Raw genomic sequence first — 55822 nt, 5'->3', positions numbered from 1 at the left:
TCCTCGACGGTGGCTTCGATGCCACGCATGATGAAGACCGCCGCGCAGTTCACCAGGAAGTCGATGCCGCCGAAGCGCTCCGCCGTGCCCTGGACCGTGCGGGCGACCGACTCCTCATCGGCGACATCAGTCTTGCTGTACCAGGCCCGGGCGTTCGTCGAACGCACCTCTGCGGCCGTTGCTTCACCGAATGCCTCGTTGGTATCGGCAATCGTCACGGCGACGCCTTCGGCCACGAGCCGGCCGACAGTCGCCTGTCCGATCCCCTGAGCGCCGCCGGTGACAATGGCCGTCTTGCCAGCAAGTCCGCGCATCCGCACGCCCTTCTCTCTCGCGTTCGACCGGCCCGCTCAGACCGGAAACCCAGTCAGACCAATGACTTAGAGTGGGGGATCGCCTCATCAGCCTGTCGACTAAAGAACCGCTGTCCGAATGGCCGTGTCCATATCAGCGGCTCCGGCCCATCCCACTGCCCGTATTGATTGAGGAATGTGTCGACGTCTGCACAGGAGCGACCGAATTCAGTGAGGACCTCCGGTGGGATCTCACCGGGGAAGAGAAGCTCGACGTGTGCCAACGCGTAGAAGACCGGCAGGACTATACAGTACTCTCGGGCCCGTTCAACGAAATTCCCCCATGGAAACTTGCCGCCACGGGTCCGAAGGTACTCGACGACATCCACGTATTTGAGCAGCCGACGGTGCTTGCGAAGGTTCATGAATCGCAGTGCAGTGGAATTCTTGTAGATATGGAGACATAGATCTAGCGCACAGTCCACCGGCGACAGGAACCGCTGGGGGCGACCGCCGACCTCGCGCACGACCGAACGCTCCATTAGATCTGAAACGGGTACCTCCCCGCTCTTTCCGGGCAGCACCAGGGAGATGTTGACGTCGATGTCTATCACTGGCAGGTAGGGATTGTCGGTGAGCTTGTTCAGCTTCGGCACGTCGCTGCCGTAGAGCCGCCAGAACAGGGCTTCCCGGCGGCTCAGCCTACGGACCTCACGCCCCTCAAGCACTCCTTGCTGGTAGCCGCGGTCCTCCAGCAGTGCAACCAGGGTCGACGCTTGCTCACCGGGCACGAGCAAGTCAAGATCTCCGATCGGGCGCAGCCCTGAATTCATGTAAACTTCCTGCGCCAAATGTGCACCTTTACGCAGCACGATGTCAAGAGATGCGACTTCCGCGGCATCAAGAATTTCGTAGAGTTCGGCCATCGCGGCCCGATTGCGCTCCAGATGGAACAGGTAGAATGCTCTGAGCGTGGAGCCCATCCCGCGGTCGACTCTAAGCGGCCGATCCTCCGCCGCCAGCCTGTCTAAGCTGCTCGAAACAAGTGGAGCCACGCGATGCTGGATAGCCTGGTCAAGGAAATGAGGCCAATCGATTGATGCTGTGCCATCGGCGAGGAGCATGCGTGCCGTATCCTCGGACGTCCTGTCTAGCAGTTGCCGACTGAGCGCGATGAGTAATTTTCCCTCGTTGTCAAAGATTGACATCCTCCCCCTTGCATCGTGCAGTGTCTCCTGCATCCCGCCGTCTGCACTTGCTGGCCGAGTATCTAACTGTCTCGAAGCACTCAGGTCAAGACTCGATATACCCCTGATATACCCGAGCTGGCTGCCACCGGAAGAACTCGCTGACCTATGATAGGTTCCACCGCGAGCAAAAAATCGCCTGGTTGCAGGCGTGAGGCGAGTACAATCTGATGGCAGTCTAGGGGCCAGTGGCACACGGCGATGTCCATCGGCAAGGGTGCTGTGCGGACTCGGCCCCCATCGCGGCCGAACCGACTTGGGCCGGTTCATCAGGGGCCCGGAATGCAAGACGACGCCGCATTGGCAATTACCGCAATTACCTAGAACCTGATTGCGCGTCAGGACCTTTAGTTAGCGTCCACTCGAGTTCAGGCAGGAACGATGGACTACACGAACCTCGGCCGCAGCGGACTCAAGGTGAGCCGCCTATGTCTCGGCACGATGAACTTCGGGTCGCGGACGGCCGAGCAGGACAGCCACGCCATCATGGACCATGCCTTGGACAATGGCATCAACTTCTTCGACACTGCCGACGTGTACGGCAGCAGGAGCGGTCGGGGTGGCACCGAACGGATCATCGGAAGGTGGTTCGCTCAGGGCGGAGCGCGTCGTGACAGGGTTGTCCTCGCGACCAAGGTGTACGGCAAGCACAGCGATTGGCCGAACGACCGGGGTCTGTCGGCCCGGCACGTCATCCAGGCGTGCAATGCTTCCCTGCGGCGGCTGGGTACCGACTGGATCGATCTCTACCAGATGCACCACATCGACCGATCGACGCCGTGGGAAGAAGTCTGGCAGGCGATGGAGGTCCTAGTCCTCCAAGGCAAGGTCCGTTACGTCGGCTCGTCCAACTTCGCCGGCTGGCACCTCGCGGCAGCCCAGGCCGCCGCGGACAGGCGGCACTTCTTCGGCCTAGTCTCCGAGCAGTGCGTGTACAACCTAGCGACCAGGCAGGTGGAGCTAGACGTGATCCCGTCCGCTATCGCACACGGTATCGGCATACTGCCCTGGTCACCTCTGCATGGCGGCTTGCTGTCCGGTTCGCTCCGCAAGCAACGTGACGGTGCCGTTGGGCGGTCGACCACTGGGCGTTCCACGGCCGAACTAGCCAAGCGCGCTGAGGAGATCGAGGCGTACGAGCGGCTCTGCTCTGAAGGCGGTTATCACCCGGCCGATATAGCGCTGAGCTGGCTGCTGCGCCAACCAGGAGTCACCGCACCCGTCATCGGCCCGCGGACGGTGGCACAACTCGACCGGTCGATCGGTGCACTCGCGGTCAGAGTGGACCAACACCTCACCGCCAGACTGGGAGCACTGTTCCCTCCGCCGGAGAGAGGAGAGGCCGCACCCGCGGCAAAGGCATGGTTACGTCAAAGCGAGCCCAATGGACCAGCGGACACGACCGACGCCGCGTCAGGCCGGTAGCGCGCACCCTGACTTGGACATTTCGCCGGTGTGCGATCCTGTGCATTCGCATCGCAAGCAACGGAACAGGGTCACTGCGGGTCAGAGGGTGGTGCCTGCGTGATTGCCCCGCTTGCTGCACCACCAGCTGGGTGCCTCGTCGTTCTGCTGGAAACCACACCGAGGGTAGCATTCCCGTGACCTTGGTAGCGTCCGCCAAGGTCACTTCCTGCCGTTCCCGGTCGGCGAAGTGGCTAGGACGAGGCGACCGGTGCGCTAATACCGGATGCCGAGCGCCCCACCTCCGCGAATCACCATGCTCGACTGCAGGTTGGTCCCCCTCTCACTGTGATCACCTCAGCCAACTTGATCCTCGTCTTGCGCGAGGCACGGTGGTGCGGTGCGGCCCCATCAGTATCTGGTCGAACGAGCCGGCCTCTGCCACAGCCTGGTGAGTAGAGCCGATCCACCGGCCTATGCCCGCGTGCTGTACCCGACCCGCTATTCCAGCGACCGAAAGTTATGGACCAGGAAATGACGACACTGCTGCAGCGGTTCGAATCCGCCTTCCGTCCGAGGTGTCGGCGGCTGGACCCGACCGAACCGTTAGACCTTGACGCCTCACTGGTGTCGCTCGGAGTGGACTCCATGGAGGTAGTCGAGCTCATCATCGCGTTGGAGGACGAGTTCGCCATCCAGTTGCCCCAGTCGCTGCTGACGCCCGAGACGTTCGCGACCCCGAGCACTATCCTGAAGGCTTTGGGCTCTCTGGTGTCGGCATGACGACCCCTGATCAGCAGCGTGCCGATCAGCGGTGCCACCGCAACTCCATCGGCTGCAGCCGAACGCGACAGTCAGGAAGGTGAGAGCCCAAAATGAAGTCATGGGGACACGTCGAAGCGGTGGCGGGACGCCTGAGCACTCTGGCCAGGCAGCAGCGCTACAACGTCCACGAGGAATTCCGATGGCCGCAATCCCTGCCCTCCGACGCCTACTGGATGAGTCCTGAGCTGACCACCTGCTACGGGACTTCGGTCTGGGATCGCCTCAGCGAACCAGAGCGGCTCCGTCTTTCCCAGGCCGAGGCCGTGAATTTCTTCAGCCTCAACGTGCACCTCATCCGTGGCCTGATTGGGGAGGTCGCCGATCGGATTTACACCACGCGATACCCCGGGCTCTCGGAGTTCTTTCACGACTTCATCCATGAAGAGAACGAGCATATGTGGTTCTTTGCACGCTTCTGCGAGCTCTACGGCGGCAAGGTCTATCCGACGCGGGCCGTCAGCAGCCACGCGTCCGCCGGCCATGAGGCGATCCAGGACGTCGTCGTTTTCGGCCGCATCCTGATCGCCGAGGAGCTGTGCGACGTTTTCAACGCTCGAATGGCGACGGATGACAGGCTGCCCGAGATCGCCCGGCGGATCAACGCCGTACACCACCAGGACGAGTCCCGGCACATCGCCTTCGGCCGCCAGATGATGACGGCCCTCCTCCAAGAGGCGCGAGAGCAGGCCGCACCGTCCGAGTTAGAGGCCGCGGGGGCCTACCTCTTCCGCTACATCTCGGCCTGCGTCCGGTCGTTCTACAACCCGTCGGCTTATGCCGACGCAGGCCTGCCCACGCCGCTGGAGCTCCGCGGCGAGGTCCTGAACCACCCGTACCGGTCGACTTTCCACCGGGAGATCCTCGGTAGGACGTGCAAGTTTCTAGCGCGCATCGGCCTGCCGGGCGAGGAGGCACTTGTCTGGTGACTGTCGTGCCGAACCGCGCCACTACTGCATGGCGCCTGCACACCATCCTTGACGAAGCGGCCGACCGACATCCTTCTGCGGTCGCGGTGACGGAGGGCGGGCGGTCGTCGACGTACTCCCAGCTCCGGGCGTGGAGCCTCGCCCTCGCGGCATGGCTGTCGGTCGCAGGGGTGCAGGAGGGTGACCGGGTAGTCATGAGGTTACCTAACTCACGACTGTCGGTGGCGCTCTTCTTCGGGGCCCTTCGGGCTGGCGCCATCGTAGTGCCGATCAGTCCTGATCTCCGCCTCTTCCAACTGACCGCAGTCCTACGGGACTGTGCGCCGCGGCTGGTGATCGTTGAGGACCGCGAGACCGCAGCGCTTCGCGCCGTTTGCCGGGTGGACATCCGCGGGCTGTGCGAGCTGCCCGGCGACGCCCCCGTCCGAGCGGTCGACGGCGAAGGCCTCGGCGCCCGGATGCTGGCTCACGCGCCGTGGTCCGGTGCCCCAGCCCTCCTCATGTACACCTCGGGCAGCACCGGCGTGCCCAAGGCCGTGGTCTGTCCGCATGCGCAGGTGGCTTTCGCCGCCTCGGCGATCGCCGCCGCCCTCGGCTACCGGGCGGACGACACGGTCTTCTGCTGCATTCCCTTCTCCTTCGACTATGGCCTCTATCAGGTCCTGCTCTGCGCCTTGACAGGTGCAGAGCTGGTCCTAGCGGGGGGAGGTGGCTTGGGGCTCCGCCTGCTGAGCGAGCTACGCGCCTGCCGCGCCACCGTGGTGCCCCTCGTCCCCAGCCTTGCGACGCTGCTTACCAGGCTCGCTGAACGCGAACCCGGGGCCCACCGCGTCCGGCTCTTCACCAATACCGGTGAGACGCTGCCGGACGACCGACTGCGCGAGCTGCGGCGCCGCTTCCCCGGTGCGGCGATCGTTCTGATGTACGGGTTGACTGAATGCAAGCGTGTGACGATCGCGGGGCCGGACGGCGATCTGACTCTGCCAGGCACAGTCGGACGGCCCCTTCCCGGCACGATTGTGCAGGTCGTCGACGACCGGGGTCGGCCGCTGCCGCCCGGCCACCCTGGCGAGATCACGGTGCGGGGCCCGCACGTCATGGCGGGTTACTGGAACGACGGCCAGCTGACGGCGAGCCGCTTCCGGACCTCCGCCCCCGGGGCCGAGGTCGTCCTGTACACCGGCGACCATGGACACGTCGATCCGGTCGGGAACGTCTACCTGCTCGGCAGGAATGACGGCATCTTCAAGCAGCAGGGCATGCGAACGTCCACGTGCGAGATCGAGACGGCGGCCCTGGACGTTCCCGGTGTGACCGCGGCGGCCGCCGTTCCCCCCTCGCCCGGGCACGGTTCCGTCCTCTGGGTGACGGGATCGGCGTCGTCTCAGCGAGTCCTGGAGGGCCTCGTCCGCCGTATCGGACCGGGCAAGGTGCCGGACACCTGCTTTGTCCGCGACGAACTGCCACTGAACCCGCACGGCAAGACCGACCGTGCCTGCCTGCTCGCCGAGCTGCGACGGAGTCCGATCGGGTCCGGCCCGCCCACCGCACCCAACGAAGTGGTGCCTCGCTACCAGGAGACCGATGAACACTGCTAAGAACGCGTCGGAGGAGTTCCGGCAAGCAGCAGGTTTGCAAGAGCGGCGCAGTCTCCAGGATTGGTTCCTGCGCGGACTGGCTCGCAACCCGGATGGAGTCGCGCTGCGGATCAACGGGAGCGAGTGGAGTTACACCGATCTGCATCGGTTAGCTCTGGTCTGGTCGGGGAGCATCCTCGCCAGGCACCAGGGGCGCCCAAGGGCCGTGGGTGTGCTCGCATCCCGCAGCTTGGAGGCGTATGCCGGCGTCTTGGCCGCGCTCTACGCGGGGGCCATGGCCGTCCCGCTCAGCCCCGACTTCCCGGTCGGCCGAACGCAGCGAACGGTCCGAGACGCCGGGGTCGACGCGATCATCAGCGACAGGCGCGGTCTGTCGATGGTGCGGTCGCTCGCCGAGCAGTATCGGGGACTGACCGTGCTCATCCCGCAGGCTGACCTGCTCGTCGGCTCCGACATCGCGGCGATCGGACCAGACGAGGACTCTGCCCGCTCCGGTCCCGCCAAGGCTCAGTCCTCCGAGGTCGCATACGTCCTCTTCACCTCGGGCTCGACCGGTCGTCCTAAGGGTGTTCCCATCACGCACGAGAACATGGACCACTTCCTCCTGATCAATCACGACCGTTACGACCTGGGCCCGCAGGATGCGCTTTCTCAGACATTCGATCTGACATTCGATCTGGCCATGTTCGATCTCTTCATGGCATGGGGGGCGGGCGCGACTCTTGTCTCGACACCGCCTCAGGCGTTCGGCGACCTTCCCGGGTTCCTCCGCCGAGAGGGCGTGACCGTATGGTTCTCCGTACCGAGTGCGATCTCGGTCGTCCGCCGCCGCGGCCAGTTGACACCGAAAAGCATGCCGTCACTGCGTTGGAGCCTCTTCTGCGGTGAACCCCTCCGCGCGACCGATGCCGCGGACTGGCAGCGGGCCGCGAGTGGCTCGGTCGTAGAGAACCTCTACGGCCCGACGGAGTTGACGATCGCGTGCAGCACTTATCGCCTGGGGCCGGAGCGGGCGACGGACGATTTTGTCAACGGCATCGTCCCCATCGGGTCGCTCTATACCGGACTCGATCACCAACTGATCCGAGACGATGGACAGCAGGCCACCGAAGGGGAGCTCTGCGTCCGCGGCCCGCAGATGTTCCCGGGCTACTTGGATCCCCGCGACGACGTGGGCCGCTTCCACGAGGCTGCTGGCACCCGCTGGTACCGCACGGGAGACCTGGTCGCCCGCTCACCCCGCGGCGACCTGTGCTACCTCGGACGGGTCGATCAACAGGTGAAGATCCGCGGGTACCGGGTGGAGATCCAGGAAATCGAGTGGCACCTGGAGCAGCACGCAGCTGTGGAGCATGCCGTGGTGGTGCTGGTTGATCACGGGGGCAAGTCGGAGCTCGCCGCCTACTACATGGGAGATGAGGTGCCACGATCGAAGCTCCGGCAGTTGCTCGCCCTAGTCGTCCCGCACTTCATGATCCCGCGCTGGATCTGGAGAGTCGACACTTTGCCACTCAACCACAACGGCAAGGTGGACCGGGGAGCGCTGGGGGCGATTGCTCGGCAGCAGGCGGCGGAGCCTTCAGCTGCAGCCGACTCGAGGACCGCTGGCAACGCGGCGCCGGAAGGCGGTGCGCTGTGACAATCAGTCAGGACGTGGCCGTAGCCACTTCGGCGCTCAGCAGGCTGTCGGACGCCGATCTCTCCTCCCTGCTAACCATCAGGCACTTCGAGTGGCAGCTCCTCGAACTCTTCTCCAAGGGGGGAGTAGCCGGGACTACCCACACCTGCCTGGGACAGGAGCACGTGCCGGTCGCGCTGAGCGCCTTGATGCGGCCGGAGGACTCCGTCTTCAGCAACCACCGGGGGCACGGACACTACCTGGCGAGGTACCAGGACCCGTTCGGGTTGCTGGCCGAGATTACCGGGCGTCAGGGAGCAGTCTGCGGGGGTGCAGGCGGGAGCCAGCACCTTTTCCGCGCCGGGTTCCTGTCCACCGGGGTGCAGGGGCAGCTCATGCCCGTGGCGGTGGGCGTCGCCCTCGACTTGAAGATCAGGGAGGAACCCGGTGTGGCGGTGGCGTTCATCGGTGACGGCACATGGGGCCAGGGGGGCGTCTACGAGGCACTCAATCTGGCGCAGCTGTGGCGCGTCCCACTCATTACCGTCGTGGAGAACAACGGCATCGCACAGTCGACACCGACGGATAGCCAACTGGCTGGCTCCATCGCCGGCCGCGCGGCCGGCTTCGGCATCCGGTACGTACGGGTGACCGGACTGGACGTCAATGCCATCCGCGAGCAGTTGGCCTCGCCACTCGAACAGGCGCGGGCCGGCGAGGGGCCGCTGGTCATCGAGTTCGAGACATACCGGCTGGGGCCGCACAGCAAGGGCGACGACACACGGGAGAATCTCACGGTCGCCCGACTGGCCGCACACGACTGGTACGCGCTGTACGGACAGCAGTACCCCGAACAGTTCCGCCGCATCGACGCGGACCGGCGCACCCTCGTGGCTGAGGTGGTCCGCGACGTTATGACCCGTCCACTGCTTGGAGCCTCCGATGCCTGAGCACCGCACCGAGCGGGTGGTTTCCGACCTGAACCGGGCCTTGCACGGCCTCTTTGACGCGGATGATGACGTGTTCCTGCTCGGCGAGGACGTGGCGGACCCCTACGGTGGAGCGTTCAAGGTGTCCAGAGGGCTCTCCGAGCGCCACCCCGGACGCGTCATCTCCACTCCGATCAGCGAGGCCGCGCTGGTCGGGGTGGCGGCGGGGCTGGCCCTACGGGGCCGCAAACTCATCGTCGAGATCATGTTCTCCGACTTCGCGACGCTCTGTTTCGATCAGATCCTCAACTTCGCCTCGAAGTCGGTGACGATGTACGGCAAGCGCATCCCGATGCCCATCATCATCAGGTGCCCAAGCGGCGGCAACCGCGGATACGGCCCGACGCACAGTCAGAGCCTACAGAAGCATTTCATCGGCATTCCTAACTTGGCCCTCTTCGAGCTCTCCCCGTTCCATGACAACCGGACCGTGATCGAGCGAATGCTGGCTCTGGGTATGCCGTGCATGTTCTTCGAGGACAAGCTCCTCTACAGCCGCCGCAGTTTCGGTGGGGAGCCAGGTGACTCGCTATTCGACCTGGACTTCCTGGACGACGGGCTGAACTGGGCGAGGATCTCTCTGGGGGTTCCGGAGGTCGATCACCTCCTGATCACTCCGGGAGGTGTGGCCGACCGCGCTCTCTCAGCCATCAAGTCAGCATTTGTCGAGCAGGAGACGGCCTGCCAGCTGGTCGTTCCATCGCAGCTCTATCCGATAGACATTGCGTCGCTGGTTCCGCTTCTCCGGAACGCCGGTCAGATCTGGGTGATGGAGGACGGGCCGGCGGGGGGCACCTGGGGCGCCGAGGTGGCGCACCTGATCCACGCGGCCCTCTGGGAGTCGCTGAAGGGACCGGTTCGGTTACTGCACCCGGAGTGCGAAGTTATCCCTGCCGCATCCCACCTGGAGCGTCACCTGCTTCTCCAGGCGGACGACATCCGATCCGCACTGACGGGAGTGGTCAGTGCCTGACGTCACGGTACCGAAGCTCAACAGCAACGACGCCTCCTACACCCTCGTCGAATGGTTGGCCCCGGAGGGGCATCGCGTGTCGGAAGGCGAGGCGGTGGCGGTGATCGAAACCTCCAAAGCGACCACTGATCTGGGGGCCACGCACAGCGGCGTGCTGCGCCACCACGCCGCGCCGATGCAACAGATTGCGCCTGGCGAGGTGATCGGTGCGCTATTGAGTGAGGAGGAGTACGCACGGCAGCCGGTCACCGTCGGCTCTGAGCGCGCGGCCTCGGCACACGAGCCCGAGGTGGTCATCACCAGGCCTGCAGCGGAACTGATGGCCCGTCATGTTGTCAGCGAGGAGTCCGTGCGCGGCTTGGGCAAGCGGATCGTGCGACGGTCGGACATCGAGGCCATGGTCGAACGCGGAGACCTATCGGGGGGGAGTTCCGTCGACGGGGTAGAGATCCGAGCCCTATCCGCCGGCCAGCGGGCAGTAGCCGTCAACGTCGCCAAGTCACACCGTGGGATCCCGTCCGCGTTCACCGTGATCAAGGTCTACGGTGATGGCCTGATTCGCGCACGGCAGCGAGTGGCCGAGGGCACGAGCGAATTCCTGGGACTCGTGGAGTTCGTTGTTAGGGCGATTGCCAGGCAGCGTGCGGACTTCCCTGAGGTCTTCGCAGACCTGCGCGCCGATTCAACGCTCTCCATCGCGCCGGGAGCCCATGTCGGGGTCACCGTCGATGTGGGTCGGGGGCTCTATCTGCCGATAGTCAGGGATGCGGCCGAGAAGTCTTTACCGGAGATCTCGGGGATGCTCATGGAGTTTCGCGTGAAGGCTCTCCGCGGGCGATTCAGCGAAGCCGATTTGACAGGCGGCAACATCGCGCTGGCGGTCCACGTCGAGACAGATGTGGTCGACGCTCGGCCGATCATATTCCCCGGTCACGTCTGTGTGCTGTCGCTCTGTTCGATGCAGGAGGAGCTCCACCGCACCACGGAAGGCTCCATCGAGACGCGGAGTTTCTTCAATCTCGGCCTGACATACGATCACCGGGTCATCAACGGGCGCGAAAGCATGCGTTTCCTTCAGGCCGTCAAGCGGGACCTGGAGAGCCTTTCATAACGCATCAGGACGCCGACCATTGGTCAGTTTAAGCGGGCCCTAGGTGGGGGAGTCGGACGTTCCCACCGTATGGGGAGGAACAAGTGGGGTGTATAGTTCTGGAAGGCTTGTGGGAGACCGTGCCCCCATTACTACCGCCGTCCAGGGCGGACGCAGGGTGGCGGTACGCACAACACGCCTGATGCAGCGGTGTTCGTGGCCATCCTCTACGTGCTGGTGAGCGGGGTGTGCCTAGCGAGTTCTGTCGCCCTGCAAGTCGACAGCGCACCGCCGGTTCATCTGGTCGTGGGTCTGCGTATGGAGCCGGACCGGGGTACAACTGTCGCAAGATGTATGACCTGTCTGGACCTGCCCCCCGTCGTCGGTGTCTCAACTGGACCCACGACAGCGAGGGTCTCAAGCCCAACCAGAGCGGCTCTCCAAACTAAGGGCTGTCCCGTAAATGCTCTCGGACGTGCGTGCTGGGCTGCTGGTTTCTTGGTCAGCCAGCGATGGTGAGGTTGTGCAGGCGGGCGATGCCGAGCATGGCGTGGTAGACGCCATCGCCTTTCAGGCGGCAGTCGCGCAGGATCTTCCATCCCTTCATTCGGGCGAAGGCGTGCTCGACGCGGGCGCGGACCTTGCGGTGGGAGGTGTTGTGTTCCTCTTTCCAGGCCGGGAGTTCGGTCTGGCCACGTTTGCGGCGGTGCGGGATGATCAGGCCGGTGCCCCGGTAGCCGCCGTCCGCGATGACCGTGGCTTTGCCGACGGCGTCTTTTGCGCCGGACAACTCCCACGCCTTGCAGTCGTTGCGGTTGCCGGGCAGCGGTCGGCCGACAGCGACGACCAGCCGGGTGTCGGCGTCGATGACGACCTGATGGTTGGTGGAGTACCGATAGTTCTTCGACTGCTCGGCGACCGCGTGGTCACGCGTGGGCACCAGGGTGCCGTCCACGATCAGCACGGCGTCCCGGCGGAACCGCTTACGCGGCTGCAGTGCCAGCGATGGCCCGAGGTGGTCGATGATGCGGTCGGCCGCGGACTTCGAGATGCCGAAAAGCGGGGCGAGCTGTCGCAGCGTCAGGTTCATCCGCCAGTACGCGGCGACCAGCAGGACACGGTCCTCCAGTGCAAGGGCCCACGGCCTGCCCTTGCGAACCGGATCCGCCCCTTCCCGCCGCAGCGCGGTGACCAGCTTGCCGAACTGACGTGGACTCAGCCCAGTGAACGGGGCTATCCAGGACGGCTCCGACGCCGTGATCACACCAGACACGACAAGATCATCTCACCCGTGACCAGCAGTTACGGGACAGCTTTTAGGGGCGACCTCGGGTGGCTACGGGGGAAACGCATCGGCGCTCGCATCGGCCGTAAAGACGTCGATACCGGCGAACGGTTGGGACGCCATCACCGGGTCATCGAACGGCAGACCCCTCGCCGCGCGGCAGACCCAACATTCTGGCTGTTTGGCCACTGCAGACTCAGTCCCCGCTTCGAACGCCCCCGCAACTACCTGGCATAGCTCGGAATCCCAGTCTCGATCTGCTGGTACGAACGACTCCTCCGACTCACCACATAGCACACGCTCTTAGACAAATCGCGGAGACGGCCTCGACGTTGCTCGACTGGAGGAGGATCAGAACCGCAATTGCCTTAGGCGGCTAAACTCACACAAGAGATCGCAGCCGTCCCATACCGAATCGAAGTTGAGAGCCTGTCCAACGGGGACGATTCTGTCAACGCCCAGGGATCCGAGTTCCTGGGCGAAGTGGCGAAGCTCGTCGTCGGAGAAGCCGAAGTGGGTAACCGTTTGGTGACGCGGTTTCACGGCGCGACTGACTTGAGACAGCGACGGAAGGCACACGCGCCCGAAACTACCGATCCCGGACCACTGGTCCAGCGTCGAACCGGCAGGAGCCACATCAAGCATTACGACCTCGTTGCCGTAGAACTCTGCCTTGGATATGAGCCCGACCGCTGCCAGGCCGTGGACGAGGACGGCCTTCTCAATAGCTTCAGAAGCTTGGAGAGTTGACATCCGGCCACGCACTTCCCCGGCGAGGGCTTGGAAGAACTCAGTTGATGCCTCTTCGGCCACCCGGCGTTCGCCGATCCAGAAGATCGTCAGGGGTGAGGAGCATGCAGCCTGTCCGTACCAATATGCATCATTGCAGAACCGCGTCACCAGCGTCGCGCGAGCCGTCGCGCCGGATGCCTGCCAGGCCCTCGCAGAAAGGACGGAGAACGATGACCGGTCGGGAAATGTTAATTCCTTGGCGCCGGGCTGCAGAGGAAAATGTCTAATGTGTCGAATTGTTTCATCGCCACCCCAGATTACCCTCACTTGGCACGCGGAACTCAGTGCGGCGGTCGTCTTGTTGTCGTCCCGCGGATAAGAGATGAGCCTTTGCGTCGCGCCGACGACCGGGTCGGCCTGCTCAATCGACTCGCCTATGGCTTCCAGCAGCACCTCGTTGTTGCGGCCGACTGCCGAAGGAAGACGGACCACGTTGGTATTGCCGGCGAGTGCCGACATCGCCCAGGAGTAGACGTACATGGTGGTCACATTCGACGGAGAGATGTGCAGGGTCAGGCCACGAGGCACACGCAATACGTCCGAACGATTCCCCGATTGGGACAGGTAGCGCCTCAAAGAGGCCCGGCGCAGGAAGAATCCGAGTGCACCCAACTCGGGATACGCTCGTCCCACTGCAGAACGCGACAACGTGCTGGCAAGCACGGAGAAGAAATCAACCACACGCCGGTCCCCGAAAATCAGCCCGGCGCTGGACGCCGCAGGCACACTCGCGATCAGGTCAGCTACGGTGGTGGTGACGGAACCCTGACTCTTGACAGTAATCTCCTCGTTCATGACTGAACGGCCTCCTGGAAGGTATCGCTGCAGCCTCGCGGCGCGCTGCGCGGGAGTCGCCCGAGAACGCTGAATCGCTTGCCAGGAAGATCACCATCATCGATCCCGTGAACCACACCCATGTCTTCTGTAAGCAAGACATGTCCGGGATAGGAGCGCGGTAGAGCACTGATGATTTCGATTACTCCGGGTCGGCCCACCGGTGCTTCTTGCCATGTTTCCGGATCTCGGATGATCACATCTGCGTGTGCTGGACAGTACAACTGCCGTGTGCGCTCACCCTCGACGAATATGCTGCCGATCTGTTCGACCATTCCGTAGAAGTTGTATACGCGTTCCAGTCCCACGGCTCGGAAAGCGCGCCGGAACTCGTCGTCATTCACTGCAAGGTCGACCATTTTCTTCCATCCGCCGGAGTGCAGAAGTACTCCCTCAGAAAGATCCACACCTTCCTTGCGGGCAACCTCGTATAGTCTGGTCCAGACCAGATAGGTGAACCCAAATATCAGGAACGGCCGGTCAGCGTGCTGGTCCAGGAAGCTGTGCAGAGCCCCGGTGTCCGTCTTCCCGTGTTCGTCCATCAAAAAGGTGTGGTGACGCCCAAGCAACATCAGTCCCAGCGCGCCAGCGGCACGTGCGGAAAGCGAACCGCCTTCCGAAACGGTGCTGCGCTGGTCGACTATCAACATCGGAAGCCTCGATGAACCGACGACGGGGCGCAGTGACTCGAACATTGCGCGTTGGTGCGCAGCAGCTGCGGCCCGGTCCAGGAATATGCGGCTCGGCTGCCCTGTCGTTCCGGATGAGGTAAGGACCTTGAACACAGCTTCATTCCGAATGCTTTTGAGGCTGTGCGTCTTGAACAAGCGGACGGGCAACCATGGGAGATCTACTAAATTGGAGATCTCGCTCACAGCCGGGAATCCGAGCGCGCGGGAAATCCTTGCATACTCCAGACAGTTGGCCAGATGATGAGTGGTGAGTTCTCGGACTGATTCGAGAATATTCAATTCACGTTCGGGTCGTGAAGCCTGGCCGGTCATCTACAATCTCCAGGATCCGCTTATAGTCGATCTTCCCAGTGGAAAACCTGGGAAGTTCTTCGATCTTACGGAAAACTATCCCCCTCTCGTGCACGCCCAGCGCCATGGCCACACTTTGCCGGATCCGGGGTTCAAGGTCCGCGCCATCATGGTCTTTGTCCTCCCAGGCGATCAGGATCCGGTCGTCGAGCGGAGCGGCCGCGGCAATGAGACCATCAGCAGCGGCTATGTGCTCCACCGCATCGAGATTGACACGAACACCGAAGACCTTGCCCAGCCGGCTCGACCTCCCGTTCAGCCAAAGGCGGCCATCCTCGTCCAACCGCCCGAGGTCCCCCGTCCTCAAAATGCCGCCCTGGTCGTCGCCTCTGGCCGTATCCGCCGCGGTGTTGGCATAACCCCACATGACGCCGGGGCCGCGGCAGACCACTTCTCCCAGCTCCCCACAACCAACCGTTTCGCTCCCGTTGGCCCGGAGAATACTCAGTTGGACACCGGGGACAGGATGCCCGGCCGATCCCACACAAGCGGGCAGATCTCTGGGGTCGAGAACAGCGATTCTTGGACCTGCCTCGGTCTGCCCATACATGACATAGAGTCGCCCCCCGTGCCTCACAGCGTCCTCGTGGAAGTGCCTGACTGTCTCAGATCGCAGGCGCCCACCAGACACGGTCAGTACTCTCAACGAAGGATGTCTCGCGACGCTCCACCGGATGCTTCTCAACATCTCGAAGTGATGAGGAACACCTGCCAGTGAAGTGACCTCATGTCGATCGACTGCGCTCCAGAACTCTTTCTGAAAAATGTCTCCGTCTTTAATTACGAGGCCGGCACCGGCGAGCATGTGACTATTCAGTACGCTCAGCCCATAGCTATACCACAGAGGAAGCGAAGTGATCCCCATGCATTCGGAGGTCATGTGCAGCGACTGTCGAATGGCATGTCCGTTGGCCCGTACGGCATCGCGGGACAAACGGACGAGGCGTGGCTCGCCCGTTGTGCCGGAAGTGCTCAGGAGGACACCAAGCTCCGGATGGGGAAGTGGAACGTTCTCCACGTGCCGTACCCATGCCGGACGGCCTTCGAATAGTTCCATCGCGGCGTAGCCGTCAGGGGGATCGATGCGCGTTTCCTCAGAGTGGGATCGCACCGAGCCTATTACAACGGCGGGCGAGTATCGTCGAATCAATACCTCATTTGATCGCGCGGGGTCCAAAGGCAGAACCGGTCGTCGCGCACGCATGATCCCGAGATAAGAGACCACCGACGCAAGATTCCGCTCAAGGGCGATCACCACCAAACCTGGAGGCAGTCGCTTCACTGCTGCCGCCACCCTCCCGACCTCCCCGTCGAGGCGGGCACCGCTTAGATTCTGACCGGTCTCTCCATCGATCAACCGAGCCGTGGGTGCAATGAGATCATCCATCTGTCTTGCTCTCGTCAAGATTAGATATTCCTAGCTTCTGAAGAATGTTGAGGGCAGCCTCGAATGTGTCCATTTCGATCACCTGATCCGTGTCGAGTTCTACTACGAACTCCGTTTCCAGTGCGGCCACTAGCGCCATATGTCCGAGCGAGTCCCATTCACCTTGGCGCTGGCGAAGATCGTGCACATCATCCTGGTCCGAAAGGCCGAGCGCGCTGACGAACACTGAGCGCAGCCTCGTTTCCACCAAGCTCATCATTTTCTCCAGTAGATCTAGACCGCACTGACGATCAGCCCTTTTAGGCGTCTTGGAGGCGCATGAAGGGAAAGCACAGATTAAGGGTTTTCAGTCAGTTGCTTGCAAGTTCGGTCACAACGTCAAGCCGCCGTCAATACCAAGTGTCTGGCCCGTGATGAAGGATGCCTGGTCGCTGGCGAGAAACCGAACCAGACGGGCAACTTCGTCCGAGCGGCCGAGTCGCCTCAAGGGTGTCCGTTGGCGGGCTTCTTCCAACACAGCGGCAGGCACAGCAGACAGCAGATCGGTCTCTATGAGGCCCGGAGCCACCGCGTTAACCCTGATACCGTACGGGCCCAGTTCTCGTGCCGATGACCGCGCGACAGATGCCAGAGCCCCCTTCGCCGCGGCATAGACAACCTGTGAGGCCGCGCCGTCTCTCGCTACGATCGAAGAGAGCAGAATTACCGCGCCGCGTCGGCTGCGCATCATGGCACGCGCTGCTGCCTGCAACCCAGATACTGCACCGATGAGGTTGACATCAAGGACGTGCCGTACGTGTTCTTCACGCATCATGCCGATGGGGGCGCAGTCCATGACACCGGCGTTGGCCACGAAGATGTCGAGACCGCCCTGCGTAGCCGTAACCGACTTCACCACGCCAGCCGATGAGTCATAGTCCGATGCGTTCAGTACCAAGCCGCTAACTCGGGTATCGCAGGTTCGCGCGATCATCTCGGCCCTTGTCTCGACAGTCTCGGCATCCGTACCTGTGATGACGACCCTGGCACCGTAGCGCGCGAGTTCCTGCGCCGTGGCAAACCCGATTCCCTGAGTGCCTCCCGTCACCAGGGCAACTCGATCACGGAGATCATTCACGTGCGCCCCACTCCAGTAGGACGTGTCGGCCATGCGCACCCGTCCGCTCGTCTATCGAGCATGTCGCGCAGGGTCGGACCGAGCAGCGTTTCCATCAGTCAATCACCTGACTCTCGTAACAGCTCTCGGGTAGCCTTGCCGGTCCCTGACAGGACTCGACTGCGTCGGCGCCGCGGGCCGTCATACGGACTCGTCCAGGATGTGCGGAGTGTCAGTTGGCCCCCCATCGGCGAGCCTGTACTCGTACAGAGAATCGCCATCTGGTTCCGGCTTCACCTCAATGCTGCGAAACCCGAGATTCGGGTATACGTCGGCGACCAAGGAATTGCGTCCGGTGGGTATGTAGCGCCCGCGCAGAACGGAGCATCCGGCGGCACGAGCCGCCTCACCCACGTACGCTAGGAGCTTGCGTTCCGCCGTACGGCCGATGATTCGGCAGCTCAACAGCAGGGTGTCAATGTCCGCGACGTCATCGCTGGCGTGGACCAAGACGAGCCCCACCGTCCCGTGGTCGGCGAACCGATCGCGCAGCGCTAGCGTGAAACATATCCAATCAGACTGATGGAGAAGCCGCTGTAAATGTTCGCGCGTGTGACGGTGGCTCGTGAGGTTGAACTGGTTGGTTTTTTGCAGCAGTTGAGCTGCTCGATCCAAGGTATGGGAGGATAAGGGAAGGATCTGAGCCCGCATTCGGAGACTACTCAGGAAGGTGTCGAGCGAGTCCGAGGCCACCCGGAGTTCCTCGACCTCGGGAAGTCGGGCGTACGAGGAAGCACGGGCAAGTTCGTCCGCAGCAGGATGGCCCATCTCGAGGGTTGGTCGCCCCGCCAACGCGGCTACGAAATATGCGGGGTGGTTTGGCAGCGGCACGACGTCCACGTCCGGCAGCCGGTTGACAACCTCGGCCCGTTCCGCCCGGTTGTCATCGACGAATGCCAGGGCCTGCGGCCTCAACCCGAGACGTTGCGCGATCTCACGCAACTGTGCGGATTTGGGCCGCCAGTCGGCTACGACGACAGAGAAGTCGTCGCGGGTCAGTCGCATGCCGGGCACTTCCTCTAGCGCACGCAAGGCAAGGGCCGAGTCGTTCTTGCTTGCGACCGCCAGCGCCATGCCGCGCTGCCGCAGGCTCTGCAAGTAGAGTTGGAAGCGCGCGAAGGCGTCGGTGACCGTTACGCCCCCAGGTCCGTCTTCCCCCAGAACGCCTGCCCACAAGGTGTTGTCGAGGTCGACCGCGAGGCATCGGCGTGTCAATCCGAGGTCTGCTGCCAGGACACCAGCGACTGTCCTGGCCAGCAAGGGTAGCGCGCTCATGGCGACGGGCTGGCGCACGGTGTCCCAGTACCGGGGATCGTGCCAATTCCGACGTCCTGCCTCCGACGCCAACCGCTCGCAGTCGACGAACAGTGCCCCGCCTTCCTCACTTTGGCGCACAAGCTCGCTGTTGATCCGGGTGGTCAGCGACGTCAAGCTGGATAAGGACCACGAGGCGGCATTCCCGTAAACATCGTCGGCGGGGGACACGAAGAGGCATTGAACGACGCGAGCGCCGATGTCGTCGCGTATCTTCTGCCACAGCCCACTCCACCGCCTGACTGCTGCGTCTACGACTGCATCAGCCGGACCGTGGGTGAGCTGCAAATCTTCCGCCGTACCGCACAGCAATACGTAGTCCGGCGGGTCGATTTGCAGAGGGCCGGCTGGATCGAGCACCGCTGTGTCCAGCTGCCCGTAGGGGATCCGGCGCACCTCCAAATCGATGCCGACTGACAAAGCGGCTACCGGGAGAAAGCTGGCGAGGAAATCTGCAGTGTGTGTGGCAAGTATGGTCAAGGAGACTTGCCTCTGAGCGTGTCGACGGGCTTCGGGCTCCCTTTCAAGGCGGCGAGCCGCTTCCTGCCAAAGTCGGCGGTCGTTGCGGCCGCGCAGTGCGTTGAGGACCCCCGGCCAGTCCGGAGTAGCCATGGGCACGACGCTATTCACGCGGTCTCCTGACTCCTTCTCCATCATGGGCGCAACCTCCGCGACGCCGCTTCGGCAGACAATGCATGTTTGTCTACTTTCCCTCTGCTGTTCACAGGTAGCCGTTCCAGCAGCACGTAGTCATGGGGAAGCATGAAGGAAGGCAGCACTCTCCGGAGAGATTCGTTGAGTTGCCGTCTTGTCAGTCTAGAGCCCGCGTAGTAGGCCACCAGGCGCCGCTGCGCTCCCACTCCCACCGGCACGACGCAGGCAGCACGAACACCTGTGATCGAGCGCAGATGGTATTCGATCTCTCTGAGTTCTATGCGGTAACCTCGGACTTTGGTCTGGTCGTCCGTCCGGCCCAGGTAGAGCAGACCCGCCCCCTCCACCTTACGGACCACGTCACCCGTGCGATACCAACGTCGACCTGCGTGATCCATGAATCTCCTGACGTCATCACGACTGTCCAGATAGCCCGAAAACATCTGATCACCCGTGACGCATAGTTCCCCCTGCTCCTCATTCAGGTTGCCGGATTCGTCCCGCAGTAAGCACTCGAGACCGGGAAACAGATCGCCTATAGGGACGATACCGTAAGCGCCTGGTTGTACCCCCTCGCGAGGACAGCGAAAAGCGGAACAGGCAATGGTCAGCTCCGTGGGGCCGTACACATTCTCTAACTCAGAGCGAGGAGCGGCTGCTTGCCATGCGGTCACGTCCTGCCACAGAAGTGGTTCGCCGCAGAATAGGCTCCATCTGAGCGACGGCAGCGAGTCCGCGGCGAGTCCTCGCAAGCCTCGTACCACGGAAATGGCGCTCGGCACGGAGAACCAGACGGTTATCCCCTCCCTGGCTACAAAGTCACTTATCCGAGCGAACGCGGAGGGCGGGGTACGGACGGCTGTCCCGCCGCACGCCCAAGCCACGAAAAGGTCAAAGAACGCCAGATCGAATGTTAGATCAAAGGTCTGAGTGAATACGTCATCGGGTATGAAGTCATATCTGTCGAGAATGTTCGTCAGAAAGTGGTGCATATTATTGTGGGTGATTGGTACACCTTTAGGTCGCCCTGTTGATCCCGAAGTGAACAGCACGTAGGCAATGTCCATTGGTCGTCGACGTGGATCACCGACACGGCAATTGCGGGTCAGGACGCGTATTCCAGGCATGGTGAGCGATGCCGATCCGACTTCCGGCGCGAAAATGGGCGGCAGATCGCACATGCGGGCCAAATCAGCGAGCCGGGCGGCACCGTCTTCGTCCACGATCAGTGCATCCAAGGCGTCGCTTCGAAATAGGGCCTCGATCCGGCTGAGTGGCGTGTCCGGGGCTAGGGGATACACTGCTGCGCCCGCAACCATCGCGGCCAGAATCCCGGTATAACCTGTGAAGCTTCTGCCAGTGAGGACGCCTATGGCCCGCGGAGCGCTGTCGGGGCGGGCCGAACGCAGAACGGCAGCCCAGCGATCCGCAGTCTGCATCAACTCAGCATAGGTAACGCTACGGGTACCAATGCGGAGGGCGTCCAGGTCCGGGGACCGCAAGGCGACACGGCGCACCCAGTCCTCTAGGCGCCGCACCGTGCCTCGCGAGCCGAGGAGGTCTGCAGTCTCTGCCGCGCTCATGACGGTGTCCGCCGCGCCATGAGGTCCACCGAAGCCCTACGGGATCGGTCCGTCACCAGGGGCCTCGTGAGCGTAAGAATGCGGTCCAGGCGCCATAGCAAACCGCGTGGCGAACTGTTGAGAGGCCACCTGTCCGGATCCGCTATGCCCCACCGATGAAGTGTGTTGAGCCAATATGGGTCGGCGGCGTACCACCGCTTTCCGACTCCGATCTCGAACCACGCGTGCGGGATAGGGAAGGGACCTGCGACGAAGTATCCTGACGCGGGCTGTGCAGGCAGCCCGGCCGCCCGGGCAAAACGGACCAGGTAGCGGCTGGCCGAACGGCAGTCGGCGAGTCGCGTCTCCTCCAGGAACCCCATGTCCATGGCCAGCTCATGAGGGAGCCGGTGAAAGGTAAGCGACTGGGCCTCCAACGCTACCGCGCGGAAGGACTCGTCGAACTCCCTGGCATCGTTGGCCAGATGTGCTGTGACCAGCATTTCTTCGTTCGCATGATTCTCTTCCGAGCCGGCCACCCTTCTCAACTGCGGACTCAACGCGAACCGGCACTCACCTTCATGGCCGGGGTTTCGACATTTCCAGGAGATGTGCATTTCGCAACTGCTGTTCTCCAACTGTTCAGGGTTTTTCATGGACCTCGCCCATACCCGCATGGAAGCCCAGTTGGCCGAATGCAAGTGGAGATCCAGCCCAATGTTCTCCAGGTCGACCGGGTCGAAAATTGTGTCGCGCCTGCCACCTTTGTACGGAAGCCCCAAGTCCATGAGCAGATCCATCAAGTCTCCATCGATTCCAAACACCCGATCCGCATCCGCGCGCGTACAGGAGAAGCGCCGGTGCTGCGAAGGAATTTTCAGGAGTTTGCGGACGGCGCTCTGAGCGTCAGCACGGGTCATTCCCACCAACTCTATTCTGGGGACGGTGGCTGGTCTTAGCGGTGGAACACGGATCGTCGGGTACTACGGCTGCTGATCCGGGCAACTGTCCGTGAGACGGGAGACCGTTCTCCAAAGACTATCCATGGTGGTGAATGTTTCGAAGGACATGTCGTCGTCAGGAAAAACAACCCCGAACGTTTCCTCTATTTCAACGATGACAGTCACCGTCCCCATCGAATCGAGCCCGAGATCCTTGAGGACGTCGCTCGGCAATATGGGGGTGTCGTCGTCCACATCCGGGCAATTTTGCCGAACGATCATTTCCAGCTCGGAGTTCCACGGCACCTCTACCATGTCAGATCCACGCACTCCGATCCTCTACTGCAATTGTGTCGCATACCCATCAGGCCAGCTCCTGGAGTGGTCGTGATGGATCTCGTGCTGTTCCCTCCAAAATATTTTCGACGTAGTCGATGAATTGTTCGGACCAGGCGTCGCTGTACAGGTCGGACCGATAGAACAGCGATATCCACAGCTTCTGGCCGGAATCGGTACCCCATATGCGCAGCCCCCCTCTGGGAGCTGCCACAGGCCTTCTGACTAAGGTCACATCAATACCTCCAGGTCGTATCTCCTCCCGGTACACCTTATTTTCAATATCGAAATTCACGTATCTGGGAGCGGCGTCGATATTCGACACGTGGCGCACGCCGTATTGGGTCGGATTGAGATGTTTGATCAGCAGGGCGTGCGGCAACTGTTGGTATCGCAATGCCGTGAGCGTGGTCCTCGACTCCCGCTGGAAAAGTTCAGAAAGAGTCGGATTCCCGCTGAGGTTTGTTCTGAGCACGATGGGCGTGGCGAAATATCCGAACGCGTCCCGGATCTCCCGCTGGATGCGGTTGGCGGCGGACGCCATGATCGCCACGTCGGCGGCGCCCTCGGGGTCCTCCCCTGATTCCCGGCGCATCGCGAAGATGGCGGCCTTCACGGCAGCAGCGACCAGTGCGAACATGGTGGTGCTCGTGCCTCTTATATAAGCATCAAGCTGACGCTTCACCGAGCCATCGACACACGTATTGACGGCACGGCAATGGGGGATTCCCCCTGGGGCATTCGGGTCGATCAGGCGGGAAGACGGTATGGGATCCACGCCGGCCAACGAGGCCCTCCAGTGCGAGACCAAACGCGTGAGCCGGTTACCTGTGAGGAATTTTCTTTCCCACGCGGCGAAGTCGGGGAACTGAATGGGAAGATCAGGAAAGTCGTGCCGTATGCCCATGACAGTGGCATCATATATCTGCAGCATATCTCTGACGAAAATGTCACGGGACCAGCCGTCCCCGATGATGTGGTCCATGATGATGCCTAGCAAGAAGCAGTTGGCACTGACACTCACCAGCGCGACCCGGAAAAGCGGACCTACCACGAAATCGAAAGGTTGCTCCGAGTAGTCGGACAATATTTCGACGGCCCGCGCCACACGTTCGCTAATATTTCCCTTCGGGGGCAGTAGAAATTCTTGGAAGTAGTCGGAGGGGAGGTGATCCGCGATCTTGATCCTGGCTAAGGATCCGCTCATTGCGAATGAGATACGCGTGCCCTCGTGACGATTCACTGCAGCATCACACGCGGACCGAAGAGCAACCGTGTCAAGCGGACCGTCCAGCCGTAGGAATGTACTGACCGGAAAATGACGCCCACCGCCGGCTAGTAGCCGTTCCTCTTGTGTATGACTGACGGCAATAGTGGAATCCCGACCAGCCGGAACTAACGCTATTCCGTTCTCCGGAATTCCTCGACTCCCTGAACTCAAAGAGATGTACCTCCAAACGCTACGTCTCGAACTCGGGCCCAGTCGCGACACTAGGTCTAGTCGGCTCCAGCAGTTCGCTACTCCATACCGCAATCTTGGCAGAGCTGACAATACGAGTGGTTGAAGATGGGTATATCTTGCGGACGGGTAGTGCTGCCCCTCCCTTCGAGGCTCAGCCACGCACGAAAGGCGCTCTGTGCGCCCTTGCGGGCGGTAGGGAGCGCGGTCGCAGACAGGGGCGCTTCTGACGGTCTTACGGGAAATGGAGGTAAGGGCGGGCAGTGAATCAAGGTGTTGCTTCCCGCGTTCGGGCTCGTTCACGTGGTATATGCATCCCTGAAGAGACCGGTGATCAACTGGCCGTGAACTTCGATGGTGTTGTTCCCGCATCTGGACGAGCAGCAGCGTCGGCTGCTGATGGGAGTCGAGGATCGGGTTCTGGGACACGGAGGTGCCCGGGTGGTCGCGCGGGCAGCTCAAGCCAGAGAGACCACCGTCCGCCCGGGCGTGGACGGGTTGGAGGCGAGGCCGCGGCGGGACCAGGTCCGTGCCTTCGGGGGCCGCAGGCCCTGCCCCGACTCGTCCTCGGGGTACAGCCAGGCGGCCTACTGGTTGCCCTCAGCCTCGTCCAGCATGAGCTGCACCGACCAAGGTAACTCCGGGGTGCGGCACCAGATGTCGTGGAGGGGCGGGTGGAGAGCCTCCTCAGAACGCCATGGACGCAACCATCCCAAGCCGGGCGGGTCTGTTATGAACAGGTGCCAGGCTGCGAGCAGATCACGGACGAGGGCTTGATCGCGGCGGAGGACAATGACGTCGAGATCCCAATGCGGGCGCAGCTTACGGCCGACCGCGAGATGACCGGGGGCGGCTCAGGTACTGTCCCAGGCTCCATTCCTGCCCGCAGGCTAGACGGATGCCCTGCGCGCCGCGAGCGGATTCTCGCCCCTGTTCGAGTGGGAAGGCTGCAGCGCCAGCTGCGCGTAAGGCCGCCTCTCCACCGAAGAGTGGTGATCCGCAGGCCGGAGTGACCGGCATTCTGTCGATCGATGACATGGTCGATCTGTTGACCCCGCCGTCCGGTCGCAAGGGATCGCACCGTGCTGACGTGGGGCGCCTCACCCTCGGTCTGCCTCCCGAGGACGGCGGACTGTCACTGGTGGGCCCCTGGTCCGTGCCGGCGCGGATAGCCGTCCATCTGGGGATCAAGCAGCCGCCGGTCTCCCGCCATCACCAGGGCCGAAAGCAAGCGGTGGGCCGAGCTCGGTGGTTGCAGGCGGTGTGCACCGAACTGGTCGGTATCGCCGCCATCTTCGGCCGAGTGATGACCGCTTTGGAGGCTGCCCAGGAACTGCGTGCCCTGCACGGGGCCCAAGAACGACACCTCCGAGCGTGTGCTGTCCCGGTCACTGGCGGTCGTCCGCCCCATCGTCGAGGCGGTCCGAGATGATCGCCGCCCACTTCCCGGTGACCCCCGCCGACCTCTCGGTGCTGTTCCTGCGGGAGTTCAGGCAGCTCGTCGAGGAGAAGGGTCAGGACTGGCGGACGGTCCCGCGTGCCGACGCGGCCTTCGCGCCGGGCCGTGTGAAAGTGGGCCTCGCCACGTTCGTCCGTGTCGTGTGGCAGCGGGTCGCCGATGATCTCGCTGCCCGCTCCGCCGAGCCGCGCTCGGTACTCTCTCTCCACGACGCGGGCCTGATCGCCCGATACTGGGACGAGGGCGAGCGTACGTTCCTGGTCACCCTCCAGGCAGCCCCCCCGCTGACCGTCGGAAGGGCAGCACTGTCTGTGGCTCCTGTGCCCGATGGATTCCCGCACCCAGGACCTGCATCTGGACGGAAGGCCGGTCGAGGCACTGCGCAATGACGGGGAGCTGGCTTACCTGGACGGCGGGTTCCTCAGACTGTCTGCGTAGATGGCGAGAAGAGGCCCGCCTGTCAGAGGGAATGGCAAGAATACGGTCATGGTGGCGATCATGAAGTGCCGTGAATACGAGGACGAGTACCTGGAGTTCCTTGAGAAGTTGCATCAACCCCGACGGCATGACTGGGAATGGTCGTTCACGCGCCAGCGTGACCTGTGGTCCAAGGGCCGTCACCTGCTCCTGATCGCCTCCACGGACACCTACGGGCGGTACGAGATCACCCGCGTGGGGAAGTCCGTTCGGCGACGCGGGGCCAGGGACCAGGAGCAGCAACTGCGTGTCACCCATGTGCGCCGGCTGCGCAGGCCCCTCCCACTCGACGAGCTGCATGACCGATTGACCGCGGCCCAGCGGCGTCATCTGGTCGAGGAGGGCCAGCAGAGCAAGGGGACGGGCGAGGCGATACGCGCCTGGCTGCTGCGGCTCCGGCCGGAACTGACCGAAGCGGTCAAACTGATCGAAGGGGCCATCGAGTCCTGGGACTTCGGCGACTTGCGGGCGGCACAGGAAGTGGCACTGCAACGCGACGCGACACTGGCCGTCGCACGCATGGCCGGGATGCAGGCTTCACGGTTGGCGGAGTGGGACCCGCCCGCCGAGGAGCTGTACGACGACACGGTGCCCCCGCTGTTCCTCGACATGGCGGGCGGAGCTCGCCATCCTGACGAGTTGCTCGACCTTCCGGAGCCGCTTCTGCAGGACGCTTCCGCCCGCTCCGACATGCTGAGCGATCAGCCTGCACTCGAGGACCATCTCGTCATGCACGACACCCGTACGATGCACGGGTGGCTCAGCGACGAGACTAACCATGTGGCTTGGCGAAAGTTCCGCGAACACGGCCGCACACTGCTGGTCGCGAACGCCAACCGCACCCCGGCGGAGCAGGCCCTCGGCTGCGACATCATCTTCTATAACGTCACGCGCCACAGCCTCGTCCTCGTGCAGTACAAGAAGCTCGACGCCGAGCGAGGCGGCTTCTACTACCCGAACAGCGACCGGAACCTCGCCAAGGAACTGGTACGGATGAGGAGCCTGGACCGGTACGCGGAGATGCAGGCCGGTCTCGTCGACGAACAGCGGCTGGACCCCAGCCCGAGCTGGATCAAGCTCTGTCATCCGCGTTCCGTGCTGCCGCACACTACGGAGATGATCCACGGGATGTACTTCTCCCGTCGGCAGTTCGAATCGCTTTGCGACGACGGCCGATTGAAGGACGGGCGAGGCGGCGCGGTCCGGTTCGGCTATAAGAACGTCCCGGCCTACCTGGACAACACGCTGTTCACACGTCTGGTGGAGACGGGCCAGATCGGCACCACCGGTACGAGTACCGACCTCGTCCGCCAGCAGGTCCTCCGCAGCTTCCGAGGACAGCGCAGCCTCGTGCTCGCCACGCTGACTGGGGAGGAGGCGCCGCAGGCGGCGCGGAACGCGCAGCGCCGACAGGCACGCTGAGCGAAGGGCGCTCCCGGAGGCGGTTGCGGCCCCGCTCAGACAGGCCGCCTGCCTGCTCAGGGACCAGCACGTACGGCCTTCGGCTGCCCTGACGGTTGGCGCCGAAGCCCCCGCGCAGGGCATTACAGACTTCTGCGTGGCGGCATTACGGTGTTTCTCCGAGTGCAGCCCTGACCGCGTTCGAGGGGCAACCGATCCGTTGCGCAGGGCATCTGGAGTGAGGGGAGCCGCCGTGCAGGCGCTGTATGCCGTCAGTCGACATCCGGTCTGCCCAGGAGCAGCCGGGCCACGTCTATGAGCGCCTACGTGACCATCTTGCAGACTGGCTCAGCCACGGCGGATGGATACCGGCACCGTCGGTGACCGAATTCGACCAGGACGGACGGCCGGGCGGTGCTCGCCGGAAGGATTCCGAGCCACGGCGATCGCACGGTGAGGGACGGCGGCGGGCGACCCCGAACTCCGACGTTGGGGAAGGATCATCCTCGACCCGCTGGGTGAGTTGAAGGCTCGCCCCAACGGGAACGTGCCCCTCAGCGGTATCCACGGGTGCCGCAGCCTGCGCATCCCCTTCGAACAGGACAAGTGAGGGGTAAGACAGGTGTACGTGGGAGAACACGTTGCGGGCCCGGTCAAGCCTGCGGAGACTCGCTGATGCGAGACGGCGTACCACGATCTGGGGGACGCTTCCCATGCATTGCAAGGGTCGTCGGTGTTGGTAACCCTGGACTCCACGAAGACCACCGACTGCCAGGTGCCGAGGGCCAGTTGTCCGCCGAGGACCGGGAGGGTGGCGTGGGGGGCGATGAAGGCGGGGAGGACGTGGTCGCGGCCGTGGCCGGGGGTGCCGTGGCGGTGGTGCCAGCGGTTGTCGGCGGGGAGCAACTCCCGCAACTGGGCCAGGAGATCGGTGTCGCTGCCCGCGCCGGTCTCGATGATCGCGATGCCCGCGGTGGCGTGTGGGACGAACACGTTCAGCAGCCCGTCCCGGCCGCGCGCCGCCCGGGCGAGGAACGCGGCGCAGCGGTCGGTGATGTCGACCGCGGCCTCCTGCGAGCCGGTGGTCAGGTCGAAGGTGTCACTGGTGAAGTTGTCGGACATGCCTCCATGGTCCCTGACCGCGGGAACGATCCGGCGGAACATGGGGGACATGTGAGGGCGAGGAGAATTTTCCGCGACGCCGCGGAACCCAGGGCGAAGGTCATCCGTTGGACAGGTCGAGGCCCTGCGGTATCCCCCCGTCCGCAGGGCCTCACCAGTTCAACCAGTGGCGTCGTCGGCAAGGTCCAGAACCGGCCGCAGCCCGTCCGGGCGCTGCTCCACCGGCAGTGGCGGTACCTGTAGGAACGCGCAGCCCAGGGCCCTTGCGCCGCCGTCGGCCTCCTCGCTGTCGCCGATCATCAGGACGTCCTGCGGCGCCAGTCCGATCCCGTCACAGGCGATGCGGAAGATCCGCGGGTCCGGCTTCTGGACGCCGTGCTCATAGCTGAGCACGGCCGTGTCGAAGTAGCCGTCGACGCCGTGCCGACGCAGTACCGGACGTAGATCCCACCCGATGTTGCTCAGCAGCGCGACGGGGATGCCGCGCTCGCGCAACCCGGCCAGCACATCGACCGCGTCGGGGTAGGGCGCCCAGGCGTCCGGCGACATATGACGCTCGTAGAGCACGTCGTACAACTCGGGCCAGGGCAGCGGGACCTGCCGGGCGAGGCCGAGGTAGGCCGCCCGGTGCCGCGCCTGGTCCAGATCGCGTTCGTCCCACAGCCGCCGCAGGCCCTCGGGAACGGCGTGCGGCGGGGCCCCACCGGGCAGCGCGCCGACGTACTCCAGCCGCTCGGCGTAGTCAGCGATGTCGCCGTCCGACGCCTCGATGCCGACCTGCGCCAGCGCACCCCGGAGCCAGCGCTCGGTCGGCTCGACCCTGAACAGGGTGCCGGAGAAGTCGAAGAGACAGCCCTTGATCGTCATGGCGCCAGGTTAATGTGCCGGGCTGAACCGCGGGTTGACGCGCGGGGCACCCGGTCAGGCCAGGCAGAACTCGTTCCCCTCCGGGTCCTGCATCACCACCGCGTAGTGGTCTTGGTCGTCCGGCGCCAGCACCCGCAGCCTGGTTGCTCCCGCCAACTCCAGCCGCGCCGCCTCCGCCTCGATGCGCTCCTTGCGGATCGCCAGCGGTACCTCTCGGCCCCCGCTGGCCCGGATGTCCAGATGGAGGCGGTTCTTGCCCGCCTTGCCCTCCGGCACCGGCTGGAACCAGATCCGCGGCCCGCTGCCGCGTGGATCCACGATCGAGCCGCAGCCGTCGCCCGCCGGGTCCAGGTCCTCCTCCGGTACGCCCGCGCTGCGCCAGTACGCGTTCCAGTTGTCGAAACCCGCCGGTGCGGGCTCCGCCTCGTAGCCCAGCGCGTCGGCCCAGAAGCGGACCATGATGGTGGGATCGGCGCAGTCGAAGGTGAGTTGGAACGGTGTCATCGTCTCCTCCTGCGTCGGACCCGTCCGGCGGTGAGCGCGCTCGTCAGGTGGCTTGGGACGTCCGCCACGGGGCAAGGGCGGCAGCGGTCGCGGTGACGACGGCGGCGCCGAGCAGCCATCCGGCGAGCACGTCGGACGGCCAGTGCACCCCCACGTACAACCGGGTGAAGCCTACGCCGAGAACCGACACCGCCCCCAGTGCCACGACCGAGGTCCAACCACGGCCGCGCACCCCGTGCAGTCGCAGCAGCCACACCAGCGTCACACAGGCGATCGTCGCCGCCATCGCGTGGCCGGAGGGGAAGGAGGCGTCCGTCGCGGTGTCCAACGGGTGCCGCCAGTGCGGGCGGTCCCGGCCGACCGCGGCCTTCACCGTGACCTCCAGCGCCCAGCCGAACCCGCAGGCGGTCAAGGCCCACAGCGCTTGGCGGTGTTGGCGCAGCCGCAGCAGTACGGCCGCCGCCGCGACGGTGAGCAGCCGCGTCGTCGTGGGGCCCCACACCCAGTTGGTGAGGTCGAGATTCAGCCGGGTCCATCCGGGGTGGAACAGTGCGACGCCGTGCAACGCCGAGTCGATCCGGTGGTCGAGTGGCAGCGCGCCGCTGGTCAGGACGAACGCCAGCAGTACGGCGAAGCACGCGGTCAGCGCGGCGGTCCAGGCCAGGCAGCGGGTTCTGGGGGATCGGGCGGTGGTGGGCACGGCCAGGATCGTATGGGACCGGGCTGTGGGCCACGGGAGGCTACGACAGCGCGCCGAGCCCCGGGCCGAAGGTCACCAGTAGTGGTACGGCCGGTAGCAGCAGTGCCATCGCCGACATCCGCATGCGGCGGTTCAGGGGGAGCCGTGGTGCCGGGTCCAGCAGTCGGCGCACCCGGCCGGGGAGTTGGGCCAGCGGTGTCGGGCAGGGGCCGAACACCCCGCGGTGCTCGTTGAGTTCGACGAGTGCCAGGGCGGTGGTCAACCGCCCGAAGCGGCGCGAGGCGACATCGTCCGCGGCCAACTCGACCAGACGGTGCACCTGCTGGCGGAAGCCTTCGAAGACCGGTACCTGTGGGAAGCCCGCCGCGAGCGCGTACGCGCAGTGCAGCAGCCAGTCGTGTCTGGCGCGGGCGTGCCCCTGTTCATGTGCGAGTACGGCGTCCAACTGCCGCCCCCTGAGCCGCCGCAGGGCCGCGGTGGTGATCACCAGCTGGGGTCGCGGACCGGACAGCCACCAGGCGTCGGGTCGGCCGCTCTCCAGCACGACGAGGCGTTCGCCGTCGGACGGCAGCTCGCCGGGCAGCCTGGGGGAGCGTACGAGGAGCGCCGCGCGCCGTTGGCGGCGCCGTGCGCGGGCGCCGCGCACCTCGCGGGTGAGCATGGCAGCCGACCACGCACCGCCGCAGGCCAGCAGCACCGCGAGCGTCCCCGCCCAGGGGCCGTACTCGGAGAGCGCGTAGGCGTCCACGACGCCGCGCGGGGCGAGCGCGAACAGGTGCCAGCGCACCGTGGGCGACGCCGCCGAAGCGCACAACGCCATCGCCATGACGCAGCACAGGAGCACGGAGGCGACCACGCACTGCCACACCCACAGCGCCAGCACGGGTTCCCGCTCCGGCCAGTCGGCCTGGCACAGGAGACGGGGCGCCATTGCCGCCGCAAGTGCGCCGAGAACCAGCAGCACGAACGGGACCGTCATGGCGCACACACTAAGGCGCTGCGCTACTGATGGGTACGGACATTTCACGAAGGTGAGCTACGCCTCACGGCGGGTGGTCCGCGATCCCCCCCGGGGGCTCTGCCCCTGCGTCCCGGACCGGGGGGCGTTCGACAGGCTTCGCCCCAAGCGGCGGGCTGGGGTGATTTCCGGGGCCTCGCCCGGCCCCCGCCAGCCCCCGGGCCACCGGGTCCTGGGCTTCGCCGTGAGCCCCGGGGCGCCGCGCGGAGCTGTGCCCGCGGCGGCGTGCGATCCGGGTTTGCCCCGAAGGCCTCACATGGTCAGGAGCATGGTGAGCATTCCGATGCTCAGGGAGACCCGGCAGGCCGTGGCCACGCCAGGAGCCCCAAGCAGTGCGGGAGTTGGGGCCCCCGGTGCGGCTGGAGACGTCGCGGGGAGGAGGCGGACGGCCGTCCACAGGGCGTATGCGGCGAAGTAGCAGAGGAGCAGGGCGGTTACGGCGGGAATGCCGACCATGCTGTGGGGCATGTCCGCCATGCCGTCGGAGGCGCGTGACGGCATCGCCATCAGGGCGGCCATGTAGACCATGGCCGCCGCCTCCAGGGCGTGGTGGGCGCGGTGGGATTCGCGGCGGACCAGTAGCGCGGAGCGTAGGGCGATGGCACCGAAGAGCGCGGCGAACAGCGGTGGGCCCCAGGTGCTTTCGTGCAGGGCGGTGCCGGGAACGGCCATCAGCGCCATGCCCAGGCCCATGATGCCCTCGTCCCGCGCGGTGCGCCGCTCGCCCGGCGCGGCGGCGCACCGCGCTCTCGTACGCAGCAGGCACGAGACCCCCGTGGCAGAACCGATCACCACCAGCAGCCAGCCCACCAACGGTGGTCCGTGCATGGCGCCCCTCCCCGGTTCGTGCCGCCCCCGAAGAGGCTTCCCGCGAGGGCGGGCGCACACGCTGGCGCACGGTGGTACGGCGGGCGCGTGGAAGGGGCACCTGGGCGCGTTCGCTACGTCCCGGGCCGGTACCGCATCGGATGGTCCTCCGGCACCTCCACCACACAGATCCGCACACCGTCCGGATCCGCGATCCACATCTCGATCAGCCCCCAAGGCTCACGTTTCGGCTCGCGCAGCACCCGCACCCCGCGCCCCGCCAGGCGCTCGCGGGCCGCCTCCACGTCCGGCACCTGGAGCCACAGCTCCATCCCGGGCGCCGGGGGCTCCTCCGAGTGGCCGGAGACCTCCAGATAGCCGCCGCCCAGGAAGAACACCGTGCCGCGCTGCGGGTCCTCCCCGAACTCGCGGTAGATGGCCAGGCCCAGGTCATCGCGGTAGAAGGCGCGGGACCGCTCCAGATCGGTCGGCCGCAGCAGGATGCGGCTGCTCAGTACGTTGACCATGGGGCGGACAATACGCTTCGGGTTACCCTCGGAACCGTTCGCCACCCGCGCGTCGGAGAGGATTCGCGCCACCATGACCATTCCCGCCCCCGTGTTCCGTACCGCGACGCCCACGGACGTGCCCGCTCTCGTGACGCTCATCGAGTCGGCGTACCGGGGTGACTCCAGCCGCGCCGGGTGGACGACGGAGGCGGATCTGCTGGACGGCCAGCGCACCGATCCGGAAGGCGTCGCCGAGGTGGTCAGCGGCGTCGACAGCCGGATGGTGGTGGTCGAGGAGGACGGCGAGCCGATCGCCTGCTGCCAGCTCGAACGCCGCGACGGGCACGCCTACTTCGGGATGTTCGCGGTCCGGCCGTCCCGGCAGGGCGGCGGCCTCGGCAAGTTGATCATCGCCGAGGCGGAGCGTTTCGCCCGGCAGGAGTGGGACGTGGACGAGATGCGGATGACCGTGATCTCGGTACGCGACGATCTGATCGCCTGGTACGAGCGCCGCGGCTACCGGCGCACCGGCGAGATGACCCCGTTCCCCTACGGCGACGAGCGGTTCGGTGTGCCGCGCCGTTCCGACCTGCAATTCGAGCTGCTGGTCAAGAAGTTGGGGTAGGGCGGGTCCTACAGACGCCCCGCCTCGACGATCCGGCGCAGGAAGCGCTGGGTCCGCTCCTGCCGCGGGGCGCCGAACACCTCCTGCGGCGCGCCGCGTTCCAGTACCACCCCGCCGTCCAGGAAGCACACCTGGTCGGCGACCTCGCGGGCGAAACCCATCTCATGGGTGGCGATGACCATGGTCATGCCCTGTTCCTTGAGGTCCCGTACCACCGAGAGCACCTCGCCGACCAGTTCCGGGTCGAGGGCCGCGGTGATCTCGTCCAGCAGCAGCAGCCGCGGCCGCCCGGCCAACGCCCGTGCGATCGCGACGCGTTGCTGCTGGCCGCCGCTGAGCCGGTCGGGGTACTCGGCCGCCTTGTCGGCCAGGCCGAGCCGGGTCAGCAACTCGCGCGCCCGCTCCTCGGCCTGTGCACGGGGGACGCGGTGCACCCGGCGCGGCGCCAGGGTGATGTTCTCCAGCACGGTCATGTGCGGGAAGAGGTTGTACGTCTGGAAGACCACGCCGATCCGGCGACGCACCGCGTCCTGGTCGGCCCGCGGGTCGGTGATCTCCTCGTCGTCCAGGAAGATCGCCCCGTCGTCCACCTCCTCAAGGAGGTTGGCGCAGCGCAGCAGCGTAGACTTACCGGAACCGGAGGCTCCGATCAGGGCCGTCACCGTGTGCTCCGGAACCTCCAGGTCCACATCCCGTAGCACCACCGAGTGCCCGTAGGACTTGCGGACCGCCTCCATCCGCAGCACGACCCGCGTCACACCACACCTCCCTGGGACTGCCTGCGGTTCATCCGCGCCGTCACCCAGTCGGTGAAGCGCGTCATCGGAATGGTCAGCGCGACGAAGACCAGTCCGGCCACCACGTACGGCGTGTAGTTGAAGCTCTCGCCGGTGATGATCTGCGCCGCGTACACCGCGTCGACGGCGCCCGCGATCGACACCAGGCCGGTGTCCTTCTGCAACGACACCAGGTCGTTGAGCAGCGGTGGCACCACGCGGCGGACCGCCTGTGGCAGCACCACGTACCGCATCGCCTGGACGCCGGTCAGCCCGAGCGAACGGGCCGCGGCGCGCTGACTGGGGTGCACACTCTCGATCCCGGCGCGGAACACCTCGGCGACGTACGCGGCGTAGGTGAGCACAAGCGCGGCGCCGCCCAGGACCACCGGATTGTTGGTGACCCCCTGAAGCCGCAGCGCGGGCACCCCGAACACCACCCCCAACAGGCAGATGATCAGCGGCAGTCCACGGAAGAAGTCCACGTACGCGGTGGCCAGCGCGCGCAACGGGAAGAACACCGGTCCGCGCAGCGTGCGGGCGAGCGCGAGCAGCAGCCCCAGCACCAGGATGAGCGCCCCGCAGCACACCAGCAGCCGCACGTTCAGCCACAGGCCCTTCAGCACCTGGGGGAGCGCGATCCGCGCGTAGTGCGCGTTCAGGAACGTCTCCCGGGTGCGCGGCCAGCCGGGGGCATGGGTCACCGCGAGGTACAGCACCACGGCGGTGGCCAGTGTGCTGGCCGCGGCGATGGCGACGGCCCGACGGGTGCGGGCACGCCGCAGCCGCTCGCGCTCCAGGCGGCGGGCGGACGGCCGGTAGTCGTCCTGCGCCGGTGCGGGGTCCTTCGGCGGTGCTTCGGACTCGTTCAACACCTTTGGCCGGCCCCCTACTTGAGGACCGGGGCGTTGACGGCGTCGGACAGCCAGCGCTTGTCGAGCGCCGCCAGCGTGCCGTCGGCGCGCAGTCCGTCCACGGCCTTGCTGACGCACGGCGTCAACGCGCTGCCCTTGTCCAGGACGAAGCCGAACTGCTCGGGGCGACCGCCGGTGTCCGCGAACTGCCCGACCACCTTGGCGTCCGTCACCTCCGCGGAGGTGATGTAGAACGCGGTGGGCAGGTCCACCACGATCCCGTCCACCTGCCCGTTCTTCAGCGCGCTCTTGGCCAGGTCGTTCTTCTGGTAGATCGCGGGCTGCCGGGTCGGCTTCACCACGTGGTTGAGGACGTCCAGGCTGGTGGTGCCCACCTGGGCGCCGAGCTTGGCACCGCGCAGATCGGCGATGGACCTGGCGTTCGCGATCTTCGAGCCCTTGAGCGCGATCAGTGCCTGGCGCACGTCGTAGTAGCCGGAGGAGAAGTCGACGGCGCGCCGCCGCTCGTCGCTGATGGAGATCTGGTTGATGTCGAGGTCGAAGTTCTTGGCGCCGGGAGTGATGGCGTTGTTGAACGGGACGGTCTGCCAGGCCACTTGGGTGGGGCCGTAGCCCAGCCGTTTGGCGACGGCGTACGCGGTGGCGGCCTCGAACCCCTTGCCGTCGGCCGGGTCGTCGTCCTGGAACCACGGGGCGTACGCGGGCTTGTCGGTGCCGATCGTCAGCTTCCCCGGGGTGTGGGTACGCAGCGAGCCCGGCGCGCAGCTCGCCGTGGAGGGGGAGCCCGAGGCGGACGTGCTGTCCTGCTGCGGGGCGCAGCCCGCGGCCGCCAGGACGAGGACGCAGACCGCGGCGACCGTGGTGAGACGTGGACCATCCGGGAGCCGGTGCGGGGCGAAGACGGGACGCATAGCGGGAGACTGGCACCGCAAGCCGTCAACTGTCCAGGTCAGCACACTGGTTGACCGTATGTCGGACGTTTGTGAACGTCACGTTTCGGCTGCTGATCGCCCGGTGGGGCCTCGGGTGGGACCCGGTGCCAACCGGGCGGCTTCCTGCCCGAGGTGCCTCAGCGGTCGGCGGCTACCGCCCGCTTGATGTCGGGTACGTCGGTGGCCGCGCCGTCCAGGCCCAGCGCCCGGGCCAGGGCCAGATCGCGCGGGGTGTTGACGGTCCAGGCCATCACCTCCACGTCCGCGGCATGGCAGCGCTCCACCACGTCCAGGCTGAGCTTGCGCAGCTCAAGGCTGACCAGTCGGGCGCCCACCGTCCGCGCGCGGGAGACCAGGTCCGGGCCGGTGCGTCCGGCGACCAGCACGGTGCGCGCCTCGGGCAGCAGCTCGCGTACCTCCCACAGCGCCTCGTCGTGGAAGGAGAGCACCGAGACCCGCTCCAGCAGGGCCCGCTCGCGCAGCAACTCGGCGAGCACCCGGGCCGCCGCCACGTCCTTGATCTCGGCCTGGACGGGCAGTTCCGGCACCGCCTCCAGCACCTCCTCGAACAGCGGCACCCGCTCGCCCTGGCCGGCGTCGAGCTGGCGCAGTTCGGCGAGGGTGAAGTCCTTGATCGGGCCCTTGCCGTCGGTGGTCCGGTCGACCGTCTCGTCGTGCATCACGACCAGTGCGCCGTCCTTGCTCAGGTGCAGGTCGAGTTCGATGCCGTCCAGGCCCTCGCGGTGCGCGCGGACGAACGAGCGCAGGGTGTTCTCCGGCTCGACGCCCATGACGCCGCGGTGGCCGATGGTGAAGAAAGACACGGTGGTACTGCCCTTGGGTGCGGCTTGGTGTGGTGCGCGGTTGCGTGGGGCGAGCCTAGTGGCGCCCGGTGTCCACGGGGCGAATGCCGGGGGATCAGCGCGTGTACCGACGGCTGCCCCGGCAAGGGTTCTTCACAAACTTCTGTCAGTCTCGGGCCTGACAGGAAAAACGACTGTCAGATGGCGGCCTCGCAGGATAATTGTGTGAGAAGCCTCTTGAGTGAAAGAACCTCGCATGGATACGGTGTCTTAACGCAAGGTTCTCCTGTGGAGGAGGGGTCATGAGGGAAAATTTTCTGTCTGTTGCGACGGGTGGTGCTGACGGCATCGTCGAGCACCCGTCGTGGGCAGTGCTGAAGGCGGCGGTCGAAACCATTCGGCCGTGGCAGGAGAAGGATGGTTCCATCGACCTCTCCGCCGACGACGCGCCGGGCCGCGGCGCGGTGGAGGCCGAGGTGGCGCGGGTGATCGCCGCGGTGGAGGACCTTGCCCCGCTGCTGCCGCATGACGCTGCGTACCACACCGCTCTCGTGGCCGACCTGCGCCGCTGGGCCGAGACCGGCTTCGGCGTGCCGGACTTCCTGGACTCGCTGCTGGCCTTCCAACCCGCCGCCGACCGCCGGGACGGACTGGAGCACCTGGTCGTCTTCGCGATGTACACCCAGAACGGCAACCCGAACCGCAACCTAGAGGCGGTCGCACTGCGCGTGGTGTGGCCCGAGTGGCTGGCCGAGCTGGAGCGCACCCGCTACGACAACCCCATGTTCGTGCCCATCACCTTCCAGGACTTCACCAGCGGCTACGACACCAACTCGGCCGTGCTGTTCCCGGAGACGGTAGCGGTGCGAGAGGTGCCGGAACGGTTCTCCTGGGGTGGCATCTTCTGCGACCGCGAGGCCGCCCGGTTCCGCAGGGTCACCGACGCCGCGGTACGCACGCTCGGCCTCGACCTGCCCGAGGACGCCGCCCGGCTCGTCGCCGACCAGGACCTCGCCCAGCAGACCTTCGTCCTGTGGGACATGATCCACGACCGTACGCACAGCCACGGCGACCTGCCCTTCGACCCCTTCATGATCAAGCAGCGCGCGCCCTTCTGGATGTACGGGCTCGAAGAACTGCGCTGCGACCTGACCGCGTTCAAGGAGGCGGTCAAGCTGGAGGCCGAGGGCTACGAGCAGGGCCGCAACGTCCAGTACGCGATCCTCTTCGACCGCCTCTTCCGGTTCCCCGTCACCGGCGACCGGGTGCGCAACTACGACGGCCTCGGCGGGCAGCTGCTGTTCGCCTACCTGCACAAGCACGACGCGGTCCGCTGGACCGACAACACCCTGCGCATCGACTGGCCGCGGGCCACGGAGGCCACCAAGCGGCTGTGCGCCGAGATCGAGAAGCTCTACCGGGACGGCATCGACCGGCCCAAGCTGGTCCACTGGTTCGCCGCCTACGAGCTGGTCTCCAGCCACCTGGCGCCGCACCCGGCCTCCCGCTGGGCCAAGGGTCCGGACGCCCTGGACCTCAGTCAGCCGCCGCGCAAACTCGTGGACGACGTGCTGCCGGACGAATTTCCGCTCAGCATGTTCTATGAGGCCCTGGCGAAGAAGCTGCGTGATGTGATCGCCTCGACCAAGGGGATCACGGCGGACAGCGCGGTCCAGGTGGCGGCATGACGCGCGTGGCGGCCAAGGAGGCGAAGGCGATGGCAGAGGGCAACAACAACGGACCGCTGAGCGGCATGGTGATCGCGGTGGCCGGGGCGGGTGGCCCCGCGGGCAAGGCGACCCTGCGGCACCTGGCGGAGAGTGGCGCGCAGGTGGTGGCCGCGGACGCCAACCCGGAGCGGCTGGCGGAAGCGGTCGACGCGGCCCGCTACGCCGGGGGCGGCGCCTACATCACCGGGGAGTCGGTCGACCTGCTCGACCCGGCCGCCGCCCGGGACTGGGCGGACCGCACCGAGAAGCAGTGCGGCCGGGTCGACGGGCTGGTCCACCTGGTGGGCGGCTGGCGCGGCTCCGCGACCTTCCCGGAGACCAGCCTGGAGGACTGGACGGTCCTGAACGACCTGCTGGTCCGGACCGTCCAGCACACCTCGCTCGCCTTCCACGACGCCCTGCTGCGCAGCTCGGCCGGCCGCTATGTGCTGATCAGCCAGTCCGGCGCGACCAAGCCCACCGCGGGCAACGCCGCGTACGCCGCCGCCAAGGCCGCCGCCGAGGCGTGGACGCTGGCCCTCGCCGACTCCTTCCGCAAGGCGGGCGGCGACAGCGGACCGACCGCCGCCGCCTCGATCATCGTGATCAAGGCCCTGGTGCACGATGAGATGCGGGCACAGAAGCCCAACGCCAAGTTCGCCGGATTCACCGACGTCAACGACCTGGCCCAGGCCATCGGGGGCGTGTGGAGCCGGCCCGCAGAAGAAGTGAACGGAACCCGTCTGTGGCTGACGCCCCAACCATGACAGAACAGCACACCACCGACGCCGTCCGGCGGCACGACCCGGACGCACGCGGCTTCGCCAGTGACAACTACGCGGGCGCGCACCCGGAGGTGCTGGCCGCCCTCGCCCTCGCCAACGGCGGTCACCAGATCGCCTACGGCGAGGACGAGTACACCGCCCATCTGCAACAGGTCTTCCGCCGCCACTTCGGCCCGCGCGCCGAAGCGTTCCCGGTCTTCAACGGCACCGGCGCCAACGTCACCGCCCTGCAGGCGGTCACCAACCGCTGGGGCGCGGTGATCTGCGCCGCCACCGCCCACATCAACGTGGACGAGGGCGGCGCGCCGGAACGCGTCGGCGGCCTGAAGCTGCTGCCGGTGGCCACCCCGGACGGCAAGCTGACCCCGGAACTGATCGACACCGAGGCCTGGGGCTTCGACGACGAGCACCGCGCCCAGCCGCAGGTCGTCTCGATCGCCCAGACCACCGAGCTGGGCACCTGCTACACGCCCCAGGAGCTTCGGGCGATAGTCGAACGGGCCCATGAGCGCGGGGTGCTGGTCCAGCTCGACGGCGCCCGGCTGGCGAACGCCGCCGCCACACTGGGGGTTCCGCTGGCGGAGTTCACCAGTGACGTGGGCGTGGACATCCTCACCTTCGGCGGCACCAAGAACGGCCTGGTGTTCGGTGAGTGCGTCGTCGTGCTCAACCCGGACCGGGTGCCGACCACGACGATGAAGTACCTGCGCAAGCTGTCCATGCAGTTGGCGTCCAAGATGCGCTTCGTCTCGGTGCAGTTCGAGGCGCTGCTCGCCGGGGATCTGTGGCTGCGCAGTGCCCGGCACGCCAACGCCATGGCGACCCGTCTCGCGGCGGCCGTCTCCGGCATCGACGGCGTGACGGTGGTACGTCCGGTCCAGGCCAACGCGGTCTTCGCGACCCTGCCGCGGGAGGTCACCGAGCGGCTGCAGAAGCGGTACCGCTTCTACACCTGGAACCAGGAGACCGGCGAGGTGCGGTGGATGTGCGCGTTCGACACCACCGAGGCCGATGTGGACGCCTTCGCGGCGGCGATCGCCGAGGAGATGGCGGCGGCGTAATCTCCGCATAAGTATGCGGAGGTTCGGAAAGTGAATTGATCGATGGCGGGGTGGCGGTTACGGTCGGAGCATGACGACCGCACCGCCCCTCGCCCTCACCGTCAGCGACGAGGTCCGCGCCCTCGCGCCCAGCTTCACCCACATCGCCGTCGAGGCGCGCGGCCTGGTGAACGGACCCAGCGACGAGCGCAGTTCGGCCCTCCTGGCCGACGCCGAACGACGGCTGACCACCCGGCTCGCCGGACGCGCACCGCACGAGGACGAGCATGTGGCCGCGTGGCGCGCGGCGTACACCGCCTTCGGGGCCAAGCCCTCGCGTACCCGCAACTCCGCCGAGGCGCTGGCCCGCCGGGCGCTCGCGGACGGCGGGCTGCCGCGGATCAACCTTCTGGTCGACGCCTACAACGCGATCAGTGTGGCGTACCTGGTGCCGGTCGGAGGGGAGGACGCCGACCGGATCGAGGGTGGCATGCGGCTGGTCCGCGCCAGCGGGGACGAGCCGTTCGAGACGGCGGCGGGCGGCGAGCCGGTCATCGAGCGGCCGGAGCCCGGCGAGGTGGTCTGGCGCGACGGCGCCGGGGTCACCTGCCGTCGCTGGAACTGGCGGCAGGGGCTGCGGACTCGCCTGACGGAAGGGTCGGGCTCGGCTCTCTTCTTGCTGGAGCGGCTGGATCCCATGCCTCTGGGCGAGTTGACGGCGGCTGCCGACGAACTCGCCGACCACGTACGGCGGTTGAGCCCGGGGGCGGATGTCACGGTGCGCGGTCCGCAGTAGGGCGCGCGGTTGGTTCGGCACCGCCGGGCTTCGCCGGTGTGGTCGCTCGCCGTTGCGGCGGCGGAGGTCTTCGCCGGCCCTACGCCAGGCCCGGTGTCGGAGCGGCGGCTTCCTCGGGGGAGGGGGCCGTGCCGCCCAGGTGGGCGGGGAGCCACCAGGCGCCCTGAGCATCCTTCGGGCGTACCGGGTAGGCCTGTTGGGCCGCCTCCAGCAGGTCCTGGACGCGGCACCGCAGCCGTTCGGTCAGCGACTCCGCGTTCTCCTCGGGGGCCGCGGCCAGCGGCGCCCCGACCCGCAGCGTGATCGGGAAGCGGTGCCTGCCCAGCCGCCGCGGACGGCCCTTGGTCCACATCCGCTGGGTGCCCCACAGTGCCATCGGCAGCAGCGGAACCCCCGCCTCCTGAGCCAGCCGCGCGGCGCCCGACTTGAAGTTCTTGAGGGTGAACGAGCGGGAGATCGTGGCCTCGGGGAAGACCCCGATGATCTCGCCGGACCGCAGCGCGCTCAACGCGTTCTCGTACGCGTGCACCCCGCGCTCCCGGTCGACCGGGATGTGCTTCATCGCCCGCATCAGCGGCCCGGAGACCTTGTGCCGGAAGACCGACTCCTTGGCCATGAAACGCACCAGACGCTTCGCCGGGCGGGCGGCCAGCCCGCAGAAGACGAAGTCCAGGTAGCTGATGTGGTTGCTGACCAGCACCGCGCCGCTGCGCCGTGGCACATGCTCGGTGCCCGCGATGTCGAAGCGCAGGCCCTGCACCTGGAACATGGTGCGGGCGAAGCCGATGACCGGCGGGTAGACGAGTTCAGCCACGTCGGGGGACACCTCTTGGGTCAGCAGTTACGCGGCCGTAGGTTAGGGCCGTCGCAGGATGGTGCCCCGTCAACGCGTGCGTTGTCATCCGCAGTGCCCGGAACATTAGGAGATTCTTGTCACGTGTGGCCCGGCGCGGCAGCAGGTACACCTCGCGGACCGGCCGAGGAACGCGGCGCCAGCGCAGCCCGTCGCGGCCGGCCCCAGCCGCGGCGGCCCCGCGGTGCAACCGGCGTGGCCGACGATCGCCGCGCCGAGGCGCTGCCTGCGAACGTCGATGCTCCGCGAACCCATGGCAGCCGCTCTCCTCGGCGTTCGGCCCGATGCCCGGGAATCATCGCGGTCCGATGAGCGCTGCACTCCTGCGGGAGGCGAAGATGGTGGGGACGGTGTTGTGCCTCACGGTGCTTGCCGCGGCAGGGCTGTTGGGACTGCTCCACCGCTGGCATGACGGAAGGATGCGAATGCGGGAGAAGGACGGCGCCCAGCGGCTGACGGCGGCCGAGATCGGCGAGCCGCTCGGCGCGCGGGCCACGCTGCTCCAGTTCTCCAGTGCCTTCTGCGCACCCTGCCGGGCCACCCGTCGCACACTCTCCGAAGTCGCCGCCATGGTCGAGGGGGTGGCGCATGTGGAGATCGACGCCGAGGCCCGTCTCGACCTGGTGCGCCGACTGTCGGTGCTGAAGACACCCACCGTCCTGGTGCTCGACGCCCGCGGTGTGGTCGCCCGGCGCGCCGCGGGGCAGCCGCGCAAGGCCGATGTGATCGCGGCGGTCGGCGCGGCGGTGGAGGCGTGAACCGACCGGTGCCGGGACCCGCCGTGATCCACATCCCAGATAACAGACCGCCCTTGACGGAGTGCGTCCTGAATCGTCAGCCTGACGTTATGTCGAAGGTCGTCCTTCTCTATGAGCGAGCCGATGTCGACTTCGGTCGGCACGCGAGTGCGCGTTGTCCAAGCCGTTGAGCGCCTCTGACTCCCATTCAGTTCCGGCTCGACCGCATCAGAAGGACAACTCCATGACTGCTTCGACCGATCTCGGATCCGCCCCTTCCGCGACCGATGTCTTCCGCTCCGTCTTCCGTCGGCACGCCGCCGGAGTCGCGGTGATCACGGCGGACGGTGCCCGTCCGGTCGGCTTCACCGCCACCTCGCTCACCTCCGTCGCCGCCGAACCTCCCCTGCTCTCCTTCGGCATCAGCATCGGCTCGTCGAGCTGGCCGACGGTCGCCGCGGCCGAGCACGTCGGAGTTCATGTCCTCGGTGAACACCAGGAGGAGTTGGCGGCTACGTTCGCCCGCAGCGGTGCGGACCGCTTCGGGCCGCCCACCGTCTGGCGCAGCGGCCCGCACGGGGTGCCGCTGCTGGAGGGCGTCTCCGCATGGTTGGTGTGCCGGGTGGTGGCACGCGTTCCGGCCGGTGATCACCGCATAGTCGTGGCCGAGGCCGTGCACGGCGACCCGCACGGTCCCGGCCGCCCGCTGCTGTACCACCAGGGCCGCTTCAACGCCCTGCGGCACTGAATCCTCCCCTCCCGGGTCTGCGGTAGGGCGTCGGCAAGGTCACAGTTCAACGGCCTTGCGGACTGGGAATCAGCCGAGTGTACTGGCGAGTAATATTTCGGTTGGAGCGCCTAGGAGTCCCGGCCGAAAGTCGCCGTCGAAGGCGCCTATGCTGCCTTCACAGGGCAGTTACTGGGTTCCACGGCCCACGACGCCGGTGCGGTGTCGCGGCCCGGACCGCCGAACCGATGCAGTAGGAGAGCAGGCGTGAGCTTGAGGATCGTAGTCGCTGTGAAGTACGTGCCCGACGCCACGGGCGACCGTCACTTCGCCGAGGACCTGACCACCGACCGCGACGCCGTGGACGGCCTGCTGTCGGAGCTGGACGAGTACGCGGTCGAGCAGGCGCTGCAGATCGCCGAGGAAGCCGACGACGCCGAGATCACCGTGCTGACCGTCGGCCCCGAGGACGCCAAGGACGCGCTGCGCAAGGCACTGTCCATGGGCGCCGACCAGGCCGTGCACGTCGAGGACGACGGCCTGCACGGCACCGACGCGCTGGGCACCTCCCTGGTGCTGGCCAAGGCCATCGAGCACGTCGGCTACGACCTGGTGGTGTGCGGCATGGCGTCCACCGACGGCACCATGGGCGTCGTCCCCGCGATGCTCGCCGAGCGCCTCGGCGTCCCGCAGGTCACGCTGCTGTCCGAGGTCAAGGTCGAGGACGGCAAGGTGACCGGCCGCCGCGACGGCGACGCCGCCAGCGAGCAGCTTGAGGCCCAGCTGCCCGCCGTGGTGTCCGTGACCGACCAGTCGGGCGAGGCCCGCTACCCGTCGTTCAAGGGCATCATGGCCGCCAAGAAGAAGAAGGTCGAGTCGCTCGACCTGTCGGACCTGGGCATCGAGGAGGACGAGGTCGGTCTCGCCGGTGCCTGGACCAAGGTCGACAGCGCGGCCGAGCGCCCGGCCCGCACCGCGGGCACGATCATCACGGACGAGGGCGAGGGCGGCAAGCAGCTTGCCGCGTTCCTCGCGGAGCAGAAGTTCATCTGAGCCGCCGAGCCGCCTTCCCAACGCCCCTTCTTATACGCGCAGGAGAGCAATCCCATGGGTGAAGTCCTCGTCTACGTCGACCACGTGGACGGTGCCGTCCGCAAGCCGACCCTCGAACTGCTGACCCTGGCCCGCCGGATCGGCGAGCCGGTCGCCGTCCACCTCGGCCCGGGTGCCGACACCGCCGCGGCCACGCTGGCCGAGCACGGCGCCGTCAAGGTGCTCGCCGCCGACCTGCCGGAGTTCACCGAGTACCTGGTGGTACCGAAGGTGGACGCCCTGGAGCAGGCCGTCGCCGCCGTCTCGCCGGTCGCTGTCCTCGTACCGTCCTCCGCCGAGGGCAAGGAGATCGCCGCCCGACTCGCGGTGCGCCTCGGCTCCGGCATCATCACCGACGCGGTGGACCTGGAGGCCGGGGACGAGGGCCCGGTCGCCACGCAGTCGGTGTTCGCCGCCGCGTTCACCACCAAGTCGCGGGTCACCAAGGGCATTCCGGTGGTCACGGTCAAGCCGAACTCGGCCGCTCCGGAGGCCGCCCCGGCCGCGGGCACCGTGGAGCCGCTCGCGGTGACCGTGGGCGAGAAGTCCACCGGCACCAAGGTCGTCTCGCGCACCCCGCGCGAGTCCACCGGCCGCCCCGAGCTGACCGAGGCCGCGATCGTGGTCTCCGGTGGCCGCGGTGTCAACGGCGCCGAGAACTTCAAGGTCATCGAGGACCTCGCCGACTCGCTCGGCGCGGCCGTCGGCGCCTCCCGCGCCGCGGTGGACGCCGGTTGGTACCCGCACAGCAACCAGGTCGGCCAGACCGGTAAGTCCGTCTCGCCGCAGCTGTACATCGCCTCCGGCATCTCCGGCGCGATCCAGCACCGGGCCGGCATGCAGACCTCGAAGACCATCGTGGCCATCAACAAGGACGCCGAGGCGCCGATCTTCGAGTTGGTCGACTACGGCGTGGTCGGCGACCTCTTCGAGGTCGTGCCGCAGCTGACCGAGGAGGTCAAGGCCCGCAAGGGCTGACCCGCGAAGCCGAGGGGCCACGCGGATCACTCCGCGTGGCCCCTCGCGCTGTTCAGGCCCGCCGTAGGGCCTGGTCCAGGTCCTCGTAGAGGTCCTCCACGTCCTCCAGTCCCACCGACACCCGAAGGATCGAGGCGTTCGGCTTGGCCTCCGCGGCCACCGGACGGTGGGTGAGCGCCGCCGGGTGCTGGATCAGCGTGTCCACGCCGCCCAGCGACACCGCGTGCGTGATCAACCGGCAGTTCGCCGCCGCACCGGCCGCCGCCCGGTAACCGCCGTCCACCGCAAGCGAGATGACCGCGCCCGGCCCTGACATCTGGCGGCCTATCAGCCCCAGCGGGTCGCACTCGGGCAGGCCCGGATAGAAGACCCGCTCGACGGCGGGGTGTTCGGCCAGCCGCCCGGCGAGCTTGTCCGCGGACGCGCACTGGTGACGTACCCGCAGCGGCAGCGTCTGCAACCCGCGGTGCAGCAGGTATCCGGCCAGCGGGTGCAGGATGCCGCCGGTCAGCGCGCGCACCGGACGCAGCCGGCGGGCCCACTCGGCGTTCGTCGCCACCACTCCGGCGAGCACGTCGCCATGACCGCCGAGGTACTTCGTCGCGCTGTGCACCACCAACGTGGCACCGTGCAGGGCGGGTTGCTGGAGCACCGGGGTGGCGAAGGTGTTGTCCACCAGCAGCGGCACATCGCCGCAGCGCTCGGCCACGGCCGCCAGGTCGATCAGCTCCAGGGTCGGGTTGGCCGGCGTCTCCACCACCACCAAACCGGTGTCCGGTCGCAGCGCCTCGGCGATCCGGTCCGGCTCCGCCCAGGTCACCTCGGTGCCCAGCAGGCCGGTGGCCAGCAGGTGGTCGGTGCCGCCGTACAGCGGCCTTACCGCCACCACATGGCCCCTGTCCTCGGCGCGCGCGGCGAGCAGACAGGCGGTGATGGCGGCCATACCGGAGGAGAACGCCACCGCCTCGGCGCAGTGCTCCACCTCGGCCAGCGCCTGCTCGAAGCGGGCGGTCGTCGGATTCCACAACCGCTGGTAGACATGGCTGCCGCCGTCGAACGGCGTGCCGCCGGTCGCCAGTGCCTCGTAGCTGTCGCCGCCGATCTCGACGTCCGGCAGCGGGTTGGTCGTCGACAAGTCGACGGGCGGTACATGCACGCCCAGCGTGCGCAGGTCCCCGCGTCCGGCGTGTACGGCGGCGGTGTCCGGACGAAGTGCGGTCGGCTGCATTGACGGCCCCTATCTGTGATGCGCGGCCTGCGGTGGCTCGTGGCTGGCGCCATGGTGAAGAATCCGATGCCCGAACTGGTGAGTAGCCGCAGATAATTCGCGGACCGGCCGAAGGGCCTTGGCAATGTGCGGTGTCAAGAGTCATTCTCGGCCGTATGCCGAAGAATCAGCAGGCCGATGACCTCGGGCCGGTCGACCGTTCGATCCTGGACCTGCTGGCCCAGGACGCCCGGATGCCGAACAGCGCCATCGCGGCGGCTGTCGGCGTCGCGCCGTCGACCTGTCTGTCCCGCATCCGCTCACTGCGCGAGCGAGGGGTGATCCGTGGATTCCGGGCGGAACTCGATCCCGCGGCGCTCGGGCTCGGCATCCAGGCGATGATCTCCGTGCGGCTGCACTCGCACCGCAGGGACCAGGTGGACCGCTTCGTTCGGGAGGTGCCGCGGCTTCCCGGTGTGGTGGAGCTGTTCCATGTCTCCGGGGCAGACGACTACCTGCTGCGGGTGGCGGTGCGGGACTCCGACGCCTTGCGGGACTTCGTGCTCGATCACCTCACCACTCACCCGGCGGTGCAGCACACCGAGACCAGCCTGATCTTCGGGCACATACGGGGGCGGCTGCTGCCGCCCGACTGACCTGGGCGATCGGGCATTGACGTTGACACTGGGACGCTGGGAAAATCCGCCCTGCGGATTGGATATTTCGGTTTGCGGAATATGGAGGGTGTCGGATGGGCTCGGACGATATGCCGGTGGCGACCAGCCTGTCGGGGGCGGTACGGGACGGCGTGGCCGCATCCCTCGCCGGGGTCGACGCGGAGCTGGCCCGGCGCTATCCGGGGGATCCCGGCACCCGGCAGCCGGTGCACACCGTCTACGTGCCTGCCGATGCCTTCGCGGCCGACACCGTGCGGGTCTGGGGGGAGCAGGCGCTGGACCTGCTCGATCGGCATGCGCCTGATGCCGGGTCCTTCGCAGCGGCGCTCGGGCTGCCCGACGGGCTCGCCGGGCAGGTCTACGAGCGGGTGCGGGGCAAACTGCGCAGCGAGCCCGTCGAGGATCTGCGGATCGACTTCGAGGACGGGTACGGTCCGCGCTCCGACGCGGAGGAGGACGCCGCCGCGGTCCGCGCGGCGCGGTTGGTGGCCGCCGCGGTCGCCGACGGGAGTGCGCCGCCGTTCATCGGCATCCGCATGAAGTGCATGGAGGCCGCCGTGCGGGACCGTGGCATCCGCACCCTGGACGTCTTCCTGACCGGGCTCATGGCGGCGGGCGGGCTGCCGGACGGACTGGTCCTCACCCTGCCCAAGGTGACCTTTCCCGAGCAGGTCTCCGCGATGGTGCGGCTGTGTGAGGAGTTCGAGAAGGCGCACGGGCTTGAGGCGGGACGGATCGGCTTCGAGATCCAGATCGAGACCACCCAGGCGATCCTCGGGCCGGACGGCACCGCGACCGTGGCGCGGCTGATCGACGCGGCCGAGGGGCGCGCCACCGGACTGCACTACGGGACGTTCGACTACAGCGCGGCGTGCGGGGTGAGCGCGGCGTACCAGTCCATGGACCATCCCGTCGCCGACCACGCCAAGGCCGTGATGCAGGTCGCCGCCGCCGGTACCGGGGTGCGGCTGTCGGACGGTTCCACGAACGTGCTGCCGGTCGGCGGTGGCGAACAGGTGCGGGCGGCTTGGCAGTTGCACTACGGGTTGGTGCGCAGGTCGCTGGCGCGCGCCTACTACCAGGGGTGGGACATGCATCCCGGGCACCTGCCGACCCGGTACGCGGCCGTCTACGCCTTCTACCGTGAGGGATTCACGGCAGCGGCGGAGCGGCTCGCCGCGTACGTCGCTCGGGCCTCCGGTGATGTCATGGACGAGCCCGCTACGGCTCGGGCCCTCAGTGGGTACCTGCTGCGGGGCATTGAGTGCGGGGCCGTCGACCTTGCTGAGGTCACGGCTGTGGCGGGGGTGGGGCGGGACGTGCTGCTCGGGTTGCGGTGAGCGGGCTTTCCCGCTCGTCCGCCTGTTGGGCTCGCAGGGGATGCGATCGCTTGTGGCTCGCTGCTCCTTGGGCTTCGTATCCCTCACCGACCAGCTGCGAGCGCGGAGGATGGCGTGCCGGGGCGCTCCCGCAGCGACCTCGCGGTGTACCGCGAGTGCGAGACGGTGGTTGGAGTGAGGAGACGACCCGGCGCGCCTCTGATCTCCAACAGGCTGTGCGTAACGGTGAGATGTGGGCGCCGGTGATCGGGTGGGCGGGGAAAGCCCTCAACGCACCGTCACTGGGGCGGGGGCAGCTCCCCGGACCCCCGGGGAATGAGCCGCCCCGGCAACTCGACGCGCCGGGGCTCCGCCGTCTCCCCGTCGAGGCGGCGGAACAGCATTTCCGCCGCGGTCCGGCCCAGCCGGGCCGGGTCCTGCGCTATCACCGTGACTCCCGGCCGCAACAGATCGGCGAGTTCGAAGTCGTCGAAGCCCACGAGCGCGATCGGACGATCGCGCTCGGACAGAACCCGCACCGCGGTGACCGTCACCCGGTTGTTGCCGGAGAACAGTGCGGTGATGGCGTCCGGCCCGGACGCCATGCGCTCCAGTTCGGCCCGAACCCGATCCGGCGCGGTGCCGCCCATCGACACCCAGTCCTCGCGCACGGCGAGGCCGTGCGCGGCCATCGCCTCGCGATAGCCGCGAACGCGTTCGTCCGCGGTGTGGATGTGCGGGCGGTCGCCGATGAAGCCGATCCTCCGGTGACCGTGCGCGATCAGGTGGGCCACACCGTCTCTGGCGCCCCCCGCGTTGTCGGTGAGTACCGCGTCCGCGTCGATCCGGCTAGCGGGGCGGTCGACGAAGACCGTGGCGATGCCCGCGGCGATCTCCGGTTCGAGGTAGCGGTGGTCATCGCTGGCCGGAACGATCACGAGCCCGTCCACCCTGCGGGCGCACAGTGCCAGCGCCAACTCCTCTTCACGTTCCGGTACTTCGGCGCTCGATCCGGCGAACAGCAGGCTGCCGTTGGTCCGGGCCACCTCCTCGACAGCGCGGCTCAGCGGGGAGTAGAACGGGTCGGCCAGATCCTCCAGGACCAGGCCGATACTGGCCGTGCGGCCCTTGCGCAGGATGCGGGCGCTGTCGTTCCGCCGGAAGCCGAGTGCTTCTATCGCGGCGCGAACCCGCGACTCGGTGTCGGCGGTGACACCGGGCTCGCCGTTGACGACGCGGGAGACGGTCTTCAGGCCGACGCCCGCCCTGGCGGCCACGTCCTTCATCGTCGGGCGGCTGCCGTACCGTACGGCGGTGGCGGTGGGGCGGGGGACGTGCTGGGAGTCGGGCACGGGCGGCAGTCCTGTCGTCGAGCGCACGGGGTAACGTGAGCCTAGGGCTAGACAACGTTGTCAACAAGGGCCAGACTACTCTGGCTCGCCACCGCCCAGGGGTCGCCCCCGTACGGGACGCCAACGTGGACAAGGGAGACACCGTACCGATGCACAGCGAAGGCGCCGCAGTGCGGGTCCCGGCCGTCGAAGGGCCGGTCGTGGCCCTCGATATCGGCGGAACGAAGATCGCGGGAGCGCTGGTCGACAGCACCGGGCGGCTGCTCGTACGCGCTCAGCGGCGCACCCCGGCCGCGGAGGACGGTGAGACGGTGATGCGCGCGGTCGCGGAGGTGCTGCGCGAGCTGGCCGTCGACCCGTCCTGGGCGCGGGCGAGCGCCGTCGGCATCGGCAGCGCCGGGCCGGTCGATGCCTCGACCGGTACCGTCAGCCCGGTCAATGTCCCGGGGTGGCGCGGATTCCCGCTGGTCCAGCGGGTCCGGGAGATGACCGGAGAGCTGCCCATCACCCTTTCGGGGGATGGGGTGGCCATCGCAGCGGCGGAACACTGGCAGGGCGCCGCCCGCGGCTATGACAACGCGCTGTGCATGGTGGTGTCCACCGGTGTCGGCGGCGGATTCGTACTGGGCGGTGCGCTGCACCCGGGGCCCACCGGGAACGCGGGGCACATCGGGCACATCAGCGTCGATCTCGACGGGCCGCCGTGCCCCTGCGGTGGGCGCGGCTGCGTGGAGCGCCTGGCCAGTGGCCCCAACATCGCCCGACGTGCGCTGGAAGAGGGCTGGAAGCCGGAGGACGGCGCCGAACCGACCGCCGCGGCGGTGGCCGCCTCGGCGCGGGCCGGGGACCCGATAGCCCGCGCCTCCTTCGAGCGGGCCGCGCAGGCGTTGGCCGCCGGGATAGCGGCCTGCGCGACCCTGGTGGAAATCCAAGTGGTGGTGATCGGCGGGGGAGTGGCGGGGGCCGGTGAGGTGCTGTTCGGTCCGCTTCGCGAACAGTTGCGGCGGTACGCCACGCTGTCCTTCGCCTCGGGGGTTGAGGTGGTTCCGGCCCAACTGGGCACGGACGCGGGCCTGGTGGGCGCCGCCGCCGCGGCCTACGGTGCGGCGGCGACGGCAACTGGTGGGGCGGCGGATACCGGTTGACGTTCGGGGACTCGGCTTCCGGGGGGCGGGGCTGGCACTCGTCGGCGTTGGAGGCCGGGGTGGCGGTCGCGGGGTTTGCGGAAACATCTGAGGCGGCCGGTGGTCGCGGTGCCAGTTTGTCTGGTGTTGACGGGGCGTGGCGCTAACCGCTGTTGGTCTTTGGCTGGTTGATGTCGATGGTGGCGTGCGCCTACGCCTCTGCGCTGGCGAGTTGGCCGAGCGGGGAATTGGCCGCGGCGGCCAGCGTCAGGGCGTGGCGTTCGACGGCGGTGTCCGAGGGGCGCGTGGCCTGGCAAGTGGGGGCTGGGCGGCGGCCTTTCGGGTGTGTGAAGCGCTGAGTCGTTGGGGTGGCGGCCGCGATGATTGGTCGGTCGGTGGCCTTCGGCGCGTCGCGCATCGTGGTGTAGCGGTGCTTGGCGTCCACGCTTTGGGTGTTGCAGTTGTCGTATTTCAGGTAGTCCACTCCCTGGTCGGCGAACTGCCGTGCGTAGGGGTACTCATGGCCAGGGCGCCTGGGAAGCCTCTGCTGTGGCAGGTCTTTGTGCCCGCGCTGGTGTAGACGCCGAGTTTGAGTCCCTTGGCGTGCACATAGTCAGCGACTGCCTTGACGCCGTACGGGAGCTGGGCGGAGTCAGGCGCCCAGTGGCCGTTGGCGTCGCGGTTCGGGAGTGCCCAGACTCGTCCAGGTTGACCTAGCGGTAACCGGCCACTTTGAGGACCTTGCTGACGAAGAGGTCAGCGGTTCCCTTGACCATCGCCTCGTTGAGGTCGGGGCCGCCGTGCGTGCTGTTCCAGTTGTTGAAGCCCCTGGGCGGGGTGCGGGCCAGCCCGTTGTTGAGCAGCGGGTTGGGGGTTCTCGCGGTGTCGGAGGGGGAGTGGGCGGTGGTTTGGCGCTGGTGGGTTGCGGCGGTGGCGGGGGTTGCCAGTCCGGCGGAGCACAACAGGGCTGTGCCCAGCGCCGCCAGGGCTTTGTGGTGTGCGGTGCCGGTGGCGAGGGGGTGCATGGTTGCGGTGTCTCCTTCCGGTCGGTCGACGTGCCGCTGGTGCTGTTGAGCTGACCTGTGAGTGGGTCATGTTCCCGTCAGGCTCGATCGGTTACGTTGGATGGTGTTGGGTATTGGTGGGAGGCGGTGAGTGGCGGGTTGCGTTATGCCGCTTGTGCCTGAGTGAGTGGCGTGCGGGGCTGTTTGGTGGTGGTGAGTTTCGATGATGGCTGGATGAGGGTGGGCGGCATTGGGTTCCATTGCGGTCTCGCCGCGCCCCGCGCGTTTGCCCGACCGTGCCGCCCGGGCACTTCTTAGGGGGCTACGGAGGAGGGGGCACCGTGATCGTCTGGCTGAACGGCGCGTTCGGTGCGGGAAAGACCAGCGCCGCCCGCGAACTGATCGACCTGATACCCGGAAGCACCCTGTACGACCCCGAACTGATCGGCAGCACACTGCGGTTACTGCTGCCGGAGAAGCGTCTCGGTGAGATCACCGACTACCAGGAGCTGCCCTCCTGGCGGCGGCTCGTCGTGGACACCGCGGCCGCTTTGCTGATGGAGACCGGCGGGCCGCTGGTGACGCCCATGGCGCTGCTGCGTCAGGACTACCGGGACGAGATCTTCGGTGCGCTGGCCGCCCGGGGCATTCCGGTGAGACATGTGCTGCTGCGGGTTGAGGAAACGATCCTGCGGGAGCGCATCGCGCACCGCGAGGAGGTGCCCGGCGACCCGGAGGTCAGCGCCTCGGTGCGCCGCTGGTGCCTTGACCATCTCGCCGCCTACCGTGCGGCGCTGCCCTGGCTCACCCGGGACGCCCATGTCCTCGACGTCGGTGACGCACCGCCGCGCGAGATCGCGGAGCGCGTCGCGGTCGCCGTGGGAGAGGGCGCTGGCGCCTGTGGCATCGTGCAGACGCCCGAGCCGACCCGGGAGACGCTGGCGGCCGGGGTGCTGCTGTTCGACGAACGCGACCGCGTGCTGCTCGTCGACCCAACCTACAAACCAGGCTGGGAGTTTCCCGGTGGCGTGGTCGAGCGGGGTGAGCCGCCGACGCGGGCCGCGCTGCGTGAGGTCGCCGAGGAACTCGGCGTCGACCTCGGGACCGGCGCGGGTCTACGGCTGCTCGTTGTCGACTGGGAGCCGCCACGGCCGCCGGGCTTCGGCGGGCTGCGGCTGCTGTTCGACGGCGGCCTGCTGACCGCCACCGATGCCGGGCGGCTGCTGCTGCCCGCGGCCGAGTTGCGCGGCTGGCGCTTCGTCACCGAGGACGAGGCGGCCGTTCTGCTGCCGGCTGAGCGGTTCGCTCGCCTCCACTGGGCGCTACGGGCTCGCGCCCAGGGAAAGGCGATAGACCTCGAAGCGGGCGAACCGATCGCGGCGGTCGACTAGTTGTCGAACGGCACGACTCACCGCTGAATGGTCACCATGCGCCTCAGCCGCGCTTGCTGTGTGCGTAGTTGGCCAGGAACAGTGCCTCGGTGAGCGACATCCGCTCCAACTCCTGCGGTGAGACGCTCTCGTTCACCGCGTGGATCTGGGCCTCCGGCTCGCTCAACCCGATCAGCAGGATCTCCGCCTCGGGGTAGAGCGCGGCCAGGGTGTTGCACAGCGGAATCGAGCCGCCCTGCCCGGCGACCTGCATCTCGGTGCCGTCGTAGGCCGCGCGCATCGCCTCCGCCATCGCGGTGTACGCCGGACTGGAGGTGTCCGCGCGGAACGGCTGGCCCTCACCGCGCTGGGTGACCTTGACCCGCGCGCCCCACGGTGCCGCCGACCGAAGGTGGGCGCTGAGCGCCTCCTGGGCCTTGCTGGCGTCGGTGCCCGGCGGCACCCGAAGGCTGACCAGGGCACGGGCGCTGGCGTGCACCGACGGGGTGGCGCCCACCACCGGCGGGCAGTCGATTCCCAGCACGGTGACCGAGGGGCGCGCCCACAGGCGGTCGGCGATGGTGCCGGTACCGACCAGGCCGACACCGTCGAGCACCTTGGCGTCCGCGCGGAACTCCTCCTCGCCGTACTGCAGCCCCTGCCAACTCGCGTCCGGCTGCAGGCCGTCTACGGTCGTGGAGCCGGACTCGTCACGCAGCGAGTCGAGTATCCGGATCAGCGCGGCGAGCGCGTCGGGCGCGGCGCCACCGAACTGGCCGGAGTGCAGATTGCCTTCCAGCGTGTCGACGCTGACCTCGGCCAGCGTCATCCCGCGCAGCGTCGCGGTGACGGTGGGCAGCCCGACGCGGAAGTTCCCGGTGTCACCGATCACGATGGTGTCCGCCGCGAGCAGCTCGGGGTGCGCTTCGGCGTACTGCTGGAGCCCCCCGGTGCCCTGCTCCTCGGAACCTTCGGCGATCACCTTCACCGAGACCGGGACACCGCCGTGCTCGCGCAGTGCCCGCAGCGCGGTCAGATGCATCACCAGACCGCCCTTGCAGTCGGCCGCGCCGCGCCCGTACCAACGGCCGTCGCGTTCGGTGAGCTCGAACGGCGGGCTGATCCACTCTGATTCGTCCAGAGGCGGCTGCACATCGTAGTGCGCGTACAGCAGGACCGTGGGCGCTCCCTCGGGCCCGGGCAGGAAGCCGTAGACGGACTGGGTGCCGTCCGGGGTGTCGAGCAGCGCCACGTCCTGGAAGCCTTCCGCGCGCAGTGCGTCGGCCACCCAGCGCGCGGCCTTCTCGCACTCGCTCTTGGGGAACTGGCGCGGGTCGGCGACCGAACGGTAGGAGACCAACTCGGCGAGTTCGGCCCTGGCTCGGGGCATCAGTGCGGCGACCGCCTCGGCGAGTGGGGCGTGCGAGGCCTGCGACATGGGCGCTCCTTGTGGGTGCGGTGGTTGGTGGGTGCGGGTGACCGCGCAGCCGATGGTCCCATAGCGGACCAATTCGCGCCGCGCCATAGGATGCGGGAGACCGGCAGACGAAGCGGGAGCGGAACACACGTGAGCAGCGACTACGCAGCGCGGGGCGGGGAGACGGCGGACGGCGGGCACCCGGAGGTGTGGGACGTCGTCGTGGTGGGCGCCGGGCCCGCGGGCGCCAGCGCCGCGCACGCCGCGGCCTCCGCCGGGCGACGGGTGCTGCTGCTGGAGAAGGCCGAGTTGCCGCGCTACAAGACCTGCGGGGGCGGCATCATCGGCCCGTCTCGCGACGCCCTGCCGCCCGGCTTCGAACTCCCGCTGCGCGACCGGGTGCGCGCGGTCACCTTCAGCCTCAACGGCCGGATGGCCCGCACCCGCCGCTCGCGCCGGACGCTGTTCGGACTGATCAACCGGCCCGAGTTCGACGCCCAGCTGACCGAGGCCGCCCAGCGCGCCGGTGCCGTACTGCGCACCGGTACCCAGGTCTCCCGGGTCGAGCAGCACGGCCCCGCCGTGCCCGATCGCCGGACGGTGGCGGTCGTGCTCAGCACGGGTGAGACGCTGCTGGCCCGCGCTGTCGTCGGCGCCGACGGCAGCGCCAGCCGGATAGGCGCTCATGTCGGGGTCAAGCTCGACCAGGTCGACCTCGGCCTGGAGGCTGAGATCCCGGTGCCCGCCTCCGTGGCGGAGGACTGGGCGGGCCGGGTGCTGGTCGACTGGGGCCCGCTGCCCGGTAGTTACGGTTGGGTCTTTCCCAAGGGCGACTCCCTTACGGTCGGGGTGATTTCAGCGCGTGGGCAGGGTGAGGCGACCAAGCGGTACTTCGAGGACTTCATCGCCCGGCTCGGTCTGGCGGGCTTCGAACCCAGCGTGTCCTCCGGCCACTTGACCCGCTGCCGGGCCGATGACTCCCCGCTCTCTCGCGGGCGGGTGCTTGTCTGTGGTGACGCGGCCGGGCTGTTGGA

Annotated in this window: 52 protein-coding genes and 4 pseudogenes (2 of these 56 running past the window's edge); 26 read left to right on the top strand and 30 right to left on the bottom strand. The window is 67.1% G+C overall.

Annotation, left to right across the window (positions count from 1 at the left end):
* Together P3G67_RS13765 and P3G67_RS13760 are read right to left on the bottom strand one after the other, a co-directional pair.
* Positions 1-314, bottom strand: the start of a protein-coding gene (locus tag P3G67_RS13765) for an SDR family NAD(P)-dependent oxidoreductase (protein ID WP_276093729.1). The gene continues 460 nt to the left of window position 1, outside the view; 314 of the gene's 774 nt are visible here — the first part of the coding sequence; the start codon lies at positions 312-314; its stop codon lies beyond the left edge, outside the window.
* A 53-nt stretch (positions 315-367) separates the two neighbouring features.
* Positions 368-1501, bottom strand: a complete 1134-nt coding sequence (locus P3G67_RS13760; protein ID WP_276093728.1) for a nucleotidyltransferase domain-containing protein — start codon at positions 1499-1501, stop codon at positions 368-370.
* 420 nt (positions 1502-1921) lie between these two features.
* Between P3G67_RS13760 and P3G67_RS13755 the strand changes: the two genes are divergently transcribed.
* From P3G67_RS13755 to P3G67_RS36020, 9 genes and pseudogenes are all read left to right on the top strand, one after another.
* The gene (locus P3G67_RS13755) at positions 1922-2965 is read left to right on the top strand and encodes an aldo/keto reductase (protein ID WP_276093727.1); all 1044 of its coding nucleotides are present in this window, start codon (positions 1922-1924) and stop codon (positions 2963-2965) included.
* Between the two features lie 513 nt (positions 2966-3478).
* Entirely contained in the window at positions 3479-3727 is a 249-nt protein-coding gene (locus P3G67_RS13750; RefSeq protein ID WP_276093726.1) for a phosphopantetheine-binding protein, read from the top strand.
* 92 nt (positions 3728-3819) lie between these two features.
* On the top strand, positions 3820-4695 hold the full coding sequence (locus tag P3G67_RS13745; RefSeq protein ID WP_276093725.1) for a diiron oxygenase: 876 nt from the start codon (positions 3820-3822) through the stop codon (positions 4693-4695).
* Positions 4692-6293 (top strand): class I adenylate-forming enzyme family protein, encoded by a 1602-nt coding sequence (locus tag P3G67_RS13740; protein ID WP_276093724.1) that lies wholly within the window; start codon positions 4692-4694, stop codon positions 6291-6293. The genes P3G67_RS13745 and P3G67_RS13740 overlap by 4 nt, the downstream gene beginning before the upstream one ends.
* Complete coding sequence (locus P3G67_RS13735; RefSeq protein WP_276093723.1) at positions 6280-7932, top strand: AMP-binding protein; 1653 nt, start codon at positions 6280-6282, stop codon at positions 7930-7932. Before P3G67_RS13740 ends, P3G67_RS13735 begins: the two co-directional genes overlap by 14 nt.
* The gene (locus P3G67_RS13730; protein ID WP_276093722.1) at positions 7929-8861 is read left to right on the top strand and encodes a thiamine pyrophosphate-dependent dehydrogenase E1 component subunit alpha; all 933 of its coding nucleotides are present in this window, start codon (positions 7929-7931) and stop codon (positions 8859-8861) included. The genes P3G67_RS13735 and P3G67_RS13730 overlap by 4 nt, the downstream gene beginning before the upstream one ends.
* Positions 8854-9873 carry an alpha-ketoacid dehydrogenase subunit beta gene (locus P3G67_RS13725; protein WP_276093721.1) on the top strand — a complete coding sequence of 340 codons (1020 nt, stop codon included), beginning with the start codon at positions 8854-8856 and terminating at the stop codon, positions 9871-9873. The genes P3G67_RS13730 and P3G67_RS13725 overlap by 8 nt, the downstream gene beginning before the upstream one ends.
* The gene (locus tag P3G67_RS13720) at positions 9866-10984 is read left to right on the top strand and encodes a 2-oxo acid dehydrogenase subunit E2 (protein WP_276093720.1); all 1119 of its coding nucleotides are present in this window, start codon (positions 9866-9868) and stop codon (positions 10982-10984) included. Before P3G67_RS13725 ends, P3G67_RS13720 begins: the two co-directional genes overlap by 8 nt.
* Positions 10985-11053: 69 nt before the next feature.
* A pseudogene (locus tag P3G67_RS36020) lies at positions 11054-11291 on the top strand (IS5/IS1182 family transposase); the annotation flags it as partial.
* Positions 11292-11465: 174 nt separating this feature from the next.
* Here P3G67_RS36020 and P3G67_RS13710 read toward each other — a convergent pair.
* From P3G67_RS13710 to P3G67_RS13655, 11 genes are all read right to left on the bottom strand, one after another.
* Complete coding sequence (locus P3G67_RS13710; RefSeq protein ID WP_276093719.1) at positions 11466-12236, bottom strand: transposase; 771 nt, start codon at positions 12234-12236, stop codon at positions 11466-11468.
* Positions 12237-12599: 363 nt separating this feature from the next.
* A complete protein-coding gene (locus P3G67_RS13700; protein ID WP_276093718.1) occupies positions 12600-13835 on the bottom strand; it encodes an acyl-CoA reductase in 1236 nt (411 codons plus the stop codon).
* Positions 13832-14878 carry a LuxE/PaaK family acyltransferase gene (locus P3G67_RS13695; protein ID WP_276093717.1) on the bottom strand — a complete coding sequence of 349 codons (1047 nt, stop codon included), beginning with the start codon at positions 14876-14878 and terminating at the stop codon, positions 13832-13834. Before P3G67_RS13695 ends, P3G67_RS13700 begins: the two co-directional genes overlap by 4 nt.
* Positions 14847-16304: an AMP-binding protein gene (locus tag P3G67_RS13690; protein ID WP_276093716.1), complete on the bottom strand. Its 1458-nt coding sequence runs from the start codon at positions 16302-16304 to the stop codon at positions 14847-14849. The genes P3G67_RS13695 and P3G67_RS13690 overlap by 32 nt, the downstream gene beginning before the upstream one ends.
* Positions 16297-16551 (bottom strand): acyl carrier protein, encoded by a 255-nt coding sequence (locus P3G67_RS13685; RefSeq protein ID WP_276093715.1) that lies wholly within the window; start codon positions 16549-16551, stop codon positions 16297-16299. The genes P3G67_RS13690 and P3G67_RS13685 overlap by 8 nt, the downstream gene beginning before the upstream one ends.
* Positions 16552-16674: 123 nt before the next feature.
* Positions 16675-17454 (bottom strand): SDR family NAD(P)-dependent oxidoreductase, encoded by a 780-nt coding sequence (locus tag P3G67_RS13680; RefSeq protein WP_276093714.1) that lies wholly within the window; start codon positions 17452-17454, stop codon positions 16675-16677.
* A gap of 147 nt (positions 17455-17601) precedes the next feature.
* Complete coding sequence (locus P3G67_RS13675) at positions 17602-19431, bottom strand: HAD-IIIC family phosphatase (protein WP_276093713.1); 1830 nt, start codon at positions 19429-19431, stop codon at positions 17602-17604.
* Positions 19428-21011, bottom strand: coding sequence for an AMP-binding protein (locus P3G67_RS13670; RefSeq protein ID WP_276093712.1), 1584 nt, complete (start codon positions 21009-21011; stop codon positions 19428-19430). Before P3G67_RS13670 ends, P3G67_RS13675 begins: the two co-directional genes overlap by 4 nt.
* Positions 21008-21910 carry a transglutaminase domain-containing protein gene (locus tag P3G67_RS13665; protein ID WP_276093711.1) on the bottom strand — a complete coding sequence of 301 codons (903 nt, stop codon included), beginning with the start codon at positions 21908-21910 and terminating at the stop codon, positions 21008-21010. The genes P3G67_RS13670 and P3G67_RS13665 overlap by 4 nt, the downstream gene beginning before the upstream one ends.
* Positions 21911-21973: 63 nt before the next feature.
* Positions 21974-22246 carry a phosphopantetheine-binding protein gene (locus P3G67_RS13660; protein ID WP_276093710.1) on the bottom strand — a complete coding sequence of 91 codons (273 nt, stop codon included), beginning with the start codon at positions 22244-22246 and terminating at the stop codon, positions 21974-21976.
* A gap of 49 nt (positions 22247-22295) precedes the next feature.
* Complete coding sequence (locus P3G67_RS13655) at positions 22296-23759, bottom strand: condensation domain-containing protein (protein ID WP_449343250.1); 1464 nt, start codon at positions 23757-23759, stop codon at positions 22296-22298.
* Positions 23760-24034: 275 nt separating this feature from the next.
* Here P3G67_RS13655 and P3G67_RS36320 point away from each other — a divergent pair.
* Positions 24035-24233: pseudogene (locus P3G67_RS36320) on the top strand (ISAzo13 family transposase); the annotation flags it as partial.
* 628 nt (positions 24234-24861) lie between these two features.
* Here P3G67_RS36320 and P3G67_RS13650 read toward each other — a convergent pair.
* A complete protein-coding gene (locus P3G67_RS13650) occupies positions 24862-25083 on the bottom strand; it encodes a hypothetical protein (protein WP_276093708.1) in 222 nt (73 codons plus the stop codon).
* Between the two features lie 71 nt (positions 25084-25154).
* Between P3G67_RS13650 and P3G67_RS13645 the strand changes: the two genes are divergently transcribed.
* Both P3G67_RS13645 and P3G67_RS13640 read left to right on the top strand, forming a co-directional pair.
* Entirely contained in the window at positions 25155-25574 is a 420-nt protein-coding gene (locus tag P3G67_RS13645; RefSeq protein ID WP_276093707.1) for a hypothetical protein, read from the top strand.
* A 109-nt stretch (positions 25575-25683) separates the two neighbouring features.
* The gene (locus P3G67_RS13640) at positions 25684-27084 is read left to right on the top strand and encodes a hypothetical protein (RefSeq protein ID WP_276093706.1); all 1401 of its coding nucleotides are present in this window, start codon (positions 25684-25686) and stop codon (positions 27082-27084) included.
* A 702-nt stretch (positions 27085-27786) separates the two neighbouring features.
* Here P3G67_RS13640 and P3G67_RS13635 read toward each other — a convergent pair.
* The 7 genes and pseudogenes from P3G67_RS13635 to P3G67_RS13605 form a co-directional block, all read right to left on the bottom strand.
* Positions 27787-28185, bottom strand: a pseudogene (locus P3G67_RS13635) (secondary thiamine-phosphate synthase enzyme YjbQ); the annotation flags it as partial.
* Between the two features lie 159 nt (positions 28186-28344).
* The gene (locus tag P3G67_RS13630) at positions 28345-29052 is read right to left on the bottom strand and encodes an HAD family hydrolase (RefSeq protein ID WP_276093705.1); all 708 of its coding nucleotides are present in this window, start codon (positions 29050-29052) and stop codon (positions 28345-28347) included.
* A gap of 54 nt (positions 29053-29106) precedes the next feature.
* Positions 29107-29556, bottom strand: coding sequence for a VOC family protein (locus P3G67_RS13625; RefSeq protein ID WP_276093704.1), 450 nt, complete (start codon positions 29554-29556; stop codon positions 29107-29109).
* A 43-nt stretch (positions 29557-29599) separates the two neighbouring features.
* Complete coding sequence (locus tag P3G67_RS13620; RefSeq protein ID WP_276093703.1) at positions 29600-30256, bottom strand: phosphatase PAP2 family protein; 657 nt, start codon at positions 30254-30256, stop codon at positions 29600-29602.
* A 40-nt stretch (positions 30257-30296) separates the two neighbouring features.
* Positions 30297-31235, bottom strand: a complete 939-nt coding sequence (locus P3G67_RS13615) for a M56 family metallopeptidase (RefSeq protein ID WP_276093702.1) — start codon at positions 31233-31235, stop codon at positions 30297-30299.
* Positions 31236-31526: 291 nt separating this feature from the next.
* Entirely contained in the window at positions 31527-32102 is a 576-nt protein-coding gene (locus P3G67_RS13610) for a DUF5134 domain-containing protein (RefSeq protein ID WP_276093701.1), read from the bottom strand.
* Between the two features lie 113 nt (positions 32103-32215).
* Positions 32216-32608, bottom strand: a complete 393-nt coding sequence (locus P3G67_RS13605) for a VOC family protein (RefSeq protein ID WP_276093700.1) — start codon at positions 32606-32608, stop codon at positions 32216-32218.
* Positions 32609-32681: 73 nt separating this feature from the next.
* On the opposite strand from P3G67_RS13605, the gene P3G67_RS13600 reads away from it, so the two are divergent.
* The gene (locus P3G67_RS13600; protein ID WP_269856281.1) at positions 32682-33215 is read left to right on the top strand and encodes a GNAT family N-acetyltransferase; all 534 of its coding nucleotides are present in this window, start codon (positions 32682-32684) and stop codon (positions 33213-33215) included.
* Between the two features lie 8 nt (positions 33216-33223).
* On the opposite strand, the gene P3G67_RS13595 is transcribed toward P3G67_RS13600, so the two are convergent.
* The 4 genes from P3G67_RS13595 to P3G67_RS13580 form a co-directional block, all read right to left on the bottom strand.
* Positions 33224-33952, bottom strand: coding sequence for an amino acid ABC transporter ATP-binding protein (locus P3G67_RS13595; RefSeq protein WP_276093869.1), 729 nt, complete (start codon positions 33950-33952; stop codon positions 33224-33226).
* A gap of 17 nt (positions 33953-33969) precedes the next feature.
* On the bottom strand, positions 33970-34863 hold the full coding sequence (locus tag P3G67_RS13590) for an amino acid ABC transporter permease (RefSeq protein ID WP_276093699.1): 894 nt from the start codon (positions 34861-34863) through the stop codon (positions 33970-33972).
* A 17-nt stretch (positions 34864-34880) separates the two neighbouring features.
* Positions 34881-35777: an ABC transporter substrate-binding protein gene (locus P3G67_RS13585; RefSeq protein WP_276093698.1), complete on the bottom strand. Its 897-nt coding sequence runs from the start codon at positions 35775-35777 to the stop codon at positions 34881-34883.
* A gap of 158 nt (positions 35778-35935) precedes the next feature.
* Positions 35936-36622, bottom strand: a complete 687-nt coding sequence (locus tag P3G67_RS13580) for a glycerophosphodiester phosphodiesterase (protein ID WP_276093697.1) — start codon at positions 36620-36622, stop codon at positions 35936-35938.
* Positions 36623-36903: 281 nt separating this feature from the next.
* On the opposite strand from P3G67_RS13580, the gene P3G67_RS13575 reads away from it, so the two are divergent.
* The 4 genes from P3G67_RS13575 (at position 36904) to P3G67_RS13560 (ending at position 40931) form a co-directional block, all read left to right on the top strand.
* Positions 36904-38289, top strand: a complete 1386-nt coding sequence (locus tag P3G67_RS13575; RefSeq protein ID WP_276093696.1) for a DUF6421 family protein — start codon at positions 36904-36906, stop codon at positions 38287-38289.
* On the top strand, positions 38286-39077 hold the full coding sequence (locus P3G67_RS13570) for an SDR family NAD(P)-dependent oxidoreductase (RefSeq protein WP_276093695.1): 792 nt from the start codon (positions 38286-38288) through the stop codon (positions 39075-39077). Before P3G67_RS13575 ends, P3G67_RS13570 begins: the two co-directional genes overlap by 4 nt.
* Positions 39074-40156 (top strand): threonine aldolase family protein, encoded by a 1083-nt coding sequence (locus P3G67_RS13565; RefSeq protein WP_276093694.1) that lies wholly within the window; start codon positions 39074-39076, stop codon positions 40154-40156. The genes P3G67_RS13570 and P3G67_RS13565 overlap by 4 nt, the downstream gene beginning before the upstream one ends.
* A gap of 70 nt (positions 40157-40226) precedes the next feature.
* On the top strand, positions 40227-40931 hold the full coding sequence (locus P3G67_RS13560) for a B3/B4 domain-containing protein (RefSeq protein ID WP_276093693.1): 705 nt from the start codon (positions 40227-40229) through the stop codon (positions 40929-40931).
* A 79-nt stretch (positions 40932-41010) separates the two neighbouring features.
* On the opposite strand, the gene P3G67_RS13555 is transcribed toward P3G67_RS13560, so the two are convergent.
* Positions 41011-41745 (bottom strand): lysophospholipid acyltransferase family protein, encoded by a 735-nt coding sequence (locus P3G67_RS13555; RefSeq protein WP_276093692.1) that lies wholly within the window; start codon positions 41743-41745, stop codon positions 41011-41013.
* Between the two features lie 377 nt (positions 41746-42122).
* On the opposite strand from P3G67_RS13555, the gene P3G67_RS13550 reads away from it, so the two are divergent.
* From P3G67_RS13550 to P3G67_RS13535, 4 genes are all read left to right on the top strand, one after another.
* Positions 42123-42542: a TlpA family protein disulfide reductase gene (locus tag P3G67_RS13550; protein WP_276093868.1), complete on the top strand. Its 420-nt coding sequence runs from the start codon at positions 42123-42125 to the stop codon at positions 42540-42542.
* Between the two features lie 223 nt (positions 42543-42765).
* The gene (locus P3G67_RS13545; protein ID WP_269856290.1) at positions 42766-43269 is read left to right on the top strand and encodes a flavin reductase family protein; all 504 of its coding nucleotides are present in this window, start codon (positions 42766-42768) and stop codon (positions 43267-43269) included.
* Between the two features lie 246 nt (positions 43270-43515).
* Complete coding sequence (locus P3G67_RS13540) at positions 43516-44301, top strand: electron transfer flavoprotein subunit beta/FixA family protein (RefSeq protein WP_269856291.1); 786 nt, start codon at positions 43516-43518, stop codon at positions 44299-44301.
* 54 nt (positions 44302-44355) lie between these two features.
* Entirely contained in the window at positions 44356-45318 is a 963-nt protein-coding gene (locus P3G67_RS13535) for an electron transfer flavoprotein subunit alpha/FixB family protein (RefSeq protein WP_276093691.1), read from the top strand.
* A 52-nt stretch (positions 45319-45370) separates the two neighbouring features.
* Here P3G67_RS13535 and P3G67_RS13530 read toward each other — a convergent pair whose 3' ends face one another.
* Positions 45371-46546, bottom strand: coding sequence for a trans-sulfuration enzyme family protein (locus P3G67_RS13530; protein WP_276093690.1), 1176 nt, complete (start codon positions 46544-46546; stop codon positions 45371-45373).
* A 155-nt stretch (positions 46547-46701) separates the two neighbouring features.
* On the opposite strand from P3G67_RS13530, the gene P3G67_RS13525 reads away from it, so the two are divergent.
* Together P3G67_RS13525 and P3G67_RS13520 are read left to right on the top strand one after the other, a co-directional pair.
* A complete protein-coding gene (locus P3G67_RS13525) occupies positions 46702-47181 on the top strand; it encodes an Lrp/AsnC family transcriptional regulator (RefSeq protein ID WP_269856294.1) in 480 nt (159 codons plus the stop codon).
* A 95-nt stretch (positions 47182-47276) separates the two neighbouring features.
* Positions 47277-48542, top strand: a complete 1266-nt coding sequence (locus tag P3G67_RS13520; protein WP_276093689.1) for a DUF6986 family protein — start codon at positions 47277-47279, stop codon at positions 48540-48542.
* A gap of 278 nt (positions 48543-48820) precedes the next feature.
* Here the strand turns inward: P3G67_RS13520 and P3G67_RS13515 are convergent, their stop codons facing one another.
* Complete coding sequence (locus P3G67_RS13515) at positions 48821-49807, bottom strand: LacI family DNA-binding transcriptional regulator (RefSeq protein WP_269856412.1); 987 nt, start codon at positions 49805-49807, stop codon at positions 48821-48823.
* A 215-nt stretch (positions 49808-50022) separates the two neighbouring features.
* Between P3G67_RS13515 and P3G67_RS13510 the strand changes: the two genes are divergently transcribed.
* A complete protein-coding gene (locus tag P3G67_RS13510) occupies positions 50023-51018 on the top strand; it encodes an ROK family protein (protein WP_276093688.1) in 996 nt (331 codons plus the stop codon).
* Positions 51019-51376: 358 nt separating this feature from the next.
* Here the strand turns inward: P3G67_RS13510 and P3G67_RS13505 are convergent.
* Positions 51377-52022: pseudogene (locus P3G67_RS13505) on the bottom strand (glycoside hydrolase family 27 protein); the annotation flags it as partial.
* A 320-nt stretch (positions 52023-52342) separates the two neighbouring features.
* Between P3G67_RS13505 and P3G67_RS13500 the strand changes: the two are divergent.
* Positions 52343-53392, top strand: a complete 1050-nt coding sequence (locus P3G67_RS13500) for an NUDIX hydrolase (RefSeq protein ID WP_276093687.1) — start codon at positions 52343-52345, stop codon at positions 53390-53392.
* Positions 53393-53435: 43 nt separating this feature from the next.
* On the opposite strand, the gene P3G67_RS13495 is transcribed toward P3G67_RS13500, so the two are convergent.
* Complete coding sequence (locus tag P3G67_RS13495) at positions 53436-54809, bottom strand: dipeptidase (protein WP_276093686.1); 1374 nt, start codon at positions 54807-54809, stop codon at positions 53436-53438.
* 129 nt (positions 54810-54938) lie between these two features.
* Between P3G67_RS13495 and P3G67_RS13490 the strand changes: the two genes are divergently transcribed.
* Positions 54939-55822, top strand: partial view of a geranylgeranyl reductase family protein gene (locus P3G67_RS13490; RefSeq protein WP_269856299.1) — the 5' portion only. The gene runs 343 nt beyond the window's last position; only the first 884 of its 1227 coding nucleotides appear in the window; it begins with the start codon at positions 54939-54941; the stop codon falls past the right edge of the window.

The organism is Streptomyces silvisoli (genome assembly GCF_029269905.1).
GTDB lineage: Bacteria > Actinomycetota > Actinomycetes > Streptomycetales > Streptomycetaceae > Streptantibioticus_A > Streptantibioticus_A silvisoli_A.
The sequence above is the reverse complement of the archived record's forward strand: the minus strand, read 5'-3'. Positions and strand labels throughout refer to the sequence as shown.

What these genes read in the sequence shown, in the direction of transcription:
- P3G67_RS13640 (WP_276093706.1), top strand. Translation starts at nt 25,684, where the DNA reads ATGAAGTGCCGTGAATACGAGGACGAGTACCTGGAGTTCCTTGAGAAG.
- P3G67_RS13530 (WP_276093690.1), bottom strand. Translation starts at nt 46,546, where the DNA reads ATGCAGCCGACCGCACTTCGTCCGGACACCGCCGCCGTACACGCCGGA.
- P3G67_RS13560 (WP_276093693.1), top strand. Translation starts at nt 40,227, where the DNA reads ATGACGACCGCACCGCCCCTCGCCCTCACCGTCAGCGACGAGGTCCGC.
- P3G67_RS13575 (WP_276093696.1), top strand. Translation starts at nt 36,904, where the DNA reads ATGAGGGAAAATTTTCTGTCTGTTGCGACGGGTGGTGCTGACGGCATC.
- P3G67_RS13700 (WP_276093718.1), bottom strand. Translation starts at nt 13,835, where the DNA reads ATGAACGAGGAGATTACTGTCAAGAGTCAGGGTTCCGTCACCACCACC.
- P3G67_RS13675 (WP_276093713.1), bottom strand. Translation starts at nt 19,431, where the DNA reads ATGATGGAGAAGGAGTCAGGAGACCGCGTGAATAGCGTCGTGCCCATG.
- P3G67_RS13760 (WP_276093728.1), bottom strand. Translation starts at nt 1,501, where the DNA reads ATGTCAATCTTTGACAACGAGGGAAAATTACTCATCGCGCTCAGTCGG.
- P3G67_RS13535 (WP_276093691.1), top strand. Translation starts at nt 44,356, where the DNA reads ATGGGTGAAGTCCTCGTCTACGTCGACCACGTGGACGGTGCCGTCCGC.
- P3G67_RS13695 (WP_276093717.1), bottom strand. Translation starts at nt 14,878, where the DNA reads ATGACCGGCCAGGCTTCACGACCCGAACGTGAATTGAATATTCTCGAA.
- P3G67_RS13570 (WP_276093695.1), top strand. Translation starts at nt 38,286, where the DNA reads ATGACGCGCGTGGCGGCCAAGGAGGCGAAGGCGATGGCAGAGGGCAAC.
- P3G67_RS13680 (WP_276093714.1), bottom strand. Translation starts at nt 17,454, where the DNA reads ATGGCCGACACGTCCTACTGGAGTGGGGCGCACGTGAATGATCTCCGT.
- P3G67_RS13645 (WP_276093707.1), top strand. Translation starts at nt 25,155, where the DNA reads ATGATCGCCGCCCACTTCCCGGTGACCCCCGCCGACCTCTCGGTGCTG.
- P3G67_RS13670 (WP_276093712.1), bottom strand. Translation starts at nt 21,011, where the DNA reads ATGAGCGCGGCAGAGACTGCAGACCTCCTCGGCTCGCGAGGCACGGTG.
- P3G67_RS13630 (WP_276093705.1), bottom strand. Translation starts at nt 29,052, where the DNA reads ATGACGATCAAGGGCTGTCTCTTCGACTTCTCCGGCACCCTGTTCAGG.
- P3G67_RS13755 (WP_276093727.1), top strand. Translation starts at nt 1,922, where the DNA reads ATGGACTACACGAACCTCGGCCGCAGCGGACTCAAGGTGAGCCGCCTA.
- P3G67_RS13615 (WP_276093702.1), bottom strand. Translation starts at nt 31,235, where the DNA reads ATGACGGTCCCGTTCGTGCTGCTGGTTCTCGGCGCACTTGCGGCGGCA.
- P3G67_RS13610 (WP_276093701.1), bottom strand. Translation starts at nt 32,102, where the DNA reads ATGCACGGACCACCGTTGGTGGGCTGGCTGCTGGTGGTGATCGGTTCT.
- P3G67_RS13660 (WP_276093710.1), bottom strand. Translation starts at nt 22,246, where the DNA reads ATGGTAGAGGTGCCGTGGAACTCCGAGCTGGAAATGATCGTTCGGCAA.
- P3G67_RS13625 (WP_276093704.1), bottom strand. Translation starts at nt 29,556, where the DNA reads ATGACACCGTTCCAACTCACCTTCGACTGCGCCGATCCCACCATCATG.
- P3G67_RS13690 (WP_276093716.1), bottom strand. Translation starts at nt 16,304, where the DNA reads ATGGATGATCTCATTGCACCCACGGCTCGGTTGATCGATGGAGAGACC.
- P3G67_RS13725 (WP_276093721.1), top strand. Translation starts at nt 8,854, where the DNA reads ATGCCTGAGCACCGCACCGAGCGGGTGGTTTCCGACCTGAACCGGGCC.
- P3G67_RS13595 (WP_276093869.1), bottom strand. Translation starts at nt 33,952, where the DNA reads ATGGAGGCGGTCCGCAAGTCCTACGGGCACTCGGTGGTGCTACGGGAT.
- P3G67_RS13750 (WP_276093726.1), top strand. Translation starts at nt 3,479, where the DNA reads ATGACGACACTGCTGCAGCGGTTCGAATCCGCCTTCCGTCCGAGGTGT.
- P3G67_RS13735 (WP_276093723.1), top strand. Translation starts at nt 6,280, where the DNA reads ATGAACACTGCTAAGAACGCGTCGGAGGAGTTCCGGCAAGCAGCAGGT.
- P3G67_RS13495 (WP_276093686.1), bottom strand. Translation starts at nt 54,809, where the DNA reads ATGTCGCAGGCCTCGCACGCCCCACTCGCCGAGGCGGTCGCCGCACTG.
- P3G67_RS13520 (WP_276093689.1), top strand. Translation starts at nt 47,277, where the DNA reads ATGGGCTCGGACGATATGCCGGTGGCGACCAGCCTGTCGGGGGCGGTA.
- P3G67_RS13745 (WP_276093725.1), top strand. Translation starts at nt 3,820, where the DNA reads ATGAAGTCATGGGGACACGTCGAAGCGGTGGCGGGACGCCTGAGCACT.
- P3G67_RS13665 (WP_276093711.1), bottom strand. Translation starts at nt 21,910, where the DNA reads ATGACCCGTGCTGACGCTCAGAGCGCCGTCCGCAAACTCCTGAAAATT.
- P3G67_RS13510 (WP_276093688.1), top strand. Translation starts at nt 50,023, where the DNA reads ATGCACAGCGAAGGCGCCGCAGTGCGGGTCCCGGCCGTCGAAGGGCCG.
- P3G67_RS13515 (WP_269856412.1), bottom strand. Translation starts at nt 49,807, where the DNA reads ATGAAGGACGTGGCCGCCAGGGCGGGCGTCGGCCTGAAGACCGTCTCC.
- P3G67_RS13600 (WP_269856281.1), top strand. Translation starts at nt 32,682, where the DNA reads ATGACCATTCCCGCCCCCGTGTTCCGTACCGCGACGCCCACGGACGTG.
- P3G67_RS13545 (WP_269856290.1), top strand. Translation starts at nt 42,766, where the DNA reads ATGACTGCTTCGACCGATCTCGGATCCGCCCCTTCCGCGACCGATGTC.
- P3G67_RS13525 (WP_269856294.1), top strand. Translation starts at nt 46,702, where the DNA reads ATGCCGAAGAATCAGCAGGCCGATGACCTCGGGCCGGTCGACCGTTCG.
- P3G67_RS13565 (WP_276093694.1), top strand. Translation starts at nt 39,074, where the DNA reads ATGACAGAACAGCACACCACCGACGCCGTCCGGCGGCACGACCCGGAC.
- P3G67_RS13605 (WP_276093700.1), bottom strand. Translation starts at nt 32,608, where the DNA reads ATGGTCAACGTACTGAGCAGCCGCATCCTGCTGCGGCCGACCGATCTG.
- P3G67_RS13585 (WP_276093698.1), bottom strand. Translation starts at nt 35,777, where the DNA reads ATGCGTCCCGTCTTCGCCCCGCACCGGCTCCCGGATGGTCCACGTCTC.
- P3G67_RS13550 (WP_276093868.1), top strand. Translation starts at nt 42,123, where the DNA reads ATGGTGGGGACGGTGTTGTGCCTCACGGTGCTTGCCGCGGCAGGGCTG.